The organism is Streptomyces sp. NPDC029296 (assembly GCF_055569255.1).
The window spans coordinates 1-54,303 of the sequence record NZ_JBVHXT010000051.1 but is presented as its reverse complement, the minus strand read 5'-3'; the positions used below and the strand labels follow the sequence as shown (position 1 = coordinate 54,303).

Sequence of the window (54,303 nt, the reverse complement as noted above, 5' to 3'; positions counted from 1 at the left end):
TGGGCGACTTCGAGCAGAGCACCTCGCTGGGCGGTGTCCAGGCTGGGGACCGTGGTGGTGCTGCGTGCCCGCTGGGGCAGCCGGGTGGCGATCTGCGTGGCGGAGGTGACGATGGCCGCCGGGGCGAGAGCGGTCAGTTCACGGGCCAGCCGCAGGTACTGGCCGAACCCGCGGCGGGGGTCAGGGGATGTCGGTTGGGCGTCGTCGGCGGGGGCGGCATGCTGGGCGGCGGTGAGGTAGCGCGTGGCCCCGCCGGTCAGGTAGGCGGTCTGCGTCAGCCGGACGACGGCGCTGATGACCGGCTCGACGGCCGGCAAGTGCTGCTGCCGCACCGCCTTGATGGACGCGAGGGTCTCGCGTTCCAGACGGTGGGAGGAGGGTACGCAGGCGTCCGGGGGAAGGGGGGCGCGGCCGGTGAACAGCAGGTCGATCGCGTCGTTGTGCCGGGTGTAGAGGTCGGCGAGTGCCAGCAGCCGCTCCACGGGCGTCAGCGTCACGGGCGCGTCCACGTCGAACATGGGCGTCTCGGGGTCGGGCGGTGTTGTCATCAGCGGCGGTGCCTGGCGGCAGATGGGGCGGGGGCGGGCGGGGGCAGTGCCGGTGTGGTCTGCTCGACGGCCGGCGGGGGCGTGGTCAGGCAGGCGCGGGCGTCCGACAGCGCGTGCAGGGCGTCATGGACCTGCTTGGTGAGTTGGCTCAGCGCGTCGATGGCGTCGAGCTGTTTGTGCGGGGTGCTTCGGGCATCGGGCTTGCTCAGGGCGAGGACGGGGGCCAGCGCCAGGGTGTAGTGGGCGGTGGCGCGGCCGAGGTGCGCGGCTGCCCGGCCGAGCGGCTCGACGCCGGCCTGGTCCGCGGGATCGGCGCGGTCGCAGTGGAGACCGAAGTGGGCGTCGCCGACCGCGCGGGTCGTCAGGTGACAGAGGAGGTCGATGTGCCGCATCACGGTGAACACGCCGTAGGGGGAGGCGGCGACCGGGTGGCCGAGGAGGTCGGCGACCACGGCGTCGAGCGCCTCCGCCATCGTCATCTCGTCCAGGTCGCTCGGCTCGTAGGTGTGCAAAGGGCGGGCTCCTCGGGAGGGTTCAGCGACTTGTCGCACGGGTCGCGGCGGGTCTGGCCGCGGGCGGGAGGGTCGCGAGTGGGGCGGACCGAGGCCGGCCCAGGGCGGCGAGGGCGGCGGCCAGGGCCTGGCGGCCCTCGGCGGTGAGGTGAGGGCGTTCGTCGTGCAGCCACAGCGCGCAGGATTCACGGCGCACCAGGTCACGGCTTTCCAGGGAGCGGATCGTGGTGATGGCGATGCGCCCGGTGCCCGGCTCGACGAGGACCTTGTCCTCATGCTGGTCGAGGGTGACCCGGCCGGCGGCGACGGCTTCGAGCGCCGTGTGCTGCGCCAGTGACAGGGCCGGCGGCGGCGGGAAGGCGCCGGGGCGCTGCCAGTGCAGTTCGCGGGCGAGGAGACCGGCGGCGGCCAGGCAGTCCTCGGTGCCGAGTGCGGTCAGCTGTCCGGCCAGGCGGGTGTGCCTGGCGGCCTGTGCTGTCTGTTCACTGGGCAGACTTGTTGCCGGCCCCTGTCCGGGGTGGTGGACGATGGTGTGGGACAGCAGGTCGACTGCGTCGATGAGGTGATCGGCGGCGACCACGGCGAGGGTGGCGAGCTGCGTCATCCGGTCGATGGCGCGTTTGACATCCGGCGAGTGGTAGAGCCCTGGCGCCGCACGGATGGCGTCGCGCGCATCGAGCGCGCCCCGGGCCAGGGCCTGGGTGACCGGGATGTGTTCGGCTGTCGTTGCGGTCACGTGGGCGGGATGCGCCGAGTTCAAGCGGGTGAGGACGTCGTGGTGCCGGGTGAAGTCGGCGCCGAGGACCAGAAGGCGCTCGGGCAGGGAAAGGTCGGGCAAGGTCATCGCTTCGGGGGTCGGCCGGCGTGCGCGCGGGCTGCCTGCACGGCGGCGTGGTGGACGTAAGGACGGACGGGCGCTGAAGTCGCGGGGGTGATCAGCGCCCCTGAGCCGTGCTGGACGAGGTAGGGCAGGTCTTCGAAGAGTGGTTCGACCGGTGCCGGGTCGGCCAGGTGGGCGAAGAACTGCCCGGCCAGCTGGTCGGGGGCGTCGCGGCTGAGGGTCGCGGTCCATACCGTGTCGAACCCGTCGTACACCGAGTGCGTGAACCGCCAGGGCCGTTCCTCGTCGGGTTCGTGGGTCAGGACGCAGTGCCCGTCGGGGGAGGTGTGGGCCGTGGTGGTCTCGGTGTGGGTGGTGGTCCAGCCGTTGAGGGCGGCGGTCTGGTCGAGGGTGCTCGTGGTGAGGGGGATGCGGTCGGTGTGCCGGGTGTCGCCGAGGAGCTGGGGCAGGGTCTGGGTGACGGCGGCGATGGCCTCGATGGGGGTCTGCCGGGAGAACCGTGCTGTCCAGTTGGGGTCGTGGTGGCGGATGGTCCACCACGATCCGTCGAACCGGGTCGGTTCGAAGTCGAGGAAGGCGCTGCCGCAGGGACTGTCCAGGCGCATGTGCCCGCTGGCCGGGTCGTGATCGTAGGACCAGCCGAACAGGTGGATCAGGGGGCCGAGTGCGTCGGCGATGCGGGTGCCGGACTCGGCCAGGTACCTCGGGGAGACGAGCACGAGGTCCTCGGCCGCGAACGTGTTCATCGCCGCCGCCCGGCCGTGGAAGCGGCAGAGGACACGGGCCGGACCGGTGCTGCCGCCGGCGGCGAGGGCCGCTGGGTGTCCAGGACCAGCCATCCGGCGGCGGTGACCGTGACGTCCCGGCCGCCGAGCGAGGAGTCCCGCTCCTGCATGTGGACGAGCCGGTTCTTGGCCAGGAGGTGGAACGGCTTGCTGTGGATGGTGCTGCCGTCACCGGCCCGGATCGTCTCCCGGCCGCCGCGCAGTGAACGCCACAAGCGGGCTTCGCCCTGGGCGATCTTCTCCAGTGCCGTGTACTGGGCGCGGGTGAGCTGTGGCAGCGGCGGCATGTGCTGCGGATGCCGTGTGAGATCACGGATGATCCCGGAGGCGGTGTAGTGGCAGCCCGTCGCGCAGACGTCCAGCTGGTGGGCGGCATCGGCGAGGATGTCCGCCAGGTCGGCGCGGATCTTGGCCTCCTGGGCTTGGCGGGCGGCGTCGTCCAAGGGCGGCTCGCCGGAGAACCCGGCCGCCTCCAGCGGGTGTCGGCCACTGCTTCGGCGAGGTCGAGGGCGGCCAGACAGGCGGCTTCCGCGACGGTGCTCAGGGATTTCAGGCAGGCGCGGCTGCCGGGGACGGCGGTGTACTGGCTGGCGTCGAGGACGGTCAGCTGCCGCAGGGTACGGCCTGCCAGCTCGTGCACCTGGGCGATGACCGCGACGAGCTGCTTCAGCAGCTCGCTGCCCAGTTCCGTCTTCAGACGCGTGACGCCGGTCTTGAGGGTGTCGAAGTCCGCGCCGAGCCGGCGCAGGTCTTCGACGGCTTTGAGGAGGTCGATCTGGGGAGTGGTGATGGTCGGTCTCCAGAAGGGGTCAGCGGGATCGGTGCGGTTGTCGTCGGCGGCGCCGACGGCGAAGATCTGTCCTGGCGGGGGCGCGTGGTGGCGGTGCCAGGTCCGGACGAAGTCCTTGGCCTGGCGGGAGCGGACCGGCACCAGGTGCAGCCGGGGCGTGCTCATGCGGCCTGTCCGAAGTCGGCCTAGATGGGGGTGTGTTTGGCGACGGCGCGGGCGGTGATGGCTTCGGAGGCGCGGGCGGAGGCGGCGGTCAGTTCGCCGGCGCCGGGCTCGGCATACCAGGGGCGCAGGTCGAGCATGGCGGCGCGCATGCCGGTGGCGAAGAGCAGGGCGGTGCCCTTGGACAGGGCGCGGATGGCGTCGGCGGGCAGGATCCGCTCCTGGCGCATGCTGACGGAGGTCGACTTCCCCGACTCGGAGGTGGAGGTGGAGGTGGTCTCGACGTCGTGGTCGCCGATCAGCCGGGACAGCTTGTCCGCGAAGTCCGGGTCATCGATACCGGAGCCGATGACCTTGACGGTGGCGGCGGACCACATCGCGTCCATGCCCGCATCGCCCCAGACCTTCTGGCCCTGGCGGTAGGACTGCAGGATCGTGATCGGGATGATCCCGCGCGAGCCGAGATGGGAGTACAGGTCGGGCAGGTCGCTGATCTTGCAGACGTTGGCGGCCTCGTCCAGGATCGCTAGCATCGGCGGGTCGAGTCTGCCTCCGGCGCGCTCGGCCTGCGCTGTGGCGGCCCGCATCACGGAGTCGGCGCAGGCAGCGATCAGCGCGGACGCGCCTCCGCCTCCGTCCTTGGACAGCAGGTACAGGGTGTCGGTGGAGGTGACGAACTCGGCCGGCCGGAACTCGGGCACGTTCTTCTGGGGGGTGACCCAGGCGGCGATCTCGCTGTTGAGGAGGGCGGCGGCGTACTGGCGGGCGGTCTCGTAGATGCCGTCGCGGGTCTCCGGCGGGCCTTCCACCGTGCCTTTGAGCTGGGCGGCGACCGCGGTGAACTGGTGGTCGCGCAGGATGTCGAGCGGGGTGCGGTCGGCGGGGAAGGCCAGCCACTGCATCACGTCGGTGATCGGCCGCTCATCGAGCGCTGCGGCGAGGAAGAGCTGGGAGAGGATGTTGGATCCGGCCTTGGACCAGAAGTCGCCTTGCTGGGAGGCGTCCACGGACGCGGCGAGGAAGTGGCCGGCCAGGCGGCCGGCACCGTCGAGGGTCTTGGCGTCGGCGAGCGGGTTCCACCACATCTCGCGGGCCGCGTGGGCGATCTGCTGCGGGTCCATCGACCACACCCGTCCCACCGTGGCGCGGGCGTCGTAGGTGGTGGTGAACGCATCGCCCGCAGCTTTGTTCGACGTCAGCAGGACCGGGCCGGGGGCGTTGAGGATGGACGGGATCGCCAGCGACGTGGTCTTTCCCGACCGCGGGGCCATGATGGCGACGGCCACGTCCTCGTACCCCATGCGGACCTCGTGCCGGGTGCCCTGGAGGTTGCCCAGGAGGATGCCCGTGTCCTTCGGCGCGATGTGCTTGGCGCTCTTCAGACTCGGGCGCAGCGAGCGCGCCTTGTCGGTGATCGCCTTGGCCATCAAGGGCTCGATGTCTCTCGGCTTGGCCATCGCCGCGATCTTCTTCTTCCGGCCGCCGCCGTTGTTCTTGTGCCGCGCCCACAGCAGGCCGGCCGTCGCGCCGAGGGCGAGCAGGACGGTGACGGGGACGATGCGGGCGCCGACTAGCAGGGACGTTTCACCAACGTCGGGCCAGAGCTGGTCGGGGTGGAGCAGGGCGGTGGTCGGCTGGTAGGACGCCCAGGGATGTCCGGCGAGGTAGGCGGTGAGGTTGCCGGACATCCAGGCGAGGTGGGACAGGGGGACGACGACGGCGAGGACGCCCATGAGGAGGCGGAAGGCGAGGTCGTAGCCGTCGGAGGTGTTGGTGGAGGCAGGGGGCAAAGGGCTGCGTGCTCCGGTGAGGGTGGAGGGGGGATCAGCGGGTGTGGCCGGGGTCGACGGACGGCTGCCGGGGAAGGCCGGGTGGTGCCGTCGGGGCCTTGTGACGGGCGGCGAGCGCGCGGACCCGGTCCTCCAGCACGAAGGCGATCTGGGAGGCCCGTACTTCGGCGCGAGTGTGGGTGACAAGGTGCGGGTCGCGGGTGGGGAGGCTGTTCACCGTGCTGATACGGGCCACCGGGGCGGGGTCGGTGAGCGCGGTGGTGAGCGCGGTGATCAGGTGCGGTGGGGTGTGCTCGCCGAAGTGGGCCTGCCACACCGGCCGCTGGGCTTGGTTCAGGGTGGTGGTCACCCACCAGACCAGGTGCCGGTCGCCTCGTGCAGGTCGACGCGTACCGCGCCGTCGGGGGAGACGAGCCGGTTGTCATGGGTCGTCGGTGACCAGCCCGCGTCGCGGAGCGGCGCCAAGGGGCCCCAGGCGTCTGCCACATCGCCGGTGGGGGCGGTGAGGGCGTCGGTGAACGCCGCGATGATCTCCACCGGGGTGCGGGCGCCGAAGCTGACGTACCAGGCGGGCCGGTCGGGTCCGGCGGCGTGCTGGATGGTCCACCATGCGCTGTCCGGGTCGGGCACCAGCCGCAGCAGCGCTTTCTGGTCGGGGCTGGAGAGGATGACGCGCGGCATGAGGGGGTCGTGGCCGTGGCTCCAGCCGCAGGCGCGGTGGAGAGGGACGGTGATCCAGGCGGGGTCACCGCCGCCGGCCAGATACCGCGGAGCGACGAAGTCGATCTCGACCGTCTGAGAGTCGTGCACGGACACCTCCGCGCCATGGTGGTGCGGCCGGTGACCGGGGCCGGTCGCGCGGCCGGTGGCCGGGACCAGGAGGCAGGGGGGCGCTTCACGGCCGTGTTGATCTCACCGATGACGTGGCCGTGGGTGGCCCAGTCGTCCAGGTAGCTCCAGCACTCGGCATGGTGCTCGGCGAGCGCGGTCTCGAAGGCTTCGCTGCCCCGCGGGAGACTGTCCTCGGTGGCGAGCCACTCCCCTTCCAGCGCGTCGAGGCGGTCCAGCGCGTCGCGCAGGACGCCAAGCTGGTGGACCCAGCGGGTCTGCGCGCCATCGGCGGGCACCAGAGGCAACTGATCCTCGAGGCGCTCCAGCAGGTACCGGGCGCCGGCACGCACCTCCTCGAACGCCGCGGCGGTCTCGGCGTCGCGCCGGCTCTGGCGCAGGCCGTAGGCGCGGTCGTCATACGGCCAGCCGTCGAGGTCGGTGTGCAGGTCGGAATACGAGTTCCAGGCGTCGAGGATCCTCTTGGCCTCGCCGATGTACCGGTCGAGACGGCGCAGGAACTCACGCTGAGTGGTGGGGTCGGGGGAAATGGGCAAAGTGCCTTTCGTAGGTCAGCGGCGTGCGGCCGGGCGTGGGGTGGAAGCGGTGGCGGCCGGTACGCCGGGTGTGCTCTGCGCAGCAGCGCGGCGGGATTTACGGGCGGCGGCGCGCACCGCTTTGAGCCGTGCGGCGTGCTCGGCGGCGAGTTGCTCGGCCTGCGGACCGCGCTCTTGCTGGGTGACCAGGTAGAGGTGCGGGACGTCGCCCCGGGCTCGCTGGACGGGTTCGTCAGTGGCCAGGGCCTTGGTGAAGGCGGCGATCAGATGCCGGGGCATGCGGTCCTCAAGCCAGCCAGTCCATACCCGTTCATGCCGCTCGGTGGTGGCTTCGGCGAGCCAGTGGAAGCCCAGGGCATCGTCGCTGAAGCGGCGTAGGTGCAGGTGTCCGTCGGGGTGGGAGGCGTCTTCGTTGCCGTGTTCGTCGCGGCGGTAGTGCCAGCCGGCCGCGGTGAGCTGGGACCAGACGTCCTCGGTGTGCTCGGGTACGGGTTCGAGCAGAGCGTCGGTGAGGGCACCCAGGATCTCCACAGGCGTGTTCGCCCCGAACTCGCTGTACCAGCTGCCCTGGTCGTGCTGTCCCCGGACGCGCCACCATCTTCCGTACGGTCCCGGCTGGGGCTCCAGCACCACGCTGTGGCTGCGGTCGGGGCTGGCCAGGACGACGTGGGGGAAGTCCGGGTCGGACAGGTTGTGCCATCCCGCGGCCCGCAGGGTCTGGGTGATCTGGCGGGGATCGCCGCCGCCGGCCAGGTAGCGGGGGCGGGTCTCGTACCAGATCAGGCCGTGCGGGTCGTTGGCGCGGGTGGGGATGTACGGCCGTGTCACCAGCGCGCTCCCCCGGCAGTGGGCGTCACCAGCAGGCCCTCGATGATCAGGCGTATCTCGTCGGTCACCGGCCGGTCGGTCTGGTCGGACGCCAGGTGGGCGGCGTCGCGCAGGACGTCACCGAGCAGGACCGGAACACCGGTGTCGGTGTCGGTGTCGAGGAGCGGGTCGGGCAGCGGCAGGGTGGCGGCGGCCAGCGGATTGCCGCGCAGGAATTCCTTGCTGTTGGTGAGGGTGTTGGTGGCCTGGGCGTTCCGGCTGGAGCCGGCGGAGGAGAAAGCGGGCAAGGCTGCCCTCCTTCCAGGGGAGCGATGGTTCGCCGCGGGTTATCGACCCGGCGCAAAAGCACGGGTTCACCGGATCTGGCCGAGGCGTCGGGCCGGGTGCAAGTGCGCGCTCGGAGGGTCAGCGGCGGGCAGTCGGGCGCGCGGCGGCCGATGGCGCCGGGACGCCTGCGGCTGTGGTGCTGAGCCGTCGAGCTGCGCGGGCCAGGGCGCGCAGGGTGTTCAGGCGCTTCTTGTGGGCCTCGATGATCTGCTCCGGTGTGACCGCGCTGCGCTGCTGGGTGACGCTTGGGAGGGCGGTGCGGTCGTACATGCCACGCTGGAGCGGGGCGGTGTCGGCGAGCGCGGTGATGAACGCCGTGACCAGGTGGAGAGGTGTGCCGGCATCGAAGCGGGCGTGCCAGATCCGGGAGCGAGGGCTGTCTGGGGCCGAGACCTCTACGTGCCAGGCCGCCGGGGAGTCGTCGGGCCGGTCGGCGTGCCGTTCGACGCGGCAGGTCGCATCCGGTGAACTGACCGCTTCACGGCCGTCGATCAGCCATCCGGCCGTGTCCAGCACGTCAAGGGGTGTGCTGTGCCGCTGTGGTGGAGGGGCGATGAGGGCGTCGGTGAAGGCGCCGAGAATCTCGGCGGGCACGAGTTCGCCGAACCCGGCGGCCCAGCTCCGTTCGGTCTCGGTGGCCTCGGCCCAAAGCCGCCACCAGGAGGACATCCCGTTCCCCGGCGTGAAGTCCAGGCGGTAACGGTGGTCGGGGCTGGTGAGGACGAGCTGAGGGCTGAGCGGGTCGGAGGTGCGTTTCCACCCGGCGGCGACCAGACCGTGGGTGACGTGCCGGGCGTCACCGGGGCCGGCGAGGTGCCGCGGGCTGGCGTCGAAGGGGATGCGCCACTCGTGCGTCCTGGCGAACTGCGCGAGCTGCTGTTCGCTCACCGGCACGAGCCGCACCCCGGCTTACTCGACTGGCGCAGATACTCGGTGAGACGAGACAAGGTGTCGGTGACGATGCGGATGTCATCCGGAGTGAGGTCGGGCACGGAACTCCTGGGCGGGTCGGGTCAGCGGCGCGTGCGGAAGGCGCCGGTTTTCGCGTGCGGCCGGGCGGTGGTGGGGCGGGCGCCGCGCGCCGAGTTGCGGGCCCAGGCGGCGGCGCGGGCGGCGGCGATGCGGGCCTGCTGCCAGGCGCCGAGCTGGGAGGGCAAGACGGACACGGAGGTGGTCTGGATCTTGCTGCTGTGCGGGACGCGTCCGCGCGGGCGCATCACCGGCTCCGGTGAGGCCAGCGCCGTGGAGAACGCCTGGACGAGGCGCAGGGGGGTGCTCGCGGAGAACTGGGCACTCCAGCCGTTGCCCTGCTCATCCCGCGCGCCTGACCACCACATCGCGTTGCCCTCACTGTCCTGGCGGAAGTGGAGCCACGCCGTCTCGTCGGGGCTGGTGGCGGTGTAGTGGCGGCCCTCTGCCCGCGCCACCCAGTCCTGCTGGGCCAGCGGCGCCCACACGTTGGGGGCGTGCGCGGAGCGCGGCTGGGTCAGTGCGTCGGTCAGTCCGGCGATGATCTCCACCGGTGTCTGCCGGCCGAACATCGCCCACCACTCGGCCTGCTCCCCGCGCGCCGTGCCCTGGATCACCCAGCCGCCCGGCTGGACGTAGGGGTCGTAGGTCAGGCGGATCGCGCGGTCCGCGCTCTGCATGACCAGTGGCCCGCCGGTCTTGGACTTGTCCCGCCAGCCCGAGGCGCGCAGGAACTCCGAGACGTGCCGGATGTCTCCTCCGCCGGCCAGCGTCCGCGGCTGGATGAGGTAGTGCTGCTCGGCCTGCTCGCCCGGCCCCGGTCCCGGCCAACGGGTCTTGCTCATCGGTGCCGCCTCGCGACCAGCGGCGCGGGCGACGCGGGCCGGGCCTCCGGTGTACCCGGCGTGGCCATCCGGGCGAGCGTCACCTGGTGTTCTTCGAGGTCGAGGCCGATGCTGTGCAGCTCGTTCGCGGCCCGGCCCAGGGCCAGACACACCTCCGGTGGCAGTACACCGCGCTCGGCCTGGTCCCTGGCGATACGGGCCCCGGTCTCCACCAGGCGGGTGAAGCTGTCCAGGAGGCTGTCGTCCGGGTGGAGGATGCGCGCGATAACGTTCAGGGCCTGGTCGGCGGGCAGCTGATCGAGGAGGCGGGACACCTGCCGCATCCACAGGGCGATCTGGTCGGTCTGCCCGACGATGCGCGGGTTCGGGTAGGGCATGCTCCTCCAAGAGCGTGAATGCGAAGATCAGCGCCGGCCGGGCGGATGAGTCTCATCGGGCACGGCCTCGGCGCGCGTACCAGCCAGAAGGCGGTAAGGGCCGGTGGGGACGCAGGTGCGCAGGTAGCGGCGGAACAGCGCGGTCGCCAGGCACGGGGGGTGTGCCGGCTCATCGGCGGTGGAATGCGGGGTGCTACGGGACCCTCCGGTGATCGGCGGGTGCGGACGGCAGCTGTGGTGCCGGGCGCGGTGCTTCCGCGACGGTGGGCGTATGGGCGATGTCCTTGCCCGCGCGGAGCATTTGATCGGCGGCTCGTGTGAGCGCGTCGGCTGTGCTCGCGAGCTGCTTGACCGGTTGAAGGTCTGCGCCGTCGGTCAGGGACCTGAGGCAGACGGTGACAACGGCCCGCCGGATCAGCGGCAGCAGTCCTTCGTCGGGACCGCCGATCTCGGCCAGCAGTGCTGCCCGCTCCCGGGCGTTTGATGCGTCACCGGCCCGTCGTGCCAGGTGGACGAGGTAGCGCAATGCGGCTTCCCGGCCACTGTCCGGTCCGGCCGAATCGTTCAGATACGGATCGAGGTGAACGGTGTATCCGGCAGCGAGCAGGGCCTGTGAGGCGGCCGTGGCCTTGCGGCGTTGCTCATGGAAGGGAAGACCGTAAGGAAGGCGGTGGCAGGTGGCACGCGGTCTGTCGGCAGCAAGGAAGCCCGAGCGCTGAAGAATCCCGGCCACCTGTTCGGTGCCGCCCAGAGCGAGGACCAGCCCGGTCCGGGTGTCCTTGGTGATGGTGACGTAATGCTGAACGTCGAAGTGCAACTCGGCCGGCTTCACCGGGAACGGGCCGATGTGCGGGCCGTGGCCGGGACCGGCGGGGTGACTGGTGCGGTGGAGGTCGGGGCGATGTGGCCCGAGGGGTGCTGGATCGCGGTGGCGATGCCGCGGGCACGCAGCTGCCGTCCTGTCTCCCGGACGGCACGGGCCTGCTCGACGGTGTCGTCGCCGGACAGCCGGTAGATGCCGGTCTGCTCCTGCTGGACGAAGCCGTTGGCCACCAGCACGGTCACGGCCGTGTCCCCGGCGGGGGCGGCGGCGAGGCTGCCGTCCGGCTGCCAGCTCAGCACGAGACGGTCCGGCTGCGAGGGCACGATGGCGTCGAGGGCATTGTGGCGGACCTGGGCGAGAGCGGCCTCGTAGCGGGGGAGCAGGTCACCGGCGACCTGCTCGGCACCGAGGAAGGGATCGTCCGCCACCGCGATCCCGTTCGGCTCGGCCACCCCGCGGTACGCCTCGTCGGGCAGGTCACGCGGGGCGACGGCGGCGATGAGGAAGCCGCCGAGTTCGTCGTACCGGTCGATGACGGCGAGCTGGGCGCCGTCCGGCCGGGACAGGACGGCCGCCTGCCGCAGCGGATGCTCGGCGAGGGAATCGGCGACGAGGTCCAGGTCCCAGATCCGCTCGTCCAGGGCGGCCAGGGCCTCTCGGTGTCCGGCGGGGTGGTGGGTGCTGCTCCAGGCGCCGGGCAGTTCGCCGGCCAGGACGTCGGCGAAGGAGGCGAGGCGTTCGGAGTCTTCGTGGTCGTGCATAAGGTCCTTGAGCGAGAAGAACGGGGGAGGGAGATGTTCAGCGGCGCGGTCCGGCGGCCACGGGCGGCGGAGGGACGAAAAGGGCGCGCGGCGGGGGCGGGCAGGCACACACGGCGGACCGTTCGCGCTCCCCGGCGGGGACCTCTCGGGTGCACTCGGTGCGGCCGGGGTGCGGGGCGTGCCGGTCGGCGAGGTCGTTGCGGGTGTGGACGAGGTCGGTGGCGATTACGCGCAGGGTCTCCTCGGCCAGGCAGCGCAGCCGCCGTGCGGTGTACGGGGCCGAGTCCGTGCCCAGACCGTCGTGGAACTCGGCTGCGGCGGTGAGGATGTGACCGACGGCGTCGAGGATGCCGTCGCAGGGGGCGGTCAGCTCCGTCAGGATCCCGGCGGCCTCGTCGGTGGTCGTCGCCTGCCGGAGGCGCTCGGCGAGGTGGGCGACCGATTCGCCGAGCGCCTGGTAGCGGAGGGGGCGGTGGCTGGTGTCGAAGTCCGCATCGCAGTCGACGTGGTAGCCGACCGCGCGCAGCCGGGCGACCGCCTCGGTGGCGAGCCCGGTCTCTTCGTCCCGTGGAAGGCCGGTGGGGGCTCGGTGGTAGGTCTCGTGCAGGCGGTGGACGGGTACGAAGCCCGCGCGTTGCAGGATGCTGTGGGCTTCAAGGTCACCGTCGCGCGCGAGGACCTCCTCGGAGTCCGGGTCGCGGCGGATGGTCAGATAGCGGTCGGACAGAGGCAAAGGGAAGCGTTTCTCCTACGGTGAAAGCCCGTCCGCGGCGTGGGCAGCGGGCACAACGGGGACTGCCAGCACCCGGCCGGGGCGGGCGGTCAGACGGGTGGCGGTGGCGTCGAGGTCCTGCTGGATGCGGTGCAGGCGGCGGGCGATCAGCTCCAGGCGGTGCCCGATGTTGGGGCCGCTACCGGGCTGGAGTGTGGCGCGGTGCGCGGTGTGCTCGATGAGACCGCGCACGGCGGCCAGCGGACCGGACCGTTCATCGGCGAGCTGGGTGAGGACGCCCGCCATCTGCGCGGACGCATCCGGCACGGACCCGGTCGGGTGCCGACGGCGGGCGCGGGAGCGGCCAGGTGCAGCTCCTGTTCGATACGGCGAGCCTCCGCTCCCACCCGTCCCAGCAGACCGGCGGGCAGATCCTGCCAGGCGCCGTCCAGCCGGATGAGGTTGGCGATCACATCCAGGCGCCCGGACTGCGCCTGCACGGCGATCCACCGGCAGCCGGCCGTGTCACCGGGGTTCTCGAAGCCGGCCGCGCGGGCGAGACGGTGGGCAACCTCCGCCCACTCCGCACCGTTCAGGCGGCGGTCGTCGGGGTGGAGCTGGACGTCGAGGTGGACGACGGCCATCCGGTCACCGGCGGGGCTGGCGGCGAACGGGTATTCCAGCAGGGGGTCTTCCAGGTGCTCGGCCCACTGGGCGGCCGTCCACGCCGAGGTTTCACCGTCCAGGATGTAGGCGTCCAGGCCCGGCCAGTAGGCGACCACCATGTCCTTCGACAGCACCTCCTCCGCGCTCACTACGTGCCCCAGGGCTTCGCCGAGTGGGCCGTGCGGGGTGCCGGAGGATTCGTTGAAACGGGCAATCACGCTGGTACGTCTCCGGTGATGCGGACGGGGAACTGCTCGGTGACGCCGGGGGCCGTACAGCCGCCACGGCGAGGGCGTGGCCGGCACAGCGGGCGGAGGGAGTCACCGGCCGCTGCGAGCCTCGGCGATGTGAACGAGCTGGCCCAGGGCCGTCGTGGTGTACCAGCCGCAGTCGACGACCGCGCTGGCGTGGCCGGCGTACCTCGGCAACAGGTGATCCTCCATGGCCCGCAGGAAGATCAGGCAGTCCGGGCAGCGCCGCGACAGATGCACCAGGTAGCGAGGGTGGGCGGTGACGAACGTCTGTGCACCGCCATTGGGATCGCGCAGCCGCCATCCGTCCTCGTCGGTCGGGGTATGCCAGGACGGGGCGACAACCCACATCGCATCCCCCCACAGCTCACCGCCGGCCACACCCTTGATGACGACGATCTGGTCACCCGCCTGGAAGTGCCCGTGAGTGATGTCCCGGGCGGGCGTGAGCGGGTCAGGCGTCGGCGCGAAAGCAGGGGTGGACGGCGGGGTCCAGGGCGGTGGGAGCAAGGCGAATCCTTCCACGTGGGACGTGTAGTGGCGGGAGGATCAATGGTCCGCAGGATCGCCGGTTTGGCTAACCGGCGAGTCCCGGCTATGTTCCGTCCGCTTCTCGGGCTGTTGGTGCAGGCCAATCGGGGACGTAGATCGCTCGCAGCACCGTTGGGCCGAGCAGTACGGAGCATCATTGCGAGGTATGCCACAGGCGAAGGGAAGCTCGGTGTTCATGCGCCCAGCTTGATACCGTGGATACGTCAGGTGTGAAGAATGCCCTGGCGCCTTGTGCTGCTCGTCAGCCGCTTCGCCTCCTTGGGATCCTTGAGGCCCCGGGGGGCAGCAGGATTGACCCCCGCGGCCTCGCCGACCGAGGTGACTGTCTGGAGGTGTCCTGCAAGGAGTCCGGTCGACGGAGTTGATCCGATTGGAGTGCTTGCTGAACTGCGGTGGCGACGCGTTGCTGTACCTGAGTCTGTGATGAGTCGGGCAGGACTCGGTTTTGACCACATGAAGTGTGGTCAGACCGAGCCTGCCTATGCCCGGACTGACCACCAGACCAGGAAGGTCGACGTGGAAGTCCCCAACTGGGCAGTGACGATCCTTTGCGGGCTGGGCGTGATCACCCTCGTACTGAGGAAAATGCCAGTCGTTTTGCGTGAGTTCCAGAAGGTGACGTCGGCTTACTACGACCTGCGAGACGAGATCGCCCGGAGGCGGCGGTCCCGAAAGCGCAAGAAGTAGCCGGCGTCCAGCGTGAGCCCCGGACCAGTTCCGGGGCTTTCGTGCCTACGGGTTGTGACCGGTACGGTTCCGCGCATGAAGAGCGGAAGATGGGCGGGCGTGACTGCGGTGGTCGTGGGTGGAGCAGCACTACTCATTGGGCGTGTGATCCGGGAGGTCGCGGCGCGGTCGAGCAACGCGGATGACGGGCCACGCACTCGAACGCTTTGGCACTGGCGCTGTGAGTGCGGCGGCAACTCTCGCGGCGGCGAGACCTCTGAGTTTCTTGCGCAGTGCAATGCCGACAGGCACAGGTTCCGTAAGCCGGTGGGGCATCCGATCCCGGAGGTCTACTCGGTCGAGGAGGAGGCCGACTACTAGTGCTTCGTTAGGTTCTGGGCTGTTTGCGGCTTCTCCGAGGGCTGGGCAGGGGTCGTCCGCAGGTGGCGCAGGTACCGGTCCAGCACCTCAGCAGGTCCTGAAGAGCGTCGAGGACCTGATAGAGGGGCAGGCCGGTATACGGGCTTTTGGGTCGTGCCGCCTGAGGGTGAGAAAGGCTTGTGCGGCGGTGACGAGGGTGACGTGATGGTGCCAGCCGCGCCAGGTGCGGCCTGCGAAATGGTCCAGTCCGAGGCCGTGCTTGAGCTGTAATGAAGCGCTACTAGTCGAGAGAGTCAGCGAAACGGGTTCTCCGTCCCACGGTCCTGTTCGGTGGCGGCATCGAGGAGTTCGGGCAGGTCGGTGCCGTCGGTGTCGCGTTGGTCGATCCACCATCCGGCGCGGGTAATGGTGCGGGCCTTCTCTTCCAGTTCCGCCCAGTCGGCGTCGTCCCAGGTGCCTTCGATGACGAGGGCGGTGTGGGCTGCGGCCATGAACTGGTGGCGGGAGCGTTCGCCCCAGGCCAGAGCGCGTTCGGGGCCTTCCAGCGGGGGCATGTCGAACTGGGCGGCCCACTCGGCGGCGGCCCGCTGTTCCTCGGCGCGCTTGGCGGCGAGCCACTCCTCCTTGGAAGCGGTGTCGGCGCTGCGGGCGGCCTTCCAGCAGTCCGTGCAGTCCCGTGCGGCGAGCCACCGGGCGAACCCGGCCCGCCGGTCGGCGGCGCGATCGGACAGGTCGTGGACAACTTCGTGGCCGCAGGCGTGTTCGACGGTCCACTTCGTGCGGACAGCCATAGATCATTCTCCTCGGGACAGGTCGCAGGGATGGAGAGGGAGGAAGAGTCCGCCGCAGCGCGGTCGGGCCTACGCCCGGCGGGTGGTGGCCGTGTTGCGGGCCGGTGATGTGGGAGGCGTGGTGCTCACTGCGGGACGGGGTCGTGTCCGGGGTGGAGCCGGGGTGCGGTGTGGGGGCAGGACGCCGACGGTCGCGCCGAGGTCTTCTGCCGCGTCGTGGACTTCCTGCGTGAGGAAAGTCAGTTGCCGGCTGAGGGCGGCGAGCCGGGCGCCGGTCTGCTGGCCGCGGACGGTGTCCAGGGCGTAGGAGAAGCGGGCCGCGGTGTCGAGGAGGCGCTCCAGCCGGACGAGGGGGCCGGCTTCGTAGCCGGGCTTGCGGCGGTGAGCAGGGCCTCGGATACTTCTCCGGCGGTGCGGGCCTCGACCACGTCCTGGAGCAGTTCCTGCACGGGGTGCTCCGGTGTGGGCTCGGGCCGGTTGAAGCGGGAGGGGGCGTCCGGGCGCAGGACGCCGGGCGGGACCGCGCGGGGCAGGGCCCGGCCGGCGGCCAGTTCGTCGTCGTAGTGCCCGATGACCTCCCAGCCCGCCACGGCATCCAGGTCGCCGGCCAGGCCGATGACGATGGAGGTGTCGTCCTGGACCAGGTAGGCGAGGGTGATGAGGCGGCCGTCGGCCGCGTACCAGGACTCGATCGGCTCCAGCTCGCCCCGCCGTCGGGCGGCACGGGCCTGGTCGGTCCACCGGCGCTTGTCCTCGGCGGAGAGTTCGGGACCGGGTTGATGGTGCTGGTCGGCGAGATCGGCGGCGATGGGGCCGTAATCGGCCCAGAACGCCAGGTGCGGCCACACGGCAGTGTGCTGCTGACGCTGCTCGGCTGAGCCCATCGGTCCGGCTGGGTGGGTCAGGGCGTGGGTGATCTCGGTGTGGGAGGCGGCGAGGGCGTCGAGCAGGTCACGCCAGGCTTCGGTGTGCGGGGCCGGTGGCAGGTGGTCGAGGCCGCTGCGGGCGACGGTGAGCAACTGCTGGCCGTGCTCGACTGCGGCGGCGTCGTGGTGGACGGTGCGGCCGTAGCGGTCCCGGGTGGCATCGAGCGCGGTCTCACTCTCGCGGTCGATGACCGCCATCCGCAGCCGGAAACTGCGCGCCCGGTCGGCGAGGTGCGTGGCGCTGGGCGGGGTGGTGTCGGGGATCGGGTTCTCCTGGCGGACGGGTTTCAGCGGCGCTGGGGCCTGTTGGGCGGTGCTTGGGCGCTCATGGCTGGCGCTCGTGCGGGTGCGGCCGGCTCGTCGGGCGGGGTGTAGCGCAGGCCGGGGTCGAGGTCCACGCGGTAGCGGGCGGTGGAGAGCATGCCCGCCGCCCAGGTCGCGTGCCTGTTCTCCCAGTCGCGGCCGAGGTCGAACGGCAGCCGGACCCAGACCCGGCCGCGCAGCGCCGGCAGGAAGAGGAACCCTGCCCGGAGCAGCACATCCTTGGCCACCGCGTCGATCCTTCCGCTGACTTCGACCTCGCCGCCCCGCCCGCGGGTGATGCGGATCGTCTCGTCGTCGGGTGTCATCGCGACCGTCCCGTGTGCAGGTGCACGGTCGGGGCGTAGGCGGGCTTCGGCGGGATCGGGCGCGCGGCGGGTGCGGTGGTGGGCGGCGTGGCACGGTGCTGCGGCGAGCGCACGGCCGCCGCCTGGGCGAGCCGGGCGCGCCGCTCCGGCAGAGCGTGGGGCCGGGCCTGGCGCGCTGACCGCGACGGTGGGTCGGGGTCCAGGCGGAGGTCGGCGTCTACCGTGTAGCCCAGGGAGCGTAGGTCGTTGACGGCGTGGCGGGCGCGGCGCGGACCGTCACGGTCGGGCTCGGTGAGCCGGAACAGTGCGGGGTGGCCGGGGACGGGCTCGAACTGCTCGCGGGTGAGGAACCAGTGGCCCAGGTGGGCGGGCATGGTCGCGGTGAACGCGGCGACGAAGCCATGTTCTGGGTGGGTGCCGAAGGCGAAGTGCGTGCCAGGGTCCAAGAAGGAGCCTTCCTAACGGTGGGCGGGTTTGCCTGCGGGCAGGGCACGGGGCGGTGGTGCGGTCAGCGCGGGTGTGGGAGGTGGGCTCGGTGCTGCGGCGCGGGCCTGGCGCAGGAAGCTGTCGCTGTGGGTGAGCCAGGTCGCGATCACCGGCCAGGCGCGCTGGTGGTGTTCGGCGCGGGTCAGCACGGCACCGTTGGCCAGGTCATCACGTGTTTCTTGCGCGGTGAGGAGCGCGGCGGCGAGCCGGCCGAGGGCCTCGGCGTCCTGCGGCCAGGGGGTGGCCGCGGGGCGGCACCGGTCCAGCAGCACCGGGGCGTGGTCCACGACGGTGAGGAACTCCCGCCACGCACGGTCCAGGAAGGCACCGGCCGCCGTGGCAGAACCCCCGGGACCAGTCGGCAAGGCAGTCTCGGCCCCCGAGATGGCACGCGGTTCGTGCCGGGCATCCAGTTCTGACTGGATGAGGTGGAGTGCTTCGGCCACCATCGTGATGCGCCGTTCGTGAACGGCCCGCTCGTAGGCGGGCAGGTAGCGTTCGGTGATCGCCTGTGCCGCACGGCCGGGGAGTGGCGGCACGATGATGCTGCGCGGGCTTCGTGAACCGTCCACCTCGCCGAACGCCTCGGGTGCGAAGGCGCCGACCAGGTAGTCGTGCCGGTGACCGGGGCGTTCGGCCAGCAGCAGGGTGGTGTCGGTGGCCCGGTTGGTGAGGGTGGCGACGCAGGGGACCTGGGCGGCCCGCACGGCGTCGGCGAGGTCGCCGCTGCCCCACAGGTAGGGGATGAGGTCTTCCTGCCACACCGGGTGGGAGTAGATCTCGACCTGCGTGTCCCACTGGCCGGGCAGGAGGCGGGCGATGTCACGGGCGGTGTCCCCGATGAATCGCCGGCTGCTGGCCGTCACCTCGATTTTCGACGCCCGGGCAGACCGGACCAAAGAGCCCAGGGCGTCTCTGGCCGCCGCCTCGTCCGCATCGGGCAAGCAGTACACCCCACCCTCACCCCGGCAAAACCCGGTCTCGCCCAGAACCTCTTCCGCGATCTCGTACTGCCTGCCGGTGGCGATGGCGACGACGCCCAAGCCCCGGCTGTAGGCGAGGGTGATCTGCGCGTCAGCCATGGACGGCCTCGCGACGTATGAGCGAGCGCAGGCTGCGGCCGTACTGCCAGGCGTGCTCGCGGACGGCGGCTTCCAGCTGGTCGTAGCCGGGCTGGGCGGTCATCTGCCCGGGGTGCTTGCGGTAGCGGTAGACCGGCTGGGGCAGCAGGATCCCCGGGGCGAGGCTGGTGATGCCGATGGCCGTCATGTAGTCCTCGCCCTGGACGAGGCCGCCCATCGGGGCGGCGCGCACCAGATCGGTGCGGGCCAGGATCGTGGTGGGCCCGATGGGGATGGTGTCGGCCGGCGAGCGCCAGTACGTCCACACATCCCCTGCCTCGTGCCGGCCGGGCGGTGTCGGGCACCGCCACAGCGTGGTGGCGCCGTCGGGGTGGAGGTCCTCGCTCCAGCCGGCGCACCAGCCCACCCCCGTCTGCTCCAGGGTGGCGAGCCGTGCCGCCAGCGCGCCGTCGGGGAACAGGTCGTCATCATCCGCCCAGTTCACGTACGGGGTGCCGACGAGGTTGAGGGCGAGGTTGCGGGCGCAGGCGGCGCCGACGGGCCGCGGCAACGCCAAGGTGCGTACGCGTGGATCGTCGGCCAGCGGAGCTGGGAGGCGTGCGGGGTCGGCGCCGTCGAGGGCGATGACGGCCTCCCACGGGGCGGTCTGCCGGGTGAGGCTGGTGTGCAGGGCGGTCAGGAAGCCGAGGCGGTCCTCGCGCAGGCGGGTGGCGATGACGACCGTGATCACAGGCTGCGTGGGCAGGGCAAGATCTCCAGAGTGCGGTACGGGCGGTTCAGCGGCGGGCTGCCGTACGGGACGGCACGGATGTCGTCGCGGGTGCGGCTGGCGCTGGACCGGCCGTAGTGGCGAGCGGCGGCTGGGCGGCGCCGAGCCAGTAACGGGGGTCGCTGAAGCAGGTGAGGGGGGAGGTGTCCCAGCCGACGACCGGGCCCGCATCGGCGTAGGGCACGCTGATCACCTCGATGCCCTCCGGGCGCAGGACGTAGCCCCACTCCAGGTCCTGGTCGGCCGCGTCCTTCTCGGTGACCGTCATACGGGCGGGCGGTGAGCCGTCCGGGGTGATGAGGTGGTCCAAAGTTTTGCTGGGCCATCGGTCGCCGCGGGTCAGCCCTTCGACGATGTACGGCGGCGCGCCGTCGAGGAGGTCGGTGCCCAGCTCTTCCCAGCCGACGGTTACGTCGTCCACGAGATGCCGGGTCATGGCATCGAGGTCCCGTGCGAACCGGTACTGGAAGGCGGCCAGGAGCAGGGGCAGTTTCGCGGTCGGATCGCCGTCGAGATGTACGTAGATGCCGGTGTAGCCGCTCGCGGTGGGACGGGCGATGAAGGAACGGGTCGACAGAAGAACTCCAGAGAAGGGGTTGGTGTCAGCGGCCCGGGGCGGGGCCTGCGGGCGGGGTGCTGGGAGGCGAGGGGGGAAGGCCGGGTGCCTTCGGGCCCTGCTGCGGGCTGGGCGGGGCGGGTGCCGGGTCGTATTCGGCGCGCAGGAGTGCCAGGTCCGCTTGGTAGGCGAGGGCCAGTACGGACAGGCTGTGGCTGGCCGCGGTCATCAGCATCTTCGGCGGTGACCCCGGCTCCGCCGTGCGGTTTTGGTCCCGCCATCGGGCGGCGGCCACGAGGTACTCGCTGACTGCGTGGAGCAGGGGGTGGGCGGCGTCCAGCAGGTGCTGGGTGACCGCGCTGGCCTGGGCGGGGGTCTCGGCGGCGGCGAGGGCGTCGAGATACGAGGTCAGGTCGGGGCTCGGCAGGTCCTGCTCCGGCAGCGGGTGCCGGGACAGGAAGTCTGCGGCGTCGCGCTTGGCCCAGCGCAGCAGGTCGTTGTCGGTGGCGATGCCGTAGCGGGCGGCGGCGATCTGGTCGGCGTCGCGGCCGACGTTGTCGTACAGCTCGAAGTCGGGGTCTCGCAGAATCGGCTCTTGGAAGAAGAAGTCGGGGATGGTTGGGTTCGGCCGGTAGTGCGGCAGCCGCCGCATGGCAGAGGTGGGAAGGGGCGAGCGCGGGGCGGAGGGACCGGGTCAGCGGGCGCGGGCCGGGCTCGCCTGCGGGGAAGGCGGGGCCAAAGCGGGTGGCGCCGGGCGGGTGTCTGCGGCGTGACGCAGTTGCTGGGCAGCACGGATCAGATGGGTGCGGGCCTCGGTGACGTGTGCGGTGAGGTGCTGGTGTGTGGCTGCCGCGGCTCGGTCGCGGTCGTGTCCCGGGGCCTGGTGGGTGAGGTCGGACAGGACGCCGAGGTGGTGGACGGCGCTGCCGAGGGCGGCGAGTGCGCCGCTGGTGGGTTCGGCGGCACGGGCGAGGGCGAGCGTGGTGCGGCGCTGGGAGGGCGTGGTCTGGTCCGGATAGCGGGCCGAGGCCCGTTGGCGGAAGGCGCTCTCGCCGGCCAGGTAGACCAGCAGGCGTGCCAGGTTGCGTATTTCGTCGTCCACGATCTCCCCGATCGCCGGGTCGGCACGGACCTGGTCGGGCAGCGGGAGCTGGTCGGCGATGGTGTTGAGCTGGTCGGCGATGCCGTGCAGCAGCATCCGCTGGTCCCCATCGGACAGTCCGGGTGGTCGCACGTGAAGGGCCCGGGTCTCTATCGCCGCGCGGCCGTCGGCTGCTTCGGGGCAGGGGGTGCACTGTGTGCCGGAGCCGTTGTGCGGGAGGGTGCGGGAAGAGTGGGGGCGGCGTGACGGAGGTTCACGCCGATGCCCTGGGCGGTCAGCTTCAGGAGCACCCTGTGGAGCAGGAGGGCGCGTGTCGCGGCGTTGTACGAGGCGGACAGCACGAACGCCGCCTCGTCGGGGCTGTACTGGAAGCAGCACAGGTAGAGCGCGGGGCGGGCCGCGGCGGGCACGCTGTCATACGGGGCGCCGACCACACCGTCGGGATACCAGATCAGGGTGAGTGATTCGGTGACCTCGGGTGCGGCTGGCCGGTGCGGTGGGTCCGGCTGGAGGCGCACCTTGTCGCGGACGGCGGCGAGCGCTTCGGCGTAGTGGGGCAGGACGCGGCGTGTGACCTGGGCGGCGGCACGGACGGGATCGTCGGGCACAGAGATGCCGGTCGGCTCGTTGATCCCGCTGAAGTGGTGCGGTCGCACACCGTCGGGCCGCAGGGGCGCTACCAGGTACTGGCCCGACGAGCGGGGGCGCGGTATCACGACGAGCTGGTGGCCTTCGGGCCCGTCGAGGACGGTGATGGGGGTGTCGGGCCAGTCGAGCAGGGCTGAGTGGGCGGTGCCGCAGTCCCAGACCCGCTCTGCGAGGCGGCACTGGTCTTCGAAGGGCAGGACCTTGGTGTCCCTGCGGAGCCAGTTGCCGGGCAGGTGCGCGGCGAGGCCGGTGGGGAAGGTGTTGGAGGCGTGCGGGGGCAGGTGGGGTTCTCCTAGATGTATAAGGCCGATGTCTGTCTGGTCGTGACCCAGCTAAAGGCCCGTTGGCTCGCGTGTGAAGCCCCCGAACCTGGAGCCCTTGATCTCGCTTTGCGGCCAGCGCCGCACTGGCGCCATGGCACAGACGGTGCTTCGGGACTTCATCCAGCGGGTATCACCGGCTGGATAGGCAGGTTACGCGAGGGGGCGCATCAAATGCAGGACCACTCTGAGGACGGGCTCCTGGAGGAGGCTCTCGGAGCGCTTGGCGAAGAGTACGGTGGCAGCGGCGGCCGTTTTGGTGCACAGCTTGGCGCCGGGATTCTTCCGAAGGACATACACGAAGTTGATCTACAACTGCCAGTGACCTTCGCTGCCGCTCTGGAGCGAGTCCGCGCGGCCCTCGCCGCGGTTGCACGCGGTGTGAACCCTGGGCTGGTCGAAGCCGGTGAAGATCATGTGACGCTTGGTGCTTTGGCCGGAGGAGGGTTCGCGGCACTGAATCCGGTAGTAGTCACGGTTGTCGTGACTCGTGGTGCTGCGGACGGTACCACGGTCCAGATTCGCGCGGCTGCTAAAGAAGGACTCATCAAGCAGCACGCAGGGGAGAAGATGGCCCAACGCGTTGCTGATCTGCTGCTAGCCCAGTAGTCAGACAGCTCCCGCTGGTGAGACACAGCCTCTCCAGTAGTAGCGGGCGGGAGGTGGCCAGAGCAACGTCAGCGGCGCGGTCCGGCCCAGGGTGCGGCCGGGGCTGATGATGCGGTAACCGCGGGGGATGTCGTGCCTGCGAGTTCTGTGCCTGTCGTGGGCGCTGTGTAGTGGGCGCGCAGGTTCTCTAGATCAGCCTCGGCCACCTTGGTCAGCGCGGTGCGGATGTTTTGGGCGGCTTGGCGCAGCAGGCGCACCGACTGGGGGGTGTGCCGGTGCTCGGTGCCGACCCAGAGCGCGAGGGTAACGAAGTGACCGGCGATGTGGTCGAGGACGGGAGCGGTGGCAGCGACCAACTGGTGGGTGACGGCACTGACCTCGGCGGGCGTCCGGGCGTCGGGGAGCGCCTGAAGGTAGGGCGCCAGGTCCGGCAGCGCGAGCGGCTGGTCGGGGAGAGGATGGCTGGCCAGAAACGGTTCGGCGTCCCGGCGGGCCCTGCGGTAGAGGTCACCGGGCTCGGGACGGTCGGGCGACCGTGGGGACGGTTGGTGCGGCAAGGAGGCTTCCGGTGCGGGTCAGTGCATGCGGGCGTCGGTGTCGAAGAGCGCCAGCTCGTGGGCATGCAGGAGGTGCTGGACGATGAAGGACCGGCCGGCGACCTTCCACAGGCCGCGTCCGCGGTTGAGGTGCGCGATGGCGTCGACTTCGACGGAGGTCAGGCCGAGCAGGGAGGCGGCGGCGTGGAGCTGGTCGGTCTCTTGCCGGTAGATGATCCGGGTGGAGCAGTCGGCCAGGAGGCCCTCGGCCAGGGCCCGGCCCTGTGATCCGGCGTCACCGGCGGTGAGCAGGTCGGACAGCCGGTGGATCACCATCAGGTTGGCGATGCCGAGGCCGCGGGAGAGTTTCCACTGGGCCTGCATGCGCTGGAGCAGGCCGACGTGGCGCATCAGGCGCCATGCCTCGTCGTAGACGATCCAGCGCCGGCCGCCGTGCGGGTCGGTCAGGGCGGACTCCATCCAGGCCGAAGCGCAGGTCATGGCGAGCACCAGGGCGGTGTCGTCACCGGACCCGCCGAGCCGGGACAGGTCGATGGTGAGCATCGGCGCCCGTGGATCGAAGCGGATGGTGGAGGGCGCGTCGAACATGCCGGCCAGGTCACCGTGCACCAAGCGGCGCACGGCATGGGCGAGGTCACGGGCGGCATCACCCAGTTGACCGGCCGTCGTCCCGGCCGCCTCGTCCAGCCGTGCGGGCTGGTTGAGGGCGGCGGCCACATCGCCGAGCAGCGGAGTGCGGCCGGTGCCGGCGGCCTGGGTGACCGCGACGTCAAGGGCGACGTCGAGCGCGGTGTGCTCCATCGGCATCAGGTCCCGCCCCAGCACGGTGCGGGCCAGCGAGCCGAGCAGGAGCAGACGGCGTTTGCGGATCTCACCCTCCCAGTCGACCTCGCTGATGCTGTCCGGGCGCGGGGCGGCGTCCAGCGGGTTGAGGCGGCCGGGCAGCCCCGGCCCGAGGGCGACGCAGGTGCCCCCCAACGCCTGGGCGACCGGCGTCCACTCACCCTTCGGGTCGCAGGGGACGTACACGCGGTAGCCGAACGCGATCGAGCGCAGAGCGAACGACTTCGCGAGCGCGGACTTGCCCTGGCCGATCACCCCGGCCAGCAGCACGTTGGGGTTGGTGAAGCCCTCCACCTTCCCGTACAGCGCGAATGGGTCGAACACGAAGGACGCTTCGGCGTGGACGTCGCGGCCGATGTAGATGCCCTCGGCGCCGAGACCGCCTTCGGCAAGGAAGGGGTAGGCGCCGGCCGCGATGGCGGTGGTCATGCGGTGGGCGGGCAGCTTCAGCCGGTTTCCGCGCGCCGAGGCCCGGCCGGGGCGTCCGCCCGCCGGATAGACCGGCGGCGGTGTGTCGCGCTCGGCCGACCCGGCGCCGGCCACGGTGCGGTCGGTGGTTTCGGTGCGGGCTTTCGCGGCGGCTTCGGCGAGCCTGCGGCGGGCGGCACGCCGGGCGGCGCGGTCGGTTCCGTGCGGGGTGAACAGCGGGGAGGCGGAGGCCCGGCGGGCGCGGCGGGCGGGCCGGTGGTTCATAGGGCGCCTCGTCTTCTCGGGTGAGGCTCACCGCACGCACGAGGTGGTGTGCGGGGCACGCAGGTCGGTGGGGGTGGTCTTGCGGCGGACGATGTGTCCGGCCGCGAGGTGGCGCTGGCAGATGGTGAGGAACGGCGGCCCGTCGGGAAGCTGCTCGGGACGGCACGTCGCCGAGTCCGTGTGCGCGGTGGGCAGGAGGTGGAAGGCCGCGTGGACGTCGGTGGCGGCCTGCCACAGCCGGGTGTGGGCGGCGGCGAGGTGCCGGCCCGCTGCGGGGTGCGGGGGACGTGCCGCCTCGGCCAGCTGGTCGATCAGCCGGTGCAGTTCGGTGAGGTGGGCGTGGAGGACATCGAGGTGGGCCCGGTCCGGCGGACCGGCAGGCCCGGGGCGGGTCAGGGCGCGTGCGTGGTGGCGGACGCCTGCGGTGGCGGCCCGCAGGTAGGGGTGCGAGTTGGGCACGCTGGAGTGGGGCTGGGTCAATGGATGGTCCTTGCCGCCGGGGAGGCGGGAGCGGGGGCCGGAGCCGGTGCGGTCACTGCGGGGGGATGAGCGCGGTGGATGAGCGTGCCGCCGGTCTCGGTGGATCCTTGTTCGCCGCGCATGTCGTTGTACGCGCCGAGCGTGGGAAGGCCGGGGTGGCTCTGCTGTGGCAGGTAGACGACGTCCGCGTCCCGGCCGTCCGGCGTTCCGCCGTGGGCCAGGTACCACTCACGCCAGCTGGGGAGGCCGGCCAGGACGCGGAGGGCGTCACCGAGGTCCATGGCGTTGACGACGAAGCTGGTGGGGGCTTCGCCCATGTGGCGTTCCAGGCCGGCGAAGGTGAGGGTGAACGGGCTGGGCGCCGGCGGTCCGAGGAGACCGGCCAGGCGGGCGCGCACGGCATCGAGGTGGTCGCTGGCCTCGATGGCGGTGGTGATACGGGCGTCGTTGTATTCGTAGAGCTTGTCCTGGACCACGTTGCCCTCGGAGTCGAGGTACTTGCCGAGTTCGGCACGGTGGCGGGCGGACAGCTCCTCACAGGAGGCCAGCAGAGCCCGCAGCTCCTGCACAAGCTCGTCGTTGGCGGCGTTCGGTGTCAGTGCGAGTCCCCAAGGGGCGTTAGAGGGTGGTGCGGGCGAGGGGGAGCGCGCCGACGGCGAAGGCGTCCGGCTGCTGGTACCAGAGCCGTCTGAGGTCGACGCCGGCGGTGACGGCGGCTGTCTCGATCTGCGCGCACGCGGCGTCCAGGGCGGCGTCGGTGTCGGCGCTGACGGTGACCAGGCCGGTCAGGGCGACATCGGCGTGCCCGGCGATCAGCTGCCGCTCGCGGTTCTTGACGTCGGCGTACTCGATGGAGTCCTCTTCGCTGTCGACCTGCCCGCGGCGGGCGCGTTCGGAGGCGTCGGCGACGATCGCGGCCTTCTTGCGCTGGACATCGCGCAGCGCGGATTCGAGCTGCTGGGGGACGTAGGTCAGGGACAGGGTGCGGCGCACACCGGCGGTGAACATCAGCCCGTGCAGGAAGCCTGCTCCGATTTCGGTGCGGGGCCAGTTCTCCACCCAGTAGGTGGCGTGCCGGGCGGAGTCGGTGGCGATCCGGTCGTACTCCTCGACCTGGACGACGGGCCCGGCGGCGGCCGGGTCGGCTTGTGCGTGGCCGGTGGGGGACCACTGTTGGAGCGCGGCGAGCGCGTGGGGGTCGTAGGCGGTGCGGATGACGGCGGCGATCTCCCGGGCGGTCAGCCACCCGGTGATCATCAGTCCGGCGTTGCGGGCGGCCTGGGCGATCGAGGCGGTGGTCTGCTGCAGGACAGTGAACGCGCCCGGCATGCCGCCGCCGGCCTGGGAGATCAGGCGCTTGGCGGCCTTGAGGTCGAGGGAGATGGCCAGGTAGGTCTCGTGCGGGGCGGCGGCCGGTCCGGCGGAGGCGACCAAATCCGCGTACACCTGTCCGGCGACCGGGGTTTCGGGCCGGCCGTGCTGCATCCAGTGCCGGGCCAGGGTGTCACCGGAGTCGGGGACGGTACGTTCCAGGACCTGCACGGTGGCGACGTGCCCGGTGCGGGCGGTGCCCGCCAGCGCACGGCCCCACCCGCTGACGTTGTGGGCCTGTGTGGACGGGTCGAGCAAGGCGAACGCGCGGGAGGAGACGCGGGCGACGGCGGTGAGGGTCTGCTGGTGCGGGTCGTGGACGGCGGCGGCACCGTTGGCGGAGTCGCCGGGGGTGACAACCTTCAGCGAGGCGGCGCTGCCGGGCAGGTGGAGGAGGCCGTCCTGGCGGGGGCGGGTGACGGGCTGGGCGAGCCACAGGGTCTGGCCGGTGTGGCGGCGCCAGGCGTAGCGGGCGACGATGGGGGCCCAGTCGATCAGGGAGCGGCCCTGCCGGCGGACGGCGACTAGGGCGGCGACCGCTGCCCACAGTGGGGCCAGAGCGATGACGCCGAGCAGCCCGGTCGTAAGAACGGTGATCAGGAGCAGGGCCAGCGCGGTGGCGACGAGGACAAGCTGGTGCAGGGTGAGGCCGAGCAGGATGCCGCGGCGGCTGCGGTGGGGGAATCTGACGGTCGGGGTGGCGGTGAGATCGGACAAGGGCGGGTCCTGGAGCGAAGGCCCGGGGGCGGGAGAACTCCCGCCCCCGGGGATCGGGCATCGGGCAGGAGGTCACAGACCGGCCGGGGGCGGAGGCGAGACCGGCCCGCCCGTTCCGGCGTTCTGCGTGCCCGGGGAGGGGGCGGCACCCTGCGGCGGCGGAGTCGTCGTCGGCGGGGTCGACCGCCACCCAGTTTGCGTCCCGTCGGCGGCTGCGGAGCCCGAGCCGAAGCTGGCACCGGTGCTGCCGGTCGTGCTGGGGCCGGTTGCTGTGTGTCCGCTGGTGCCCTCGGACACATGGGCCGGCGGTGGCTGAACGGCTTGTTCCACACCGGTCTTGACGGCAGTGCCGCCGGCCGCGTCACCCGGGCCCGTGTCAGGTGGCGAGTCCTGTGTGCTGCTGGACGGGCCGGCGGCGATATCGCCGGGGAAGCCGTGCTGACCGGGGACGCTGTCCGGGCCCTGCGGAGCGGCAGCGGAGGCACCGCCGGCTCCGGCGGTCGCCGCCATGGAGACGGCCTTCCTCCCGGCGCGCTCGGCGTGCTGCCGGGCCATCTGCGCACCGGCACCACCGGCGCGATGCAGCGTCTCCCCGTCGGAGCCCTCGGCCGCCCAGTGCACGAACTTGAACGTCGCGTACGGGCACAGCAGCACCAGCACCATGATCACGATGCCGGCTAGGACATCGGCCAGGGCCGCCAGGCCGTCCTTGGTGTCGGAGTTGCCCATCGCGGCGATACCAAGGACGAAGATGATCGTCATCAGCAGCTTGGAGACCACCAGGGTGGCGGTGGCCTCGATCCAGCCCTTGCGCCAGCGGCGCGCGGCCTCCCAGCCGCCACCGGCGCCGGCGAAGGGGGCAAGGGTGACCATGACCAGGATGCCCACCTTGCGCACCATCATCACGCACCAGAACAGGACCGCGCCGATGGCGGTGGCCAGTCCCGCGAAGACGGCGACGAGCCAGCCCAGCCCGGCCACTTGCGCCAGGGCGCTGACCTTGACGATGCGACGCACCGCGGAGGCCAGGTTGGTGCCCGCGGCCTCGAACAATCCGTCGGACAAGGCGTCGGTCACTTCGATCGCCACGGTAGTCAGGGCGATAGCGGCGAACGAAAATACGACACCGGAGGCGGTGCCCGCGAACGCCTGGGTGAGGGCCTGGCCGTCGCGGCGGATCGCGGCACGCACCAACTGCGCGCAGAAGGTGGCCACGAGGACGACCAGGCCGATGGGCAGGATCGTCTCATAGTTGTCGCGGAACCATCCCGCGTTCAAGTCGACGCGAGTGGTGGCATCGACGGCCTTGGACGCCAGGTCGGCCGCGGACGCGGCGAGTTCGCCGGCGCTTCTCGCCATCCAGTTGCCGATGTACTTGCCCGGGTCGGAGGCGAAGTCGATGGCCTCGCCGACCGAGCAGACCTTGTCCGCCAAGGGCAGGTTGCAAAACCCCACGGGGTGCTCCTTAGGTCAGGGCGCGACGCGCGGGGCGATGGCGACGAGCGAGCAGTCGGTGGAGGGGCGGCACTGGACGGCGAGGGTGACCGAGCGGTCCTCCGCCCCCGAGCCGCCCTTGGCCCAGGTGATCGTCTGCTTGCCGGTGACGGTCACCGCGTAGATGTACGCCGTGGTGATCGCGGCCGGGTCCTCGGCGAGCGCCTGCTTGAAGGCGGCCGGGTAGTGGCCCTCGGCGATCGTGGCGGTGGCGTGCTGCTCCTGGTCCGCCATCCGCGACCACAGCACCGGATCCGGGATCTGCGCCGCCACCGAGGCCCAGTCCCCGTACTCGTCTTCCTTCGTCATCCACGCCCGCATGCCGGTCAGATGCTGGGCCTGGCTGGCGGTGCGGGTGTCGTAGGACCAGAGCATCTTCGCGGCGGCCTTCGCGAACTCCACCGGATCGGAGATCCGCGGCGGCCCGGCCACCGGGCCGCTCCAGGAGGAGGGCTGGCTGGTCGGGGCGGGGGAGTTGTGCGCGGGTGACGGGGCAGGGGCGGCGGTGCTGGGGCGGTCGTCGCGGCCGGTGAGGAAGGCGGTGGCGGCGGCCAGGGCCAGCAGGCAGACCAGGCCGATCCCGATCAAGACGATGCGACGGTTGGGCGACCAGCGCAGGCTGTAGTCGGTGAGGCGTTTGAGCATCAGTGGACCTGCGACCCCAGGTTGGAGAAGAAGGCCACGATGCCGTTGGCCGCACCCAGGCCGAGGGCGGCGCCGGCGGCGACCGTGGCGCCCTTCTTGCCGTTGGCCTCGGCCTGGTGACCACCGGTGTGGTGGCCCCACGCCCAGACCGCGAGGCTGACGGCGAGAGCACCGACGACCGCGATGATGCCGAACAGGTTGATCGAGTTGACGACGTTCTTCAGGACGGACAGGCCCGGAAGACCGCCGCCCTTGGGGGAGATGCCCGGATCGTAGGCGAGCTGGACGACACGGTCGGCGAGCAGGGACACGGGAATAGAGGGCTCCTTGCGTGTGCGGGCCAGAAGGCACGGGCGGTCGGGGAGGTGGGGAAGACGGGGGTAGGTGCGTTGAGCGTGCGGGAGGGGGCGGCGTCACAGGACGCGGCGGGCGGCGAGGACGGTCCAGTCCTTGAGCGGCGTGATCCGTACCGGTTTTCCGGTACGGGGGGCTTCGATGACCAGGCCCTGGCCGATGTACATGCCGACGTGCTCGGGCCGGGCGGCCGTGCCGCGGCTGAAGAGCAGGTCACCGGGTTTCAGGGCCTTCGGTGAGACGGCCTTGCCCTCGTGGACCTGCGTGTAGGTGGTGCGGGTGAGAGTGATGCCGGCGTGTTTGTACGCCTGCTGCATCAGCGAGCTGCAGTCGCAGCGGGCCATGGCGTCGGGGCCGCGCGGGTTGGTGCAGGAACCGCCCCACTGGTACATCGTGCCGAGCTGGTGCATCGCCCAGACAATCGCCTTACGGGCCCGCGGATCGGCGTCCTTCGGGATCGCGTAGCCCTTCGGAACGGCGCCCTCGGGAATCGGGCCGAACGACGTGCCGTTTGCGGTGTCGCAGACGGCGGCGGGCGCCGCGTCGTCCTTGCTGCTGTCCTTGGTCCCGGAGTTCCCGGAGTTGGGGAAGGTGGCGGAGATGGCCTGTTGCAGGGCGGTCGCGAGCGGCTCCCACTGCGCGTAGGCGTCCGGGTAGGCGGAGCGCTGCACAGCCTGGGCGGCCTGGGTGACGGTCATCTGCTGCCAGCCGTGCACCTGTAGGAGTGCCTTGTAGAACCGCTCGCTGGCGTAGACGGGGTCGTGGATCTGCTCGGCGGTGCCCCAGCCCTGGCTGGGCCGCTGCTGGAACAGGCCGAGTGAATCCCTGTCGCCGCCGGACAGGTTGCGCAGTCGGGACTCCTGCATCGCGGTGGCCAGCGCCACGATCTGCCCTCGCGGGGGCACGTGGAGGCTGATGCCGGTGGCGACGATGGTCTGCGCGTTCGGGATCTGCTCGGCGGGCAGGTCCAGGCCCTTGATGTGGACCTTGGAGGTGCCCGCGCCGTCGAGGATCTCGGTGACCTGGTCGGCGATCTTGCCTGTGTCCACGTCGGTCAGGCAGTCCGGTGAGGCGGTGTTCTGGGCGGCTTCGCTGGAGGTGGCCATCATCATGGCGCCTGTGCCCAGGAGGAGAGGGGAGAGGAAGACGACGCCGATGCCGGCGGCGAGCGCCTTCAACCGGAAGCGCTCACGGTCCGGTCACCGGTTTCGGGCAGGGGCGGGTAACGAGAGGTCATGCATCCTCCGGGTGCAGTGTCCGGCCGCGCGGGCGCGGAGCGTGGTGGAAAGGGACCGCGGCGGCCGGGGCGGGCGTAAGGGAACGGGCTGGCGCGGGCGAGTAGCCGCTCGCCTGCGCTGCCGGGCAGTGGTCTAGGTGTGCGCGGGCACGGGGAACCTCCACGAGGCACAGGAGAATAGCGGGCAACGGCGGTGCGCCGACCGGGTGCAAAAACAGTAGACGCGAAACGGCCGTTGACCAAAAAGTCGGAGGCGAGGGGCCGGAATCCGGCCCCTCAGCAGGGCACTTCTTGGTCGTCGGCCGATTCGCGTCTACAGTTTTTCCACTCCCCTCGCTCTCCCCACCCGGCCGGCCGTCGGGCCTCTTCATGCCCGGAAGCCGGTCCGCTGGGCTTTGCGACGCGATGGGGACCTCTACCTGCTCCCACCCGAATCGGGGTTCTCTCTTTGCCTTTTTCCTTGCATCAGGGCGATGCCCTGAGCGTTCTGGCCAAGCTCCCGGACGATTGCGTCGACGCGGTTATCACCGACCCGCCGTACAACTCCGGCGGGCGCACGGCGAAGGAGCGCACCAGCCGCTCCGCGAAGCAGAAGTACACCTCCGCCGACGCCAAGCACACGCTGCCGGATTTCACCGGCGAGAACATGGATCAGCGTTCCTACGGGTTCTGGCTGACGCAGATCATGAGCGAGGCTCACCGCCTCACCAAGGACGGCGGCGTGGCGTTGCTGTTCACGGACTGGCGTCAGCTGCCCATCACCACGGACGCGATCCAGGCGGCCGGCTGGCTGTGGCGCGGCGTCGTGGCCTGGCACAAGCCCCAGGCCCGGCCCCAGAAGGGCCGCTTCACCCAGAACTGTGAGTTCGTCGTGTGGGCGTCCAAGGGCGCGATCGACGCCTCCCGTAACCCCGTCTATCTGCCGGGCCTGTACTCCGCCTCCCAGCCGTCGGGATCCAAGCGCCAGCACATCACACAAAAGCCGGTCGAGGTGATGCGCGAGCTGGTAAAGATCAGCCCGCCGGGCGGCACGGTCCTCGATTTCTGCGCCGGCTCCGGCTCCACCGGCGTGGCCGCCCTCCTCGAAGGCCGGGACTTCATCGGCGTGGAGAAGACCAGGCACTACGCGTCCATCGCCGCCGACCGGCTCACGGAAACCATCCGCCAGAGCCTCGGCCAGGACGACATGGTCCTCACCGCCTGACGCCACAATCCCTCGCCACACCCACGGGTGACGCCCGCAGCATTCAGCCGGTGCGTTACCGGGTTCCGTTTGCCCTTATTGCCTTGGCACTCAGGAGGTTTTTCCTTCATGTCCGAATCGATTGAGCCCCCGGCCGACGGGGGACCGGACCCGGTGCGTATCCCGGACACCCATTTGGAGGGGATCGAAGCCAGTGTGCGTCGGCTGATGGAGCAGACCGCGGAGCAGGCCCGGCAGCTGGACCACCTCGCCTCTACCCCGCCCTCCGACCTCTCGCCGTCGCCGTTCGCGGCGTTCGGCATGCCCGGCTTCGGCGGGCCGCCGGCACCGGCCGCGCCGGAGCCGCGGCCCATCCTGGAGCTGGAAGGCGAGGTGTACGAGGACGAGCTGGACGCGCTGTCGGACTGGGTCGACGATTTCCTCCTCCCGGTCTACGGAGCGGAGGTCACCACCGCGGCGCCCTGGTGCCTGCAATGGCAGGAACACAGCGACGTCGTCGCCTGGCTGCACGCCCTCTGGCTGGCCTACCAGCAGCATAAGGACCCCGAGGCGGGCCTGGCCGGCATGTTCGTGTGGCACCGCGACTTCCTCACCCACGCCATGGCGGCGATCCGCGCGCCCGGTGGCCCCTTGTCCGCCTGCATGACCTCCCCCGAGCGCCCCGCCCACCGACTCCTTCCCGGACCGCCCCCCTCCGCCCGCACGGAGAAGGACCCCGAGGCCCCCGCGCCCGGGCCCGGTGAGCCCGGGCCGGCGTCGTGAACCAGGGCCAGCGGCCGGCCTTCGGCCTCAGTTTCGACCCCCGTGCGCTGACCGACCTCCTCCAGGCGCCCTCCGACATCCGCGACCTCACCCTCGCCTACCTGCAGGAAGTGGTGAACGCCGAACGCTTCGGGACCCGCCTGACCGGCGACCTGGAGGGCTACCGCAAACTGTTCGTGGACGCCCGCCGGGACTGGCGCGTCGTCTACGGAATCCGCCCGGCACCCCAGACGTCCGCGCACACACGCGACGTCTATGTGGTCGCCGTCCGGCCGAGGGCGGGTAATGACGTCTACGACGAGGTCGGCCGCCGGCTCGGCATGCGCCGCCGGCCGCTGAGCGCCCGCACCCACGCGGCACGCTCCCGCTCCCCGCAACTGGCCCCCCGCCGCCCCGCCCCCCGCAGGGTCCCGCTGTCGTCCGCCATGCCGGGCCTGCCCCGCCCGGCACAGAGCGCCTCCCCGCTTCACACCCGCTGACCACAAGGAGCCGCTATTGCCTCCCGATCCGGCGCCCACGACCACCCGGCGCGCCGTGTCCCAGCTGGACCCCCGTATCGAGGCCGCCACCGGCCATGACGTCGACACTCTGTGGGCCCACCGCGACCGCGGCCTTCTGGACGAGACCCACACCGAACTGGTCGACCGGCACCGCGAACTAGCAGCGGCCGAGACCAGCGTCACGTTCTACCGCACCCTCCTGAACCGGCTGTCCTCGGGCGAATACCCCATCGATGCCGCCTGGTTCGAGCGGATCGACCGCACCGTGAACCAGATGGAGGAAGCCGCCGACGCCCGCGACGATGCCGCACAGCGTGTCCTCGCCGCGCTGGCGCCGATCGAAACCGCCGCCCGATCCGCCCCCCGGTCCGGCGAACAGCAGATCACTGCCGCCGATCAGGCGGCACTGCTGGCCATCGCCGGCGGCGCCAAGCTCCACGAACACCTGTTGACCAGCCGCCTGTCGGTGACCTGCGCTGCCGGTACCCGTATCCCCTACGCCCACCTGCAGCGGCTGCACTCCGCCGGCCTCGTGGACATCGACACCAGCCATCCCGTCCACGCCGGCCAGCCGGTCAGCCTGACCGGCACCGGCCGCGCCGCGCTGGCCGCCAGCCGCCGTCCCCAGCCGGCCCAGGCTTCGCCGTCGGCACCGCGACCGGGGGCGTGGCCGTCCACGCCCGCACAACGGCGCTGACTCGCTAACCGGCTGCCCGCGCCACGAATTCGTGGTGCTGTCCGGCTGGTCCGCCGTGGGTGCCCGCCGCACCGGACGGAAGCCAGCTTTTTCCGGCCCGGTTTCCGCAGTCAGAATCAGAGGTTCACCGGCTATCGGTGCGTTCGCTCAAAGCTCCGGCTGCGGTTGGCGCGGCGCAACATACCCGATGATCGCCGGTTGGCCAAACCGGCGATTCTCCGGACTCTTATACGGCCGCCGGGACAACACCGGTCGGCACTCCCTTTCTTTCTTCTCCCCTGCATGGAGGCTACTTCCGCATGCGCGCAACCAGAATTGCCGTCTCCGCCGCACTCCTGGGCGCCCTCGCCCTGCCGATCGCGTCGGCAACGACCGCCACGGCCGCTCCGGGCAACGCCCTGACCCAGTCCTGCAACGACCCGGGGCCCTGGATCGTCGGCACGAAGGCCGTGACCATCCGCTCCAAGGCGTCGGTCAAGTCCACCGCCGTCGGCATCCTGTACCGCGGGCACAGGTTCACCGTCCACAGGACCAGCGGGAGCTGGCGCTACATCATGGACCGCACGACGGGCGTGAAGGGCTGGGTGTCCGCCGCCTATGTCTACCGCGACACTCCGATGTGCCTCGACTAATACCCCGCCAGTAACGGCGGCGGAGTTTCAGCGCCCTTGCCGCTTGGTCTGCCGCCGCGTCGTCCCGGCCGTTCGGGACCACCGTGTATTTGGAAGAGGAGTCTTTCTTGTCCGCCGCTCCACCCGATCCGATGGACGACGTCGTGGGCGTGCTCACCGCACAGATCGAAGCCCGCTTCGCCATGGGCATCGACCACTTGAAGGCCGCCGTTGCCGCAGCGCCGACCTACAATTCCGACGCCACCGACATCGTCAAGTGGCACGGCATGCTTCTGGAATCGCAGGCGACGCTCGACCGTGCGGAGGACGCCCTCGTGGCCGCGCTGGAGAGCCAGCCCAGCGAGGTGGGCGACCCGACGACGGAGCTGGCCCAGCGCGTCAATAAGGCCGTCGCCGTCCGTGACGGACGGGCCATGGTCGTGCGGTGGCTGCTCGACCCGAACGCCGTGGGCAAGCACGGCCTGGCCACCCGGCTGCTGGCCCGCTTCGGCCAGCGCCAGGGCCCGGCCGTACCCACCAGCCCGGCGCCGCGGCCGGCGACCGCTCAGCGGCCGGGAAGGAGCCTTGCGCGGTGAGCGCCCGGCACAAACCCAGCTCCGCGGACGACCGCCTGCACCAGGTCTTCGGCGCCCCGGTCGCCGACCTGTACACAGCCGCGGTACTCCCCGACGCCTCCCCGGCGCTGGCGCGGGCACTGGAGCTGCGCTCCTTCCTGGCCGTGGCCGAGGAACAGGTCGCCCACGTCCGCGACCGCATCCACGCCGCGATGGCCCCCGACCGGGACATGAACGACCTGTCCGCCGAGGCCCTGCGCTGGGACCAGCAGTGGCTGCAGGCGGCACTCGAAGCCCGCGCCGGCTACCGCACCGCGCTCGATCAGCTCCTGCACGCCATGCCCGCACCCGGGCAGCGCTCGCGGGGCGCACGCACCGCGCAACCGGTCCTTTCCCTCACCTCGTCCACGGCCGCGGTCGCCCCGGCACCCACGGGTGCCGGGGCGATGCGGGCCCGCCGACTGTGAAAGCCCCGGCGTGATGCACCCGACGTCCACCGAGATAGCCGGACGGATCGAGGACCTCTACGGCGCCCCGCTCGCCGCCCTCGAAGCACATGCCCAGGACCAGCCGCCCGGCATGCTCACCGCCCTCCTCGGCCTGCACAGCACACTCGCGCTGGCCGAGCGCAGCATCACCGTCCACCGCGAACGCCTCGCTCAACTCATTCACCCCGAGCGGCATATCAGCGCCCACGAGGTGGTGCACGTGCTCGACTGCGCCCGCCGGCTCGCCGAAGCGGTCGCTGTCCGCGACACCCAGGCGGTCACGGCGTCGGCCGTGCTGCAGAGCCTGGTCCGCGTCGAGCCCCCCGAGCCGGCCGAGCAGGTAGAACCGCCCGAGCCGTCGCCGGCCCCACCTACCACCACGGTGCCCCCGGCCCCGCCCGCCGCGCCCACGGCCAGCGCACCGAGCCGCTGACCCGCACGCGTATCCGTCACGATCACAGGAGTTCCTTCCTTGGCCCTCACCGGTCTGCCTCCCGACATCGACGCCGACGTCGCCCGGGTCACCGAAGCCCTCGCCATGATCACGCCGCGCTGGAACGTTCGGATCCTGCTCGCCCTGAACGGCCAGCCGCTGCGCTTCAGCGAACTCGCGGCGAAGGTGCCGTGGCTCCGCGACGGCCAGCTGGCCCCCAAGCTCAAGCAGCTGTGCGATGCCGGTCTCGCGGAGCGCACCGAGCACAGCCCGCGGCACGTCACCTACAGCGCGACCGACCGGGCCACCACGCTGCTGCCGGTCCTGCCGCTGATCGTCACCTGGGCCGAGCAGCATCTGGAAAAGCCCGAGCAGCCGCTGCCCGCGATCGAGCAGGTCGAGGACAGCCTCACGCTGCTGAACCGGCGGCACGCCGCCGCGATCTTGTGGGTGCTCAAGATCCGGGGCGAGGTCAGCGGACCGGCTCTGGCCCAGGAGGTCATCCCCGGCAGCTACCCGTCCAACGTCTACGGGCCGCTGGGGCAGCTGGTGGAGGACGGACTCGTCGCCACCGACGGCAACAGGCAGCCCTACCGCCTGTCTCCCGCCGGGGAAGGTCTCGCACCGGTGCTGAGCGCTCTGTCGGCATGGTCCGCCGGCCAGCCCCTGGCCCAGGCCGGACAGCACCCCATCTGGGGCAGCGCCCAGGCCACGCCGGGACAGCGGATGTGGCTCAACCGCCCGCCACGAGCGCAGGCGCCGACGACCACGCCCGCACCGGCCAGGACCGACCAGACGCCGGTCTGGCAGCGAACCGATCTCTTCTCCCACGCCACCCCGTCCCGCCCGCTGGCGGCACTGCCCACCGGAGGCCCGCGCCGATGACCACCCTCTCCCACACCGCCAGCCTCCGCCACGCCTGCACGGTGCTCTCCAGGCCCGGCCTGATCCGCCTGCTCACCGAGATCGACGACAACGGCCCCATCCCCCCGCGCAGCCTGACCCGCACCCTGCCCGACCTGCCCGACCACCACCTGCACCACACCGTCCGACAGGCTCGCGCCCTGGGACTGGTGTGCCACCAGCCTGGTGTGGGCCTGAACCTGACCCCGTCCGGCTCGGGCCTGGCCGACATCTACGACGCGCTCGCTCGCGTCGCACGCCGCCACCACCTTCCGGCACCGGCCTGCCAGTTCACCAGCCGTGTCCAGCACACCCTCACCCTGCTCGCCATGCCCGTCCTCACCACCGAGCAGACCGACCGGGTTTCGAAGACGGTTGCCGAGGATCTCGACGGGACGCGTGCCCTGCTCCAGCAGTGGCTGCAGGAGAACCCCCAACTGACCCAGGGCGCCGAGCCCGTGCTGGCCGCGTGATGGCCGCCAGAACCCGGCACGACCGCCGCTCCTCCCTATTCCGCGGTGTCTACCTGCCCCGATCGGTCGACGGGGCCGCGTTCGCGATGACCACATACGGCATCCCGCTCATCGTCGTCGCGACCACAGGATCAGCCGCGCTGACCGGACTCGCGTTCGCCCTGGAGTGGCTGCCGCGACTGGTGGCGTTCACGGTGGCCGGCTCCCTGGTCGACCGCCACGGCATCACCCGCGTCTTCCGTACCGCCTGCGTCGGCCGGACCTTGGCCGTGCTGCTGGCCGCACTCCTGCTCGCGGTTCCCGCTTTCGGGGTGCCTGCGGCGGTGGCGGTGATGGCGCTCGCCCCGGTGAGCGGCTTCCTCACCGAGTGCAGTTACATCGCCGCCGAGACCGCGGGCGGCGAGGCCAGCCGCATGGCCGGAGCGCGGGCGCACCGGGTGCAGTCGGTGCTGCTGGGCATCGACCAGACCGCGATGCTGGCGGGTCCTTTGGTGTCCGGTCTGCTGCTGGAGTACGGCGGCCCGGCGCTCATGCTCAGCACACTCGCGGTCTTCTCCCTGCTGGCCGCGGTCCTGCTCCCGCGCCGTCAGCACACGCCCACAGGCGAGCGGCGGAGCGCGAGCGGTGTGCGGGCCGGCTGGGGCACCCTGCGCGCCCTGCCCGCGCTGGCCTGGCTGGTGGGCGGTCTGCTCCTGTCGAACACGGCCATCGCTTTGCTGCAGGCGGCGATGCCGGTGATCGTGGTCACTGAACTGGGCCGCTCCAGCGCCGATGCGGGACTGATCTGGTCCGCCGCCGCCCTCACCTCCCTGCTCGCGATCACCGCCGCGCGCCGGGCGATCGACCGGTGGGGGCTGTGGCCCGTCGGCGCCACCGCCGCCGCCGTCGCCGCTGCCGCCACCCTCGCCGTCGCCCAGGCCGACACCTATCGCGGCTACCTCGTCCTGGTCGCCGTGCTGATGGCCGGTGAAGGCGGCCTCACCGTGGTCCTGCGCACCCTGCGCTCCCGCCTCATCCCGCCCGAGGTCTTCGCCAGCACCCTGAGCCTGACCATCCTGCTGCTCCTGCTGCCCTTCCCCGCCGCCGGACTGCTCATCGCGGCCCTCCCGCCCGGCCAGATCGGGCACGCCGTCACCGCCACCGCGCTCCTGCAGGCCCTCGGCCTGGCCGCCGCCTTCACCCGGCTGCGCACCCTGCGCACCACACCGGCCTGAACCCCCGCCCCCGAGAGGAACGACGCCCCGCATGCCCACCGTGCAGGACGAACTGCCTGGTCTCGATGCCCCGCACCGGGACGCACCCACGATCAGTGAGCAGTTCCGTGCCTTCGACGCCGAGCATCCGTGGATCTACCGCGCGCTGGAACGGCTGGTCGATGACCGCTTGGCCGCCGGAGCCGAGCGGGTCGGGATGAAGGCCCTGTTCGAGGCCCTGCGCTGGAGCCGGCCAGTGGGGGTGAAGGGGCTGAACAACAACTACACCGCCCTGTACGCGCGCAGGCTGCTCGCCGCCCATCCGCAGTGGGCGTCCGTGATCGAGGTCCGCCGACGGCGCACCCCGTAAAGCCACCCAGCCCCTGTTTGTCGTCTCGTCTGAATTTTGAGGAGTCCCTTTTCGTGTCCGACCGTCCTGTCGTCCTGGTCGTCGCCGCCGCCGACACGGAAGCCGAGGCGTACCGCGGGTACTGCCTTGAGTCCGTGGCCGCCGCCTATGACGTCGTCCTGATCACCGGCGAGGAGCCGTCTTGGGAGGTGCCGTACCTCCGCGACTGTGTGGTGGTGCCCGACCCGGCCGACCCGGTACAGCTGTCGGCCGCCGGGCAAACGCTGGCCGAGCGCTACGACCTGGCGGGCCTGTTCACCTGGACCGAGTGGTACCTCGTTGCCGTCGCCCGCCTCGCGCGCCAGCTCGGTCTGCCCACCAACGCCCCCGACGTCATGCGGGCGTGCCGCAACAAGGCCACCTCGCGTGCGCTGTTCGCCCGGCACCAAGTCCCCTCGGCCGCCTCGGTGAGCGTGCGCACCGGGGCCGAGGCCAGGGTGGCGGCCGAGCGTATCGGCTACCCGGTCGTGCTGAAGCCGGCCGCGCAGGCGGCCAGCATCGGCGTGATCCGCGCCGACACCCCCGACCAGCTCGCGAGCGCCTTTGCGTTCGCCGCCAAGGCTGCCGGTCTGGGGAAGGAGAGTACGAGCGTGTTGGTCGAGGAGTATCTCGACGGGTCCGAGGTGTCGGTGGAGTGCGTCACCTACCGGGGCGAGACCACCGTGGTCGCGGTGACCCGCAAGACGGTCAGCGAACCACCGTACTTCGAGGAACTGGCCCACTCGGTCGACGCCGCCGACCCGCTGCTCGACGGGGTCGCCCCCGCGGCCCGTGCCGCGATCCGCGCGCTGGGGATCAACGACGGCGTCAGCCATGTCGAGATGCGGCTGGTCGACGGCCGGCCTCGGCTGGTCGAGGTCAACGGCCGGATCGCCGGCGACATGATCGGCCACCTCGTGCACCTGGCGACCGGCATCGACCTGCCGCGCGCCGCCGCCGACATCGCCTGCGGCCGGGCACCCGATCTCACCCCCACCCGCTCCTCGGCCGCCGCGATCCAGCTGATCTACCCGACCGTCTCCGGCACCCTGCGCCGCGTCTACTTCGACGGCATCTGCCCCCGCTGGCTGGACCGCGTCCACTTCCAGCACCAGGCCGGCGACCAGCTCCTCCTCCCGGCTGACGGTGGCACCATGTTCACCGCCCGCATCGGCTACCTGATCACCACCGCCCCCACCGCCGGCCTCGCACGAAAGCGTGCCGACCAGGCCGCCCGCCGCCTCCACATCGACATCACCCCCCTCGCGGGCGAGGAGTCTGTCGCCAGCGGTCGCGCCGCGTGAGCCGTCCCACCGCCGCCGCCCGCCGCAGCCGGATGCTGCTGACCGGCTACTTCCTCGGCCTGGGCGTGGTGATGGCCATCTGGGGCGCCCGGATGCCCGCCGTCCAGCACGCCGCCCACCTCAGCACCGCCCAGCTCTCTTGGGTCCTGCTCGCCGCCGCCCTCGGCATGGTCGCCGGCCTCCAGGCCGGTGGCCGCCTCGCCCGGCCCAAACGGCTCCCCGCGCTCCTGATGAGCGGAGCCGTCGGCCTCGCCGGATCCCTCGCTCTGCTGGGACAGTGCCGCACCCTGGCCTCGCTGCTCGTGGCGGCGCTCGCCTTCGGAGCCGCGCACGGTGTCGTGGACGTCGCCGCGAACTCCGCGGCGGTGCGCTGCCAAAACGCCTACGGCCGGCCCATCATGTCCTCCCTGCACGCCGCCTACTCCCTCGGCGCGCTCGGCGCCGCCGCCCTGGCCGCCGCCACCGCCGCGACCAGCCACCGCACCTTGTTCCTGGCCACCGGCCTGGCACTCACGGTCGCCGTGCTCGCGGCAGGGCCGACCACCCTCGCCCTGGACGGCACCGACCAGCCGCCCACACCCAGCGGCGGCGGCAGGTCTGTGGTGCTGCCGCGCGGACGACTGTGGCTGCTGGGAGCGCTGGCGGCAGCCAGCCTGCTGGGGGAGGGGGCGGCAGCCGACTGGGCGGCCGTGCACGTCCACACCCTGGGTGGCACCACGGCCGCCGCGGCGAGCGCGTTCGCCCTCTACAGCGCGGGGATGACCCTGGGCCGGCTGACCGGCGACCGCCTCACCACCGCCTTCGGCACCCCGGCCGTAGTCCGCATCGGAGCGGTCCTCGCCGCAGCCGGACTGACCACCGGGGTCCTGGCGGACAGCGTGCCCGCCGCCCTGGCGGGCTGGACGGTCTTCGGGCTCGGCCTGTCCACCACCGTCCCCTGCCTGATCACCGCCGCCGGGGCCGGCGGGCCGAAGGCCGTGGCCACCGTCTCGGTGACCGGCTACCTCGGCCTGCTGGCCGGCCCCGCCCTCATCGGCATCCTCGCCGGCGCCACCACCCTGCCCGCGGCCCTGCTGCTTCCCGCCCTCCTCGCAGCCGCGCTCGCCGTCCTTGCCCACCGCGCCCTGGAGAACACCGCCCCTTGACCCGCACCCGCACGACCGGCCTGGACGCCGTCATCTTCGACTACAACGGCGTCATCGGCCTGCAGCCCACTCACGAGCAGTGGTGTCGCCTCGCCCGCACGGCCTCCTGGCCCGACGACGACCTGACCGGCTTCCAGCGCGCCTTCTGGAGCGCCCGCGAACCCTACGACGCCGGCCAGCTCAGCGACCTGGCGTACTGGGCCCGCGTCCTCGGCTCCCACCCCGGCCCCCGCCTGCTGCACGAACTCCTCACCGCGGACACGGACATGTGGACCGGCACCGACGAGCGAGTCCTCTCCGTCCTGCGGCGTGCCCACGCCGCCGGGCTGCCGATGGTGCTGCTGTCCAACGCCCCTGCCCACCTCAGTGACGTGCTCGACACCCACCCTTGGCGCCGGATGATGGACCAGGCCCTGTACTCGGCCCGGCTGCAGGTGTGCAAGCCGGACCCGGCCGCCTACGAACACGCCCTGAAGGCCACCGGCGCCGGCGACCCCCGGCGCGTGCTGTTCGTGGACGACCGCGCCGACAACTGCCGCGCCGCCGAAGCAGTGGGCCTGCGTACCCTGCACTACACCGGCAGCCCGGGCGATCTCGAAGCAGCACTGCTGCACACCGTCGGCTGACCATCCGGCCCTTCCACCCTCCAGGACCTCATTGCCTCCCGACAGTGACCTTTCGAGCAGCGGCGACGTGTACGTCTTTCCGCGCTACCTCGCCGGATTGCCCGGCCACGCCGACCCCAGCTTCGACCCGGTGGCCCACTGGCCCCACCACTACCCCGAAACCGGGCCGTGCCAGCTCGTCGTCGCCTCACCCGACCACCGCATCCGCATCGGCTGGTTCGGCGACGACTACGACACCTGGGTCATCAGCGCGGCCGAGGACCCCGTCTCCCCGCCCCGCTGGACCGCACGGATCAACCACGCCACGCCCCCCGAGATCGTCGCAGGACTCACCCGCGCCCTCGCCGACGAGTGGGCCGAGGACAGCAACACCTTCCTCACCCAGCCCTCCGTGTACTGGACCGACGGCATTCGCCCCCTCCTCGATGCGGGCTGGAAGCGCAACACCCCGCGCCACGGCTTCGTGGACATCGTCGCCCCGGACGGGCTGGCCGGAGCGAGCATCGATGTCGCCGCCCCGGACTCCGACGCCGAGACCGTGACCCTGTGGGCCGGACCACCGGGCTGGGCCACTCGCGCCGAAGCGGTCTTCACCGCGCGCACCCCCTCGCACCTGATCGCCGCCACGGCCGCCGCCCTCGCCGACCCCGCCCCGGTCATCCGCAGCAGGACGTCCCTGCGCCCGCGCCTGGCCGAGCTGGCCCGGCTCACGCCCGTCGCACCGCCCCAGCCCGCCGTGCCGACCCCGCTGGACGTCCGCCGCGCCGCGGCAGCCCGCCGGCCGACCGTCCTGCCGGCCCCCAGCGTGCGCCGCTGGACCACCAGCACGCCACCGCCCCCAGCACACCCGGCGGCCCGCCCGGGGCTGCGCCGCTGAACCACCCCGTTCACGCGAAAGCACCCCATGCCCCTGTACGCCCAGCAGTTCTTCACCGAGCAGCTCCAGCTCACCGACGGCACCGTCATCGGTGACTCCTACTACTGCGCCCCCGCACCCGGCTCGCCGCTACGGCTGCGGATCGACTTCGCCCGCACCACCCGCGCCGGCGAATACGACGGCCTGCGCCTGCAGATCCTCCACGCCGAGCAGGGCGTGCTGGACAGCCTGGTCCTCACGTTCGCCGCGCACGACACCTTCCGCAGCCGCGACGACGCCCTTCACCGGGAACCCGGAGACGACGGTTACGCCGTCATCCGCGACTGGAGCGAGCGCGACGGGCCACCGTGGCAGGGCGCCGCAACGACCAAGCTCCGTCGGGCGATCGAGCAGTACACCACCCTCTGGTTCCCCCAGACGCAGAAACAACAGCCGAAGCAAGCACACGACGCGCCCACCCCGGCCCGTCGCTCGCAGGCGGAGGCACCCAACGGGTTCTGGCTCACCGACCCGGACTTCCGCACCCGGCTCCAGAACGCCACCGTCCGGGTGCTTCACCTCCTGGCCGACTGCCTGGACGACGACTTCCGTCTCATCCAAGCGCTCGACGGAGCCCGCCACCACGCGGACGACCTCCTCGGTGTCCCGCCCGCATTCGGCGTTCTGGCTGAGGCACAGGCCGCAGCCCAGATCGTCGGAGGCGACATCGGATCGCCCTTCGACCCTGCCATCGCCCGAGCCCTCGTCCTCCTCGACCAGCGACCCGTCGAAGAACAGGAACAGGCCGTGCGCACCGCGCTGCGCCGCCTCACCCTCACCACCCGCCCCCACGCCCCGACCGCGCCTCGGCCCCCTGCGCCACCGTCCCCGTCGGCCGGCCGGACCCGCTGACCGCCGCACACCAGGAACCCCATGCAGCCCCACACCGACGCCCCCGACGGGGACGTCCATGTCTTCCCGCGCTACCTCGCCACAAGCACCGGAATCGGCGACCCCGCCCTGGAGCCCCTGCTCCAGACCGGCTGGAACCCCCACCACGACGATCTGGGCAACGCCTACCTCACCACGCCCGACCACAAGGTCCGCCTCGGCTTCCTCCCCGAAGTCGACCACGACGGCCTGTGGCGCATCACCGCCTACCACGACCCCTTCGGCCCGCCCGCCTGGAGCGCCTGGTTCAACCACTCCTGCCCGACGGAGATCGTCACCGCCTTCACCACGGCCCTCGCCGAGGCGTACCAGCAGGGACCCGGGAGCTACCTGACCAACCCCGGCGCGGGAGACTGGGCTCCCGACCCCCTTCCGGTGATCACACCGCTGCTCGCACGCGGCTGGCACATCGACCATCCCCACTGGGACGCCTTCGCCATCCAGTCACCCGACGAGCTGGCCACCCTCCAGTACGCCACCGGCGACCTGGACCCGGAAGCCGAGCTGACCACCCGGGAGACCCGCTGGGAACTGTGGGCCGGCCCGCCAGACTGCCCCTACTGGTACGCCACCGCCAGCACCAACACCCCCACCCTCCTCCTCAAAGCGGTCACCGAGTGCATCTCCGACCCCGCGCCCCTGCCCCGCTGGCGCCAGGACACCCACAGCTACGTCGAGGGCAGGGCCCAGCTCACGCCTATCCGCCCACCGGCCCCCAGCCCGCTCGACGTCAAGCGGACGGCCACCATCCGCCCGCACACCCAGCATGCGGCCAGTGTCCCGCGCTGGAGCACCACCAGGCGGCTTGCCACCGGTACACGCCGGTAACCCAGCCAGGAGACCCGTTTGGCTCTGCACGCACGCGCGTTCTTCACCGCACTTGACCTGCCTTTCCCCGACAACGCCGTCGTCGGGGACACCTACTACGCCACCCCCGCACCCGGCGGCCCGCTGCGGCTGCGGATCGACTTCAGCCGCACCCGGTGGTCCAACGAGTACGACGGACTACGGCTCGTCACCGTCCACCAGGACCACGGGGAACTTGACGTCACGGTGCTGCGGTTCGCCGAGCACAAGACGTTCGACCACCGGGACTCCACCCGTGGTGTGCAGCCGCACGACCAGGACTACGGGACGTTCAAGGAGTTCAAGCAGTGGCCCGACCGGGTGCCCTGGGAGGGCGCTCATACAGGCGGCCTGCGCGAGGCGATCGAGCAGTACACGTCCATCTGGTTCCCCGGCACCTGGGCAGCAACTGCACTGCAACGAACCGTCGGCCGCACCGCGCGAGTGGCACCGGCTCCGCCCGCCGCCCCCGGCATACGCCGCGCCCGCTGATCTCTGCATACGGTCAACCTCGCCGCCCACAACAGTCGTGCAGAACAAGCCGCTCGCCCCGGTCGCTGCGCCACCCCCGAGACCGGCGACGAGCCGAACCCGTTGATCCTTGCCGCGCCCTGCCCAGCCATAAGGAGTCTCACCGCTCGTGCGCTTCAGCCTCGTCCGTTTTGCCGCCGTCGCCGCATCGGTCACCGGTGTCCTGGCCTGGCCCCCGACCGCGACCGCCGCTGCAACCACCCCCACTCCCTCGGCTGCCTCCTCCGACGGTCCGGACGCCGGGCAGGGCAGTGTTGCCATCATCAAGAAGGACGCCGCCGGCGAACTCCTCTCCGGCGCCGCCTTTCTGCTGCTGGATGCCACCGGACAGGAAGCCGGCACCGGTACCACCGACGCCGAGGGCCGGCTGACTTTCACGGATCTGGCTGTCGGCATCTACCGGTTGAAGGAGACCTCCTCCGGCAGCTCTCTGCACGATGTCGTCGCCGACCAGGACGTCATCGTCACCCCAGGGGCCACCACCCGCCTGACGGTCATCGACCCGTTCAAGCCCGCCCGCATCCTGCTGCAGGTCAAGGACGCCACGACGGGCAGGCCCCTGCCCGGTGCGACGGTGAACGTCGGCGCCGGCAACCAGTCGCTCACCACCCTCACCACGGGCCCGAAGGGCACCGCCACCGGCGTCTTGCCCACAACCAGCCGGGAGACGCAGTTCTGGGCCAGGCAGATCACGGCCCCCGAAGGCTACGACGTCTACAAGCCGGCCAAGACCTTCAGGGCGGGCCCCGGCGCCCCGGTCACCGTGACCCTCACCAACTCCAAGAGGGCAAGCAGGCCGACCGAGCCCGGACACTCCAGGGAGCCGACCGGCACACCGACCACGCAAACCCCGGCCACCCCACACCAGCGGCCAACCGGCCCTCCCAGCACACACCCGGCATCCGGACCCACCACCCCCGACACCAAGGGCACCCAGCCGTCACCGGCCGCCACCACAGCGGCAGTCCCCATGGCCTCGGAAAACCCGACCGGCTCACTCGCCCACACCGGCGCCGACGCAACGCCGTGGATCCTCGCCGGCGCCGGCCTCCTGGCCGCAGGCGGCGCCGGCACCGTCATCGCCGCGCGACGGCGCACCGCGAGCAACAGCAGCCCACAGAACACCGCCGACCACTGAACCGAACACAGCCACGCCCCCGGAACCCGCCCTCGCGGTCCGGGGGCGCGGTCTTGTGCCGTCTTCACGGCTCGGGGGCAGCCTCCCGTCCTGCCGCAGCCGGTCAGTCGATGGCGCGGCTGAGCATGGACAGCAGCCCGCGCTCACATGCTCCCGGTCCGTCGACGTGGTCCACGAAGTCGGCGATCAGCGCCAGGGCACATCCCATCGCGCGCGATTCGCTGTCAGGGACCGGCCCGGCCTGGTCCCGCCAGACCACCGGATCATGTCCGTCGAAGACCGCGGTCACGACCCGGCGCACCATCGGCAGATCGGACGGCTCCACGACATCGCCCCACTGGCCGACCTTGTCCATCAGCGTCTTGGTGAACCGCTCGGCGAATCCCTCACCGCCCAGGCGCCCACCGCCCACGAGGTGCAGCGCGCCGCCGATCAGCCACACCGTCCCCCGGTGCAGCTCCCCGGCACCGTAGAGGGCCGTGGCCGCCGCGATGCGCTCGGACAGGGCCGGCCAGGCACTTGGCTGGTCTGGCGAGCGCAGGATGCTCGCCTGGTCCCACGCCGCCTGCGCCGCCTCGACGTGAACCTGCGCACCGCTCATCGTCATGGCCGCCGAGCGTACCCAGGGGCAGAGGCCCATCGAGCGGTGATTACCGGAATCGGGCCCGAAAGAGGGCTGGCCTACGGGACGCACTGAGAACGCTCGCCCCCTTGATGTCCGGAACCGGTTAACCCGGCACCGAGATGCACCGGAAATCGAACTAGTGATTCAATTCAGTCATGAGCCCCACACCGAACGACCTCGCCCGCGCGCAAGAGGAGTGGCATACCGCCTACCGTCAGCTCGCCGCGCGACCGCGTACCGCGCTGCGCCGCCGGGTCATCCACCTGTCGGTGCAGGTGATGTTCCATCCGTACTGGCAGGGCCGGAGGCCAGGAGCTTGGGCAGCGCTGCACGGTGCACGCCATGACCGAGCTGCCTCCTGACCCACCGCGCCTGCGGGCAATCCTCGCGCACTTGGAACGGCAGGTCGCGGAGAACGACACGATCGGCCGGTACCTGCGCCTTCAGCGTGATGCCGTCCAGGAGGCCCTGGCCCGCGCCGAGCGGCCGTCCCCGCAGCGACAGCGGCCCGCCCGCCCGGTGAAGGGCGCCGGCCCGTTGCCCGCCTTCGCCCCGGAGCAGGTCAGGGCCGGCTACGTCGTGCAACAAAAACGCACCCCGACGGGCCCGGAGCCGGCACTCATCCACCTCGCAGACTGCTCCATGATCGAAGGCACGCCACACCGGATCAGGGCAGACGAGGCCCGCGCCGCGCTCACCGACCCCACCGTCACCCCCTGCACCTTCTGCCGCCCGGACACCGACCTCGGTATCGACCTGGCGTAATTCATCGCTGCGTGGGCGCTTTGCGACCTATGGCCGGATATATTCGTACGCGTGGACGGAGTTCTTGAGCGCATCGACCCGACGGTGGACCGGACCGCCGCAGCGCGTCTGCTGGGCTGTTCATCCGACGAGGTCGGATACTGCCCGCGCTGCCAGGGGCTCACCCACCGGTACGGCCGTAACGCCCAGGTCATCTGCCCGGCCTGCCATGATGCCCAGAAGCCGGCGGCGGTCGGCGCCTCGCGCTGAGAACGTCCAGCCGCCTTACCTCACCGGGGCGCCGCTGCCTTGCTCTGGCGGCGGACCGCAGTTCGCCCGGGGCAGACAGGAAAGATCCCCGAAAGACTGGCCAACGAGTCCGGGGCATGTCAAGGTAGACGACCTCCCCGGGAAAGCCCAGGTCAGGTAGGCGATTCGCGGCCCGGCACCAGCCACGAAGGCTGGCACGCCACCGGAGTCGTGATGGGCTCGGGGACCGGATGGCCGAGACGCCGGCGGGCGGTGTCACCGTCGCCGTGCCACGGGCGTTGAGGACCAGCCAAGGCGTACTGCGCGCCCGCATTGCGGGGTTCTGCTCGGTGAAGGCGCCTTCCTCTCGACCGGCGGCCGATCCGGCCGAACGGCGTACCCGCCGCTTCCCCTCGTGAGGAGGTTTCCGTGCCGTCCACGGAAATGACCGTCCAGGATCTCATCGACCTGCTGTCCGCCTGTGAGCGTGATGCTCCGGTTCGGCAGGCGTTGAACCCGTTCTTCCCGATGGAGCACCGGCTTGCGCAGGTCGTCCAGGCCAAGGACGCGACCGGGAAGACGGTTGTCTATCTCGCCGAGGGAGGTGATGAGCACAGCCAGCTCGGTGTCCTGCCGCCCGAGGTCGCCGTGGAACTGGCCTGGCAGTCTCCCGTTCAGCCGCCGCCGCGGCGTGCCCGCCGCACCGCCCGCGGCGGCCAGTAGTTCCCCTCACCCCTGGAGGTGCCCCTGAATCCCGACGTCCCGTTCGATCCCTCCGCCCGCGGCCAGTTCCCGGCGGCCTGCTGGGTCGGCCCCCGCCACCTGGCCGGCGACGACGGCCGCCTCTACGACACCGTCGCCGACGCCCTCTCCACTCTGGGCTGGACGAGCCTGACGATGGTCCGCGGCCGGCAGGAGCCGGGCGAGGAACCGGAGGACCGGCAGGTTGTGCGCAGCACCGTTCTGCACATCAGCCCCGACACCCTGCGGTGGGCCCAGTGGCTCTTGGCCGATGAGCCGTTCCTGCTGGGGGATCTGCCGATCGCCTGGCAGGTATCGGCCCGCGCGGACACGAGCAGTCCGCTCGCGCAGTGGTCGGCGTACTTCACCCCCGATGTCCCCGGGGAGGCCATCGCCGACTTCCTCGTCGCGCTCGACGCACGCCGGCACCCCGCAACCCCGTGCGGCGGCACCGAGCTGGTCCTTGAGGCCGTCACCGGGCACGGCTGGCTCCTCGACATCGACCAGCCGCGCACGGGAGCGATGGACGCGGCGTTCACTACCCACCTCAGCTACGGCACGGTGCCGCCCCTCATCCAGGACGGCGACCCCCAGGCCCTCACCCGCGACGTGGGCCAGGAGCTGGAGGGGTGGCAGGCGTGGTCCGAGCCGGTGCTCGGCGGGGGGTGCCTGTGGGTGGCATCCTTCAGCTCCGGCGTCCCCCACGACCTGGTCGCCGCCTTCGCCCGCTCGGTCAGCTCCACCGCGCCAGTCCTGCGCCGGGTGCTCCCGGAGAGCACCCGGGACCGCCTCCTGCGCGCTCCGGCCATGTGACGGTTCAGCCCGATGCGGGTGGTGCCGAGGCGGCCGGGGCCCCCGAGGGCCTGGGGAGGGTATGAGCCCTTGCGGCAGGTGCCCAGCCGCCTCTGGCTGCCCGGTACATGATGAAGCCCGTCCATCCCTGTGGGGATGGACGGGCTTTTGTCGCATCTGCGCGGTGGGCGTTACCGCGATGTGGCCTTGGCCAGGGCCTTGTCGAGGTGCCGGTCGACGAGGGCGGGGGATCCGGAGACGATGACGAGGATGTTGCCGTCGCGGATCGTGGTCTGCTTCATCACGCTGTCGTGCCCGCCGGCGGAGAAGGTCAGCAGCTGGCTCCACTGTTCGTCGCCGAGGTGGGGCGGCGTCGTCTTCTGGGTGGTGATGTCGACGGCGGACCCGCCGACGAGGACCTGGTACCGCGGGCATCCGGTCATGGCGTCGAAGATCTTGCCCATGCCATCGGACAGCTTGCCGGGGGTGTCGCTGTACAGCTCCTCGGAGACCTCCGAGTCGCTGCTGCCGGCGTAGGTGAAGGCGGTCTCCGCTTTGCGGGGGAAGTCGAGTGAACCTCCGGTGGCCGCGTCACCGCCGAGGTCGGTGAGGGCGGGGCAGCCGAGCACGGTGACGTCGTCGTTGTGCTCGACGCGTTCGAGCTTGCGGGTGTAGCCGCTGCCCAGGTCGCTGGCAGCGAGCAGACGCTCCGTGAGCGCGGCCGACGACAGCGGACTGCTGCTGCCTGGCCCCGGCACGGCCGGGCTGGTGGAGCGGGCGGAGGAGGACGTGGCGGAAGGCGCCGTTTTGGTATGGGACGAGCAGGCGGGCAGGGCGAGCAGGGCGGCGGTGATGCCGACGGCGGTGGTGACGCGCACGCGCATGAGGTGACCCCTTGGTACTGGGAGACGGTTGGGCAGTGCGGGCTCGCAGGCCCGGTGGGGTGGTAGGGACCGGGGTCAGTAGCCGAGGTGGCGCAGGCAGTCCTCGAACGTGGCGTGGGTGCCGTCGGCTGGTCCGGAGTGCCGGTTGAACCAGGCGACGTCCAGACGCCTCTCCTGCTGCTGATGGCCAGCACGGCAGCGCAGCCAGACCTGGTGGCGGGTGGCCATGATGATCCAGTCCCGGTAGGCGCCGCTCCCGGTGCAGGTGACGATCTCGCCCTCCAGAACGAGGGGCCACGGCCAGGGCATCATCCACCCGTCGACCTGGTCGTGGCTGGGCATCCGCAACTCAGGGGGAAGGAAGTCGTCCACCTCGGCCACCGGCTCCGACGCCCCCGCATCGACCTGTGCCTCCGACGGGCTTGCAGCGGCCTCGACCTCTGGAGCCGGGGGCCAAGGCGTGCGCTGCGCTATCTCCCACATCTCCTGGTGCCGGCGCCGCGCCTCAATGACGATCGGATCCTGCTTACGGCGTCGTATCCGGTGAAACACCCTGGCGTCCTCCTGCGTCTCGTCCTGCTCGCGTCAAGATCGTCCCCGAAGGGTCCGGCCTGTTCAACTCACAAAAGCCCTAGTCACAACCGGCCGCGCCCGGATCCGGTCCGGGTGTGCGCCTGGCCGCTGGAATGGCCGGCGGTGCGCCCGTTACGGCGGTCGGCGACCACCGTGTTGCTGGTGGCGGCGGGGAGGTCGGTGCTGCGGCGCAGGCGCCACACCAGCACGTCGCTGACGGACTCGGCGGTGCCGAGTTCCCGGCGTCCCGCCGCGTCGGCGAGGAGCGCGGCGGGATCATGCCCGGCGGCTTCGATGTCGGCCAGAGTCGTGGCGAGCGCGTACCAGCCGGGCTCGGCCAGGACCTGCTCCGCCAGCTCCGGGACGGCCTCACGCAACACGGTGGTCTGCCGCTGGAGGAGTGGTCGGCTCAGGCGCCGGCCGCGCTGGTAGAGGGCGCCCAGCGGCTGGGCGGCGGCGGCCTGGTAGGCGGCCCGCAGGTGCTCCGCGGCCTGGCGGGCGGCGGCTGCCTGCTGGGCGTGGCCCTTCTTCGCGTGCCAGTGGGTGGCGGCGGTGACGAGGAAGAACAGCATGTCGATCGCCATCGCGGTGGTCGCGCCGTCCTCCCCGCGACCGAGCGCGGGACCGCCCCGGATGAGGTCGCGGGCGGCCTGCCGCAACGCCCGGTCGTGGCCGCGCTCGGCCCGCACGTGCGACCTGGAGGCCCGCTCGAAGGCGGCGGCGGCCTCGCGCAGCTCCGCGCGGGTGTGCGCGGCCGAGGTCTTCGCGAGCGCGTCCAGGACCTCGCCGGCCGAGGCGATGTACGCGGCGGCGACCGCATCTTCGGCCTGCTCGATGACGAGCAGCGCCTGCCACGCCGCGGAGGCCGTGCTCCGGCGCGCGGCGGACGGGCCGCCCGGCCCCGTAGGCAAAGGGGGCTCGACGGGCGCGGCGCCCTGGCCGTCATCGAGGGCGGCGGTGAAGCGTTCGCGGATCCGGGGCAGGGAGAGGTCCGGGGCCAAGCGTGCGCCGGGGTAGAACACCGGCTCACCGTCCTTGTTGCGGTCATCAGGCAGGGCGACCTTGTAACCGAGCAGGTCACCGGAGGGTGCGATGCGCTTGCGGACGAGCAGGCCGGCGGCGGCCAGCCGGTCGAAGAACTCCTCCTCGCCCGCCGCGCCGGCCACCGCGCGCCGTACGGTCTCGCGCAGTTCCTCGCGGGCGGTGCTTTCACGGCCCTGCCGGGCGGCCTTGTGCCGCTCGGCGCTGGTGGGCCTCTGGGCGGCGGTCCCGTCGCCGGTGTTGAGCCGCTTGAGGCCGTACTCGGCCTCGATCAGGCGGGCTTCGGCCTGCGCCCGGCCCGCGTCGTTGTGCAGACGGGGCCTTCGTCCGTCCTCGCGGACCAGGGTGGCGATGATGTGGATGTGGTCGTCGGCGTGGCGTACGGCCGCCCAGCGGCAGCCGGCGTCGTCGCCGTCGGGGGCGATCCCGGTGGCCGCGACCATGCGCCGGGCGACCTCGCCCCACTGCTCGTCGGACAGGACCGGGTCCTCGGGTGCGGCGCGCACCGACAGGTGCCACACGTGCCTGTCCGGGCGGCGACTGGGCGCGAGGGCTTCGACCGGCTGGTCGAGGAGCTGTTGCAACCGGGTGTAGGTGGCCTGCGGGTCGCGGCCGGGGTCCGGGGTGAGGCTGTCCCAGGCCGCCACGAGGTGCGGGTCGACGTGTTCCTCGTGCGTGCCGGGCCCGTACAGGTAGTACAGCAGCCCGAGGGTGCGCTTGCCGCGCTTGTGGACTCTGGGGATCATGCGGCGTGGTTCTCGGTGTCCAGGTAGTGCTGGGTGAAGGTCTCCACCCGCTTGGCGGCGCGGTGGACGGCGTCGAGGACCGCGCGGGCGTGCGGGACGTCGGCGCCGGCGTTGGTGGCTCTGGCCACCTGGTTGAGGTTGTTGCCGATCTGGCCGAGGTGCCGGCGCACGGCGAACAGCTCGGTCAGCACTTCGCGCTCGGTGGCGATCTCGGCAGCGGTGCGGTCGAGATCACGGGCGGCTTTCAGAGCGGCGTGGGCGAGGAAGGCGGCGACGCTCATGCGGCAGGCGGACGCGGCGCGCACGAGGAGCTGGTACTCGTCGTTATTCATGCGGCAGCTGGGCTGACGCATGCGCTTGTGCTCGTCGCGCAGGCGCTCACGCTGGCGCACGTGCGGCTTCGGCGGCGCGGCGTGCTCACAGCGCGGGGTGTGACAGGCGTGTGGCGTTTCCCCTTCTGGATGCGATCCGCCCTCGGTCGCATCCTGGTGGACCGGCGCCCCCCGGTGCCGGTCCACTCCCGCCCCTGAAGGGGCGGGCCAGGCAAGAGCATTGCTCCCATCGGGAGCAATGCTCTTGCGATAACTTGCTCGCCCCGAGACCGAGTTGAGTTCACCGGCAGGTTCCGGGGCGGAGCCGTTCTCGATCGGGTTCGTCATCGGCTCTCGGGCCTCGCTGCGCGGAGCCGACGCTGGACGGCGGCGGCCAGGGCAAGAACGTCGGCCGGGCCGCCGAGGAGCCGGACCGGACCGTGCGGCTCGTGCTGGACGAACCACCCACCGGTCGGCAGGGCCACCATGGCGTGGACGAGGCGTCGGCGGACCAGGACGGCGGCCCAGGCAGCCGCCTCAGCGGCCACGTCCCGGGACGCGGGAGCAGAACGGGGGATCACGTGGTGCCTTTCGGTGCGCGGGCGGGGGGGGGGGGGGGGGGGGGGGGGGGGGGGGGGGGGGGGGGGGGGGGGGGGGGGGGGGGGGGGGGGGGGGGGGGGGGGGGGGGGGGGG

At 71.7% G+C, this 54,303-nt stretch carries 68 protein-coding genes and 2 pseudogenes (1 of these 70 only partly in view); 26 read left to right on the top strand and 44 right to left on the bottom strand.

The genetic code is table 11. The features are described 5' to 3' along the window. The 5 genes in view from ACZ4W9_RS34485 to ACZ4W9_RS34465 are tightly spaced (at most 22 nt apart) and all read right to left on the bottom strand, a layout consistent with a single transcriptional unit that may run on beyond the window. On the bottom strand, positions 1-548 hold the 5' portion of the coding sequence (locus tag ACZ4W9_RS34485; protein ID WP_467942402.1) for a hypothetical protein. 289 nt of this gene lie to the left of the window's left edge; the window shows 548 of its 837 coding nt (coding positions 1-548); its start codon is at positions 546-548; its stop codon lies beyond the left edge, outside the window. Then, complete coding sequence (locus tag ACZ4W9_RS34480; protein ID WP_467942401.1) at positions 548-1,060, bottom strand: hypothetical protein; 513 nt, start codon at positions 1,058-1,060, stop codon at positions 548-550. The genes ACZ4W9_RS34485 and ACZ4W9_RS34480 overlap by 1 nt, the downstream gene beginning before the upstream one ends. 22 nt (positions 1,061-1,082) lie before the next feature. After that, complete coding sequence (locus ACZ4W9_RS34475; protein WP_467942400.1) at positions 1,083-1,904, bottom strand: hypothetical protein; 822 nt, start codon at positions 1,902-1,904, stop codon at positions 1,083-1,085. After that, the gene (locus ACZ4W9_RS34470; protein ID WP_467942398.1) at positions 1,901-2,647 is read right to left on the bottom strand and encodes an SPDY domain-containing protein; all 747 of its coding nucleotides are present in this window, start codon (positions 2,645-2,647) and stop codon (positions 1,901-1,903) included. Before ACZ4W9_RS34470 ends, ACZ4W9_RS34475 begins: the two co-directional genes overlap by 4 nt. After that, positions 2,644-3,129: a hypothetical protein gene (locus ACZ4W9_RS34465; RefSeq protein WP_467942397.1), complete on the bottom strand. Its 486-nt coding sequence runs from the start codon at positions 3,127-3,129 to the stop codon at positions 2,644-2,646. The genes ACZ4W9_RS34470 and ACZ4W9_RS34465 overlap by 4 nt, the downstream gene beginning before the upstream one ends. A 191-nt stretch (positions 3,130-3,320) precedes the next feature. Between ACZ4W9_RS34465 and ACZ4W9_RS34460 the strand changes: the two genes are divergently transcribed. Beyond that, the gene (locus ACZ4W9_RS34460; RefSeq protein WP_467942396.1) at positions 3,321-3,665 is read left to right on the top strand and encodes a hypothetical protein; all 345 of its coding nucleotides are present in this window, start codon (positions 3,321-3,323) and stop codon (positions 3,663-3,665) included. Here the strand turns inward: ACZ4W9_RS34460 and ACZ4W9_RS34455 are convergent. The 24 genes and pseudogenes from ACZ4W9_RS34455 to ACZ4W9_RS34340 form a co-directional block, all read right to left on the bottom strand. Further along, positions 3,662-5,371, bottom strand: a complete 1,710-nt coding sequence (locus tag ACZ4W9_RS34455; protein WP_467942419.1) for a type IV secretory system conjugative DNA transfer family protein — start codon at positions 5,369-5,371, stop codon at positions 3,662-3,664. The genes ACZ4W9_RS34460 and ACZ4W9_RS34455 overlap by 4 nt on opposite strands. A 91-nt stretch (positions 5,372-5,462) precedes the next feature. Beyond that, positions 5,463-5,777, bottom strand: a complete 315-nt coding sequence (locus ACZ4W9_RS34450; RefSeq protein ID WP_467942394.1) for an SPDY domain-containing protein — start codon at positions 5,775-5,777, stop codon at positions 5,463-5,465. Beyond that, a complete protein-coding gene (locus tag ACZ4W9_RS34445) occupies positions 5,774-6,238 on the bottom strand; it encodes an SPDY domain-containing protein (RefSeq protein ID WP_467942393.1) in 465 nt (154 codons plus the stop codon). The genes ACZ4W9_RS34450 and ACZ4W9_RS34445 overlap by 4 nt, the downstream gene beginning before the upstream one ends. Positions 6,239-6,828: 590 nt before the next feature. Continuing rightward, a complete protein-coding gene (locus ACZ4W9_RS34440) occupies positions 6,829-7,641 on the bottom strand; it encodes an SPDY domain-containing protein (protein WP_467942392.1) in 813 nt (270 codons plus the stop codon). Further along, entirely contained in the window at positions 7,638-7,928 is a 291-nt protein-coding gene (locus ACZ4W9_RS34435; RefSeq protein ID WP_467942390.1) for a hypothetical protein, read from the bottom strand. The genes ACZ4W9_RS34440 and ACZ4W9_RS34435 overlap by 4 nt, the downstream gene beginning before the upstream one ends. A 118-nt stretch (positions 7,929-8,046) precedes the next feature. Further along, on the bottom strand, positions 8,047-8,856 hold the full coding sequence (locus ACZ4W9_RS34430; RefSeq protein ID WP_467942389.1) for an SPDY domain-containing protein: 810 nt from the start codon (positions 8,854-8,856) through the stop codon (positions 8,047-8,049). Positions 8,857-8,981: 125 nt separating this feature from the next. Continuing rightward, positions 8,982-9,782, bottom strand: coding sequence for an SPDY domain-containing protein (locus ACZ4W9_RS34425; protein ID WP_467942388.1), 801 nt, complete (start codon positions 9,780-9,782; stop codon positions 8,982-8,984). Then, positions 9,779-10,159 carry a hypothetical protein gene (locus ACZ4W9_RS34420; protein ID WP_467942386.1) on the bottom strand — a complete coding sequence of 127 codons (381 nt, stop codon included), beginning with the start codon at positions 10,157-10,159 and terminating at the stop codon, positions 9,779-9,781. Before ACZ4W9_RS34420 ends, ACZ4W9_RS34425 begins: the two co-directional genes overlap by 4 nt. A 193-nt stretch (positions 10,160-10,352) precedes the next feature. Continuing rightward, positions 10,353-10,991 carry a hypothetical protein gene (locus ACZ4W9_RS34415; protein WP_467942385.1) on the bottom strand — a complete coding sequence of 213 codons (639 nt, stop codon included), beginning with the start codon at positions 10,989-10,991 and terminating at the stop codon, positions 10,353-10,355. Further along, positions 10,988-11,743, bottom strand: coding sequence for a hypothetical protein (locus tag ACZ4W9_RS34410; protein WP_467942383.1), 756 nt, complete (start codon positions 11,741-11,743; stop codon positions 10,988-10,990). The genes ACZ4W9_RS34415 and ACZ4W9_RS34410 overlap by 4 nt, the downstream gene beginning before the upstream one ends. 37 nt (positions 11,744-11,780) lie before the next feature. Further along, the gene (locus ACZ4W9_RS34405) at positions 11,781-12,476 is read right to left on the bottom strand and encodes a hypothetical protein (RefSeq protein WP_467942382.1); all 696 of its coding nucleotides are present in this window, start codon (positions 12,474-12,476) and stop codon (positions 11,781-11,783) included. A gap of 146 nt (positions 12,477-12,622) precedes the next feature. Further along, the gene (locus tag ACZ4W9_RS34400) at positions 12,623-13,339 is read right to left on the bottom strand and encodes a hypothetical protein (RefSeq protein WP_467942380.1); all 717 of its coding nucleotides are present in this window, start codon (positions 13,337-13,339) and stop codon (positions 12,623-12,625) included. Positions 13,340-13,441: 102 nt separating this feature from the next. After that, the gene (locus tag ACZ4W9_RS34395) at positions 13,442-13,882 is read right to left on the bottom strand and encodes a hypothetical protein (RefSeq protein WP_467942418.1); all 441 of its coding nucleotides are present in this window, start codon (positions 13,880-13,882) and stop codon (positions 13,442-13,444) included. A 1,176-nt stretch (positions 13,883-15,058) separates the two neighbouring features. Further along, positions 15,059-15,238 (bottom strand): annotated as a pseudogene (locus tag ACZ4W9_RS34390) (IS701 family transposase); the annotation flags it as partial. 26 nt (positions 15,239-15,264) lie between these two features. Continuing rightward, a complete protein-coding gene (locus ACZ4W9_RS34385; protein ID WP_467942379.1) occupies positions 15,265-15,762 on the bottom strand; it encodes a hypothetical protein in 498 nt (165 codons plus the stop codon). 239 nt (positions 15,763-16,001) lie between these two features. Further along, positions 16,002-16,886, bottom strand: coding sequence for a hypothetical protein (locus ACZ4W9_RS34380; RefSeq protein WP_467942377.1), 885 nt, complete (start codon positions 16,884-16,886; stop codon positions 16,002-16,004). Between the two features lie 89 nt (positions 16,887-16,975). After that, entirely contained in the window at positions 16,976-17,317 is a 342-nt protein-coding gene (locus ACZ4W9_RS34375) for a hypothetical protein (RefSeq protein ID WP_467942376.1), read from the bottom strand. Then, positions 17,314-17,763 (bottom strand): hypothetical protein, encoded by a 450-nt coding sequence (locus ACZ4W9_RS34370; protein WP_467942374.1) that lies wholly within the window; start codon positions 17,761-17,763, stop codon positions 17,314-17,316. The genes ACZ4W9_RS34375 and ACZ4W9_RS34370 overlap by 4 nt, the downstream gene beginning before the upstream one ends. A 12-nt stretch (positions 17,764-17,775) precedes the next feature. Continuing rightward, positions 17,776-18,885, bottom strand: coding sequence for a hypothetical protein (locus ACZ4W9_RS34365; protein WP_467942373.1), 1,110 nt, complete (start codon positions 18,883-18,885; stop codon positions 17,776-17,778). Next, positions 18,878-19,615, bottom strand: a complete 738-nt coding sequence (locus ACZ4W9_RS34360) for a glycosyltransferase family 2 protein (RefSeq protein WP_467942372.1) — start codon at positions 19,613-19,615, stop codon at positions 18,878-18,880. The genes ACZ4W9_RS34365 and ACZ4W9_RS34360 overlap by 8 nt, the downstream gene beginning before the upstream one ends. A 46-nt stretch (positions 19,616-19,661) precedes the next feature. Then, positions 19,662-20,090 carry a hypothetical protein gene (locus ACZ4W9_RS34355; protein ID WP_467942370.1) on the bottom strand — a complete coding sequence of 143 codons (429 nt, stop codon included), beginning with the start codon at positions 20,088-20,090 and terminating at the stop codon, positions 19,662-19,664. Positions 20,091-20,256: 166 nt separating this feature from the next. Beyond that, positions 20,257-20,862 carry a hypothetical protein gene (locus ACZ4W9_RS34350; protein ID WP_467942369.1) on the bottom strand — a complete coding sequence of 202 codons (606 nt, stop codon included), beginning with the start codon at positions 20,860-20,862 and terminating at the stop codon, positions 20,257-20,259. Positions 20,863-20,904: 42 nt separating this feature from the next. After that, the gene (locus tag ACZ4W9_RS34345) at positions 20,905-21,444 is read right to left on the bottom strand and encodes a hypothetical protein (RefSeq protein ID WP_467942368.1); all 540 of its coding nucleotides are present in this window, start codon (positions 21,442-21,444) and stop codon (positions 20,905-20,907) included. A 17-nt stretch (positions 21,445-21,461) separates the two neighbouring features. Next, positions 21,462-21,920: a hypothetical protein gene (locus ACZ4W9_RS34340; RefSeq protein WP_467942366.1), complete on the bottom strand. Its 459-nt coding sequence runs from the start codon at positions 21,918-21,920 to the stop codon at positions 21,462-21,464. Between the two features lie 534 nt (positions 21,921-22,454). On the opposite strand from ACZ4W9_RS34340, the gene ACZ4W9_RS34335 reads away from it, so the two are divergent. Next, positions 22,455-22,889 (top strand): hypothetical protein, encoded by a 435-nt coding sequence (locus ACZ4W9_RS34335; protein WP_467942365.1) that lies wholly within the window; start codon positions 22,455-22,457, stop codon positions 22,887-22,889. A gap of 68 nt (positions 22,890-22,957) precedes the next feature. On the opposite strand, the gene ACZ4W9_RS34330 is transcribed toward ACZ4W9_RS34335, so the two are convergent. The 9 genes from ACZ4W9_RS34330 to ACZ4W9_RS34290 form a co-directional block, all read right to left on the bottom strand. Beyond that, entirely contained in the window at positions 22,958-23,446 is a 489-nt protein-coding gene (locus ACZ4W9_RS34330; RefSeq protein WP_467942364.1) for a hypothetical protein, read from the bottom strand. 18 nt (positions 23,447-23,464) lie between these two features. Then, positions 23,465-24,982 carry an ATP-binding protein gene (locus tag ACZ4W9_RS34325; RefSeq protein ID WP_467942362.1) on the bottom strand — a complete coding sequence of 506 codons (1,518 nt, stop codon included), beginning with the start codon at positions 24,980-24,982 and terminating at the stop codon, positions 23,465-23,467. A 27-nt stretch (positions 24,983-25,009) separates the two neighbouring features. Then, positions 25,010-25,462, bottom strand: a complete 453-nt coding sequence (locus tag ACZ4W9_RS34320) for a DUF6238 family protein (RefSeq protein WP_467942361.1) — start codon at positions 25,460-25,462, stop codon at positions 25,010-25,012. After that, entirely contained in the window at positions 25,459-26,031 is a 573-nt protein-coding gene (locus ACZ4W9_RS34315; protein WP_467942360.1) for a hypothetical protein, read from the bottom strand. Before ACZ4W9_RS34315 ends, ACZ4W9_RS34320 begins: the two co-directional genes overlap by 4 nt. A 49-nt stretch (positions 26,032-26,080) precedes the next feature. Continuing rightward, positions 26,081-27,550, bottom strand: coding sequence for an SCO6880 family protein (locus ACZ4W9_RS34310; RefSeq protein ID WP_467942358.1), 1,470 nt, complete (start codon positions 27,548-27,550; stop codon positions 26,081-26,083). Between the two features lie 72 nt (positions 27,551-27,622). Continuing rightward, positions 27,623-29,005, bottom strand: coding sequence for an SCO6881 family protein (locus ACZ4W9_RS34305; RefSeq protein ID WP_467942357.1), 1,383 nt, complete (start codon positions 29,003-29,005; stop codon positions 27,623-27,625). Positions 29,006-29,020: 15 nt separating this feature from the next. Beyond that, positions 29,021-29,689: a hypothetical protein gene (locus tag ACZ4W9_RS34300; protein ID WP_467942356.1), complete on the bottom strand. Its 669-nt coding sequence runs from the start codon at positions 29,687-29,689 to the stop codon at positions 29,021-29,023. Beyond that, a complete protein-coding gene (locus ACZ4W9_RS34295) occupies positions 29,689-30,000 on the bottom strand; it encodes a DUF6112 family protein (RefSeq protein WP_467942354.1) in 312 nt (103 codons plus the stop codon). Before ACZ4W9_RS34295 ends, ACZ4W9_RS34300 begins: the two co-directional genes overlap by 1 nt. Positions 30,001-30,102: 102 nt before the next feature. After that, positions 30,103-31,221: a C40 family peptidase gene (locus tag ACZ4W9_RS34290; protein WP_467942353.1), complete on the bottom strand. Its 1,119-nt coding sequence runs from the start codon at positions 31,219-31,221 to the stop codon at positions 30,103-30,105. A gap of 507 nt (positions 31,222-31,728) precedes the next feature. Between ACZ4W9_RS34290 and ACZ4W9_RS34285 the strand changes: the two genes are divergently transcribed. The 20 genes and pseudogenes from ACZ4W9_RS34285 (at position 31,729) to ACZ4W9_RS34190 (ending at position 46,904) form a co-directional block, all read left to right on the top strand. Continuing rightward, a complete protein-coding gene (locus ACZ4W9_RS34285) occupies positions 31,729-32,484 on the top strand; it encodes a DNA-methyltransferase (RefSeq protein WP_467942351.1) in 756 nt (251 codons plus the stop codon). A 207-nt stretch (positions 32,485-32,691) separates the two neighbouring features. After that, positions 32,692-33,246 (top strand): DUF4913 domain-containing protein, encoded by a 555-nt coding sequence (locus ACZ4W9_RS34280; protein ID WP_467942417.1) that lies wholly within the window; start codon positions 32,692-32,694, stop codon positions 33,244-33,246. Then, entirely contained in the window at positions 33,243-33,725 is a 483-nt protein-coding gene (locus ACZ4W9_RS34275) for a hypothetical protein (RefSeq protein ID WP_467942349.1), read from the top strand. The genes ACZ4W9_RS34280 and ACZ4W9_RS34275 overlap by 4 nt, the downstream gene beginning before the upstream one ends. Positions 33,726-33,741: 16 nt before the next feature. Next, positions 33,742-34,443 carry a hypothetical protein gene (locus tag ACZ4W9_RS34270; protein WP_467942348.1) on the top strand — a complete coding sequence of 234 codons (702 nt, stop codon included), beginning with the start codon at positions 33,742-33,744 and terminating at the stop codon, positions 34,441-34,443. A gap of 299 nt (positions 34,444-34,742) precedes the next feature. Continuing rightward, the gene (locus ACZ4W9_RS34265) at positions 34,743-35,075 is read left to right on the top strand and encodes an SH3 domain-containing protein (protein ID WP_467942346.1); all 333 of its coding nucleotides are present in this window, start codon (positions 34,743-34,745) and stop codon (positions 35,073-35,075) included. Positions 35,076-35,182: 107 nt separating this feature from the next. After that, positions 35,183-35,650, top strand: coding sequence for a hypothetical protein (locus tag ACZ4W9_RS34260; RefSeq protein WP_467942344.1), 468 nt, complete (start codon positions 35,183-35,185; stop codon positions 35,648-35,650). Then, on the top strand, positions 35,647-36,096 hold the full coding sequence (locus ACZ4W9_RS34255; protein WP_467942343.1) for a hypothetical protein: 450 nt from the start codon (positions 35,647-35,649) through the stop codon (positions 36,094-36,096). Before ACZ4W9_RS34260 ends, ACZ4W9_RS34255 begins: the two co-directional genes overlap by 4 nt. A gap of 10 nt (positions 36,097-36,106) precedes the next feature. Next, positions 36,107-36,550 (top strand): hypothetical protein, encoded by a 444-nt coding sequence (locus tag ACZ4W9_RS34250; RefSeq protein ID WP_467942342.1) that lies wholly within the window; start codon positions 36,107-36,109, stop codon positions 36,548-36,550. A gap of 39 nt (positions 36,551-36,589) precedes the next feature. Next, a complete protein-coding gene (locus ACZ4W9_RS34245; protein ID WP_467942340.1) occupies positions 36,590-37,435 on the top strand; it encodes a winged helix-turn-helix transcriptional regulator in 846 nt (281 codons plus the stop codon). Beyond that, positions 37,432-37,926, top strand: coding sequence for a regulator (locus ACZ4W9_RS34240; protein WP_467942339.1), 495 nt, complete (start codon positions 37,432-37,434; stop codon positions 37,924-37,926). Before ACZ4W9_RS34245 ends, ACZ4W9_RS34240 begins: the two co-directional genes overlap by 4 nt. Then, a complete protein-coding gene (locus ACZ4W9_RS34235) occupies positions 37,926-39,140 on the top strand; it encodes an MFS transporter (RefSeq protein ID WP_467942415.1) in 1,215 nt (404 codons plus the stop codon). The genes ACZ4W9_RS34240 and ACZ4W9_RS34235 overlap by 1 nt, the downstream gene beginning before the upstream one ends. A 31-nt stretch (positions 39,141-39,171) precedes the next feature. Next, complete coding sequence (locus tag ACZ4W9_RS34230; RefSeq protein ID WP_467942338.1) at positions 39,172-39,489, top strand: hypothetical protein; 318 nt, start codon at positions 39,172-39,174, stop codon at positions 39,487-39,489. 53 nt (positions 39,490-39,542) lie between these two features. After that, the gene (locus ACZ4W9_RS34225; protein WP_467942336.1) at positions 39,543-40,811 is read left to right on the top strand and encodes an ATP-grasp domain-containing protein; all 1,269 of its coding nucleotides are present in this window, start codon (positions 39,543-39,545) and stop codon (positions 40,809-40,811) included. After that, positions 40,802-41,956, top strand: a pseudogene (locus ACZ4W9_RS34220) (MFS transporter); the annotation flags it as partial. The gene ACZ4W9_RS34225 and the pseudogene ACZ4W9_RS34220, both read left to right, overlap by 10 nt. Next, positions 41,953-42,582, top strand: a complete 630-nt coding sequence (locus ACZ4W9_RS34215; protein ID WP_467942335.1) for an HAD family hydrolase — start codon at positions 41,953-41,955, stop codon at positions 42,580-42,582. The pseudogene ACZ4W9_RS34220 and the gene ACZ4W9_RS34215, both read left to right, overlap by 4 nt. Before the next feature lie 67 nt (positions 42,583-42,649). Beyond that, the gene (locus ACZ4W9_RS34210) at positions 42,650-43,459 is read left to right on the top strand and encodes an SPDY domain-containing protein (RefSeq protein WP_467942333.1); all 810 of its coding nucleotides are present in this window, start codon (positions 42,650-42,652) and stop codon (positions 43,457-43,459) included. A 27-nt stretch (positions 43,460-43,486) separates the two neighbouring features. Then, entirely contained in the window at positions 43,487-44,350 is an 864-nt protein-coding gene (locus ACZ4W9_RS34205) for a hypothetical protein (protein WP_467942332.1), read from the top strand. 21 nt (positions 44,351-44,371) lie between these two features. Then, positions 44,372-45,217, top strand: coding sequence for an SPDY domain-containing protein (locus ACZ4W9_RS34200; RefSeq protein WP_467942330.1), 846 nt, complete (start codon positions 44,372-44,374; stop codon positions 45,215-45,217). Between the two features lie 18 nt (positions 45,218-45,235). Then, positions 45,236-45,727, top strand: coding sequence for a hypothetical protein (locus ACZ4W9_RS34195; RefSeq protein WP_467942329.1), 492 nt, complete (start codon positions 45,236-45,238; stop codon positions 45,725-45,727). 148 nt (positions 45,728-45,875) lie between these two features. Then, entirely contained in the window at positions 45,876-46,904 is a 1,029-nt protein-coding gene (locus ACZ4W9_RS34190) for an MSCRAMM family protein (protein WP_467942328.1), read from the top strand. A gap of 103 nt (positions 46,905-47,007) precedes the next feature. Here the strand turns inward: ACZ4W9_RS34190 and ACZ4W9_RS34185 are convergent, their stop codons facing one another. Next, on the bottom strand, positions 47,008-47,511 hold the full coding sequence (locus ACZ4W9_RS34185) for a hypothetical protein (protein ID WP_467942326.1): 504 nt from the start codon (positions 47,509-47,511) through the stop codon (positions 47,008-47,010). 360 nt (positions 47,512-47,871) lie between these two features. On the opposite strand from ACZ4W9_RS34185, the gene ACZ4W9_RS34180 reads away from it, so the two are divergent. The 4 genes from ACZ4W9_RS34180 (at position 47,872) to ACZ4W9_RS34165 (ending at position 50,076) form a co-directional block, all read left to right on the top strand. Then, the gene (locus ACZ4W9_RS34180) at positions 47,872-48,294 is read left to right on the top strand and encodes a DUF6233 domain-containing protein (RefSeq protein WP_467942325.1); all 423 of its coding nucleotides are present in this window, start codon (positions 47,872-47,874) and stop codon (positions 48,292-48,294) included. A 51-nt stretch (positions 48,295-48,345) separates the two neighbouring features. Next, a complete protein-coding gene (locus ACZ4W9_RS34175; RefSeq protein WP_467942324.1) occupies positions 48,346-48,543 on the top strand; it encodes a hypothetical protein in 198 nt (65 codons plus the stop codon). Between the two features lie 408 nt (positions 48,544-48,951). After that, the gene (locus ACZ4W9_RS34170) at positions 48,952-49,245 is read left to right on the top strand and encodes a hypothetical protein (RefSeq protein WP_467942322.1); all 294 of its coding nucleotides are present in this window, start codon (positions 48,952-48,954) and stop codon (positions 49,243-49,245) included. Between the two features lie 12 nt (positions 49,246-49,257). Beyond that, complete coding sequence (locus ACZ4W9_RS34165; protein WP_467942414.1) at positions 49,258-50,076, top strand: SPDY domain-containing protein; 819 nt, start codon at positions 49,258-49,260, stop codon at positions 50,074-50,076. A 170-nt stretch (positions 50,077-50,246) separates the two neighbouring features. Here ACZ4W9_RS34165 and ACZ4W9_RS34160 read toward each other — a convergent pair whose 3' ends face one another. From ACZ4W9_RS34160 to ACZ4W9_RS34140, 5 genes are all read right to left on the bottom strand, one after another. Then, complete coding sequence (locus ACZ4W9_RS34160; RefSeq protein WP_467942321.1) at positions 50,247-50,939, bottom strand: hypothetical protein; 693 nt, start codon at positions 50,937-50,939, stop codon at positions 50,247-50,249. Positions 50,940-51,014: 75 nt separating this feature from the next. Then, complete coding sequence (locus tag ACZ4W9_RS34155) at positions 51,015-51,491, bottom strand: hypothetical protein (protein WP_467942320.1); 477 nt, start codon at positions 51,489-51,491, stop codon at positions 51,015-51,017. An 83-nt stretch (positions 51,492-51,574) separates the two neighbouring features. After that, positions 51,575-53,299: a relaxase/mobilization nuclease domain-containing protein gene (locus ACZ4W9_RS34150; RefSeq protein WP_467942318.1), complete on the bottom strand. Its 1,725-nt coding sequence runs from the start codon at positions 53,297-53,299 to the stop codon at positions 51,575-51,577. Next, positions 53,296-53,652, bottom strand: a complete 357-nt coding sequence (locus ACZ4W9_RS34145) for a plasmid mobilization protein (RefSeq protein WP_467942412.1) — start codon at positions 53,650-53,652, stop codon at positions 53,296-53,298. The genes ACZ4W9_RS34150 and ACZ4W9_RS34145 overlap by 4 nt, the downstream gene beginning before the upstream one ends. A gap of 302 nt (positions 53,653-53,954) precedes the next feature. Then, positions 53,955-54,191 (bottom strand): hypothetical protein, encoded by a 237-nt coding sequence (locus tag ACZ4W9_RS34140; protein WP_467942317.1) that lies wholly within the window; start codon positions 54,189-54,191, stop codon positions 53,955-53,957. Positions 54,192-54,303: the final 112 nt, after the last annotated feature.

Excerpts from the sequence above, each read along its gene's own strand:
- ACZ4W9_RS34475 (WP_467942400.1), bottom strand. The coding sequence starts at position 1,904 with ATGACCTTGCCCGACCTTTCCCTGCCCGAGCGCCTTCTGGTCCTCGGC.
- ACZ4W9_RS34470 (WP_467942398.1), bottom strand. The coding sequence starts at position 2,647 with ATGAACACGTTCGCGGCCGAGGACCTCGTGCTCGTCTCCCCGAGGTAC.
- ACZ4W9_RS34455 (WP_467942419.1), bottom strand. The coding sequence starts at position 5,371 with ATGGGCGTCCTCGCCGTCGTCGTCCCCCTGTCCCACCTCGCCTGGATG.
- ACZ4W9_RS34425 (WP_467942388.1), bottom strand. The coding sequence starts at position 9,782 with ATGAGCAAGACCCGTTGGCCGGGACCGGGGCCGGGCGAGCAGGCCGAG.
- ACZ4W9_RS34420 (WP_467942386.1), bottom strand. The coding sequence starts at position 10,159 with ATGCCCTACCCGAACCCGCGCATCGTCGGGCAGACCGACCAGATCGCC.
- ACZ4W9_RS34410 (WP_467942383.1), bottom strand. The coding sequence starts at position 11,743 with ATGCACGACCACGAAGACTCCGAACGCCTCGCCTCCTTCGCCGACGTC.
- ACZ4W9_RS34385 (WP_467942379.1), bottom strand. The coding sequence starts at position 15,762 with ATGGCTGTCCGCACGAAGTGGACCGTCGAACACGCCTGCGGCCACGAA.
- ACZ4W9_RS34380 (WP_467942377.1), bottom strand. The coding sequence starts at position 16,886 with ATGGCGGTCATCGACCGCGAGAGTGAGACCGCGCTCGATGCCACCCGG.
- ACZ4W9_RS34375 (WP_467942376.1), bottom strand. The coding sequence starts at position 17,317 with ATGACACCCGACGACGAGACGATCCGCATCACCCGCGGGCGGGGCGGC.
- ACZ4W9_RS34365 (WP_467942373.1), bottom strand. The coding sequence starts at position 18,885 with ATGGCTGACGCGCAGATCACCCTCGCCTACAGCCGGGGCTTGGGCGTC.
- ACZ4W9_RS34355 (WP_467942370.1), bottom strand. The coding sequence starts at position 20,090 with ATGACCCGGCATCTCGTGGACGACGTAACCGTCGGCTGGGAAGAGCTG.
- ACZ4W9_RS34350 (WP_467942369.1), bottom strand. The coding sequence starts at position 20,862 with ATGCGGCGGCTGCCGCACTACCGGCCGAACCCAACCATCCCCGACTTC.
- ACZ4W9_RS34335 (WP_467942365.1), top strand. The coding sequence starts at position 22,455 with ATGCAGGACCACTCTGAGGACGGGCTCCTGGAGGAGGCTCTCGGAGCG.
- ACZ4W9_RS34325 (WP_467942362.1), bottom strand. The coding sequence starts at position 24,982 with ATGAACCACCGGCCCGCCCGCCGCGCCCGCCGGGCCTCCGCCTCCCCG.
- ACZ4W9_RS34300 (WP_467942356.1), bottom strand. The coding sequence starts at position 29,689 with ATGCTCAAACGCCTCACCGACTACAGCCTGCGCTGGTCGCCCAACCGT.
- ACZ4W9_RS34280 (WP_467942417.1), top strand. The coding sequence starts at position 32,692 with ATGGAGCAGACCGCGGAGCAGGCCCGGCAGCTGGACCACCTCGCCTCT.
- ACZ4W9_RS34265 (WP_467942346.1), top strand. The coding sequence starts at position 34,743 with ATGCGCGCAACCAGAATTGCCGTCTCCGCCGCACTCCTGGGCGCCCTC.
- ACZ4W9_RS34240 (WP_467942339.1), top strand. The coding sequence starts at position 37,432 with ATGACCACCCTCTCCCACACCGCCAGCCTCCGCCACGCCTGCACGGTG.
- ACZ4W9_RS34235 (WP_467942415.1), top strand. The coding sequence starts at position 37,926 with ATGGCCGCCAGAACCCGGCACGACCGCCGCTCCTCCCTATTCCGCGGT.
- ACZ4W9_RS34230 (WP_467942338.1), top strand. The coding sequence starts at position 39,172 with ATGCCCACCGTGCAGGACGAACTGCCTGGTCTCGATGCCCCGCACCGG.
- ACZ4W9_RS34205 (WP_467942332.1), top strand. The coding sequence starts at position 43,487 with ATGCCCCTGTACGCCCAGCAGTTCTTCACCGAGCAGCTCCAGCTCACC.
- ACZ4W9_RS34200 (WP_467942330.1), top strand. The coding sequence starts at position 44,372 with ATGCAGCCCCACACCGACGCCCCCGACGGGGACGTCCATGTCTTCCCG.
- ACZ4W9_RS34185 (WP_467942326.1), bottom strand. The coding sequence starts at position 47,511 with ATGACGATGAGCGGTGCGCAGGTTCACGTCGAGGCGGCGCAGGCGGCG.
- ACZ4W9_RS34180 (WP_467942325.1), top strand. The coding sequence starts at position 47,872 with ATGACCGAGCTGCCTCCTGACCCACCGCGCCTGCGGGCAATCCTCGCG.
- ACZ4W9_RS34160 (WP_467942321.1), bottom strand. The coding sequence starts at position 50,939 with ATGCGCGTGCGCGTCACCACCGCCGTCGGCATCACCGCCGCCCTGCTC.
- ACZ4W9_RS34150 (WP_467942318.1), bottom strand. The coding sequence starts at position 53,299 with ATGATCCCCAGAGTCCACAAGCGCGGCAAGCGCACCCTCGGGCTGCTG.
- ACZ4W9_RS34145 (WP_467942412.1), bottom strand. The coding sequence starts at position 53,652 with ATGCGTCAGCCCAGCTGCCGCATGAATAACGACGAGTACCAGCTCCTC.